This window comes from Cecembia rubra (assembly GCF_003014575.1).
Lineage (GTDB): Bacteria > Bacteroidota > Bacteroidia > Cytophagales > Cyclobacteriaceae > Cecembia_A > Cecembia_A rubra.
Window position 1 is genome coordinate 1 of sequence record NZ_PYGF01000008.1, and the last position, 57671, is coordinate 57671.

Consider the following 57671-nt stretch of genomic DNA (forward strand, 5'->3'; position numbering starts at 1 on the left):
TGAGAGCCGTCCGAAGGTGGACTGCGCAACGGGCGACTGCTCAGAGGCACAGCACCAGCAGAACAGAAGAACAGAGCTCAGAGTCAGCAATAAATGATATTATTAACTACATCAACGACTTTATTTTTTAATATTCGGTCTATTTGATTTACTAAAAAAGCTAACCGGTCTCCGGTTAGCTTTTTTCATTTTCAAACTCTCGAAGTCGAATTGGAAAGACTATATTATAATACTTCTTGATCCTTTTCAAATGGAAAAATTCCCAAGAGGAAACTCATTTGTTATAATGCAAATAAAAGGGTTGATTAAAGGGGGCAAGAATTAATTTTGGGCCACTAATTTTTCTGTTAACGGTATTGCTGAAATCTGTTGTATTTTTTCCATTTTCACCCTCTCAAACGCTTGTCTGTTTTCTGGAGAAATTGGGTCAGAAGGTGGAATTTCTTCTTTTAACCAATCCACTTGTTGACCGTTTTTCCAAAACCTGAAACACAAATGCGGACCAGTTGCTAAACCTGTACTTCCTACATAACCAATTACTTGTCCTTGCTTGACCCTTGTCCCTGGTTTCATTCCAGATGCAATTTTGGACATATGTAAATATTGGGTGGTATATGTTCCATTATGTTTGATCTTGACATAATTACCATTGGCGCTGGTAAACCTTGCTTCGATTACTGTACCATCACCAACAGTCCTGATTTCTGTACCGGTAGGAGCTGCGTAATCTGTACCCAAGTGTGGTTTATACCTTTTTTGTACAGGGTGGAACCTGTTAAGATTGTATTTGCTGCTTATTCGGGTATACTCTACTGGGTCACGAAGAAATTCTTTCTTGAAGCTATTGCCATACTGATCAAAAAATGTCAATTCACCATTTTGCTCAAAAGGTATGGCATGGTATTCCTGACCTTTGTGTTCATAATAAGCAGCTTCTAAACCATCAAATCCAACGCTGACTCCCTCAACAAATTTTTCCTTAAAAATTACCTTAAATTTGTCTCCTTTTGGGACACGTTGAAAGTCTACATTCCAACCATAAAGATCCGCAAATTTGTTGATCAGTTCATGGGAAGCACCTAAGTCCACCATATCCTGATAGAGGCTTTTTGTAATTATTCCCCCAAATTCAATGGTTTTTATTTCTACTGGCTTTTCTTCTTTGTAAACTTCAACCTCATCCAGTTTGAAAACTACATATTCCACTGGATTGGCTTCATAAATAAAGAATTGGGCTTGAGAAGAATCTTTTGGGGTTAATACAATAAATTTTTTGTTGAAGGCAATTTTTTTAACGTCAAAAATGTCAATGGATTTTCTAGCTATTTCATCGATAATCTGATACGGTACATTGAAGGGTGCGAGTATGGTTGAGAGGGTCTGGTTTTTCCCCACCACTCCTTCAATGACATCTAATTCCTTGATATTGATTCCGTAAAGAAACTCTTCCTCTTCTTCGAATTCCTCTTCAAAAATTATTTCAGTCTCATCTCCAGCACCGAGGGAAAAATTACCTCCAAGCCAGTAAAACCCTCCTGCAAGTGCAAAAACCATAACACCTGCACTGATCCATCTTTTTTTCATTTTAAGCTAAGCTTTATGGGTTGGTGAGTGAATTGTCAAATAAATTTAAATTCCGGTCAAATTCCAAATTTTTCTAAGTCAATCTAGGTTTTTTAACATTTTTCCTGCCTTTCAATAACAGTTGAAAATTTTGCGAAAAATTTGTTCGATTGATGATTTTGATCTCCAAAAGCTTCATTTATCCAATTTTTTCATTGAATCCATAACATTCTTGTCAAAAAATAAATTTTTGGAGCATTCTCTTACTATGGGAATAGCATACTCAAGAAGCTTTGTTTATCTTTGTCCACTTTAAAAAATACAAGGCGATTATCATGTTTAGAACACATACTTGCGGAGAATTAAGAATTGGACATGTCAACCAAGAGGTAACTTTGGCCGGTTGGGTACAGAGAGTTAGAAATAAGGGGGGCTTGGTCTGGGTCGATTTAAGAGATAGATATGGTGTCACCCAGTTGATTTTTGAAGAAGGTTCCACAGCTAAACACCTATTGGAAAAATCAACTACTTTGGGCCGTGAGTTTGTGGTTCAGGCCACCGGAAAAGTAGTGGAAAGGGCTTCCAAAAATGACAAATTGCCTACAGGAGAAATTGAAATCAAAGTTGAAAAGCTTGAAATCCTAAATTCAGCAAAAGTACCTCCATTTATTATAGAGGATGAGACAGATGGAGGGGACGATCTTAGGATGAAATACAGGTACCTTGATCTTAGAAGAAATGTGGTCAGAGAGAAGTTGCAGCTTCGCCATCGAATGATGCAGGAAACTAGGAAATACATGGATGCTCAAGAATTTATTGAAGTTGAGACCCCGGTATTGATCAAGTCAACTCCTGAAGGAGCAAGGGATTTTGTGGTGCCAAGCAGAGTAAATCCAGGTGAATTTTATGCGCTTCCCCAATCTCCACAGACTTTTAAACAATTGTTGATGGTCAGTGGATTTGACAGGTATTTCCAAATTGTAAAGTGCTTCAGAGATGAGGATCTGAGGGCAGATAGGCAGCCTGAATTTACCCAGATAGACTGTGAAATGTCTTTTGTAAGTCAAGAGGATATCCTTAACACTTTTGAGGGTTTGGTAAGGCATCTTTTCAGGTCTGTTAAGGGCATTGAATTGGAAGAGGTTAAAAGAATGACCTATGCGGATGCGATGAAGTTTTATGGAAACGATAAGCCTGATCTTCGTTTTGACATGAAATTTGCGGAATTGAATGAATTAGCAAAAGGAAGAGGATTTTCTATTTTTGACCAAGCAGAATTGATAGTTGGTATCTGTGCCAAAGGTGCAGGCGAATATACAAGAAAGCAATTGGATGAACTGACTGATTGGGTGAAGCGACCACAGATTGGTGCCAAAGGCTTGGTTTATGTCAGATGTAATCCGGATGGAACGTTTAAATCCTCTGTTGATAAATTTTATACCAATGACGATCTGAAAGCTTGGGCAGGCGCAATGGGTGCTGAACCCGGAGATTTATTATTGGTGCTGAGTGGAGAAGAAAGGACTACAAGAAAGCAAATGTCTGAATTACGCCTGAAGATGGGTGAGGATTTGGGTCTTAGAGACAGGACTGTATTCAAGCCACTATGGGTGATTGATTTTCCACTTTTGGAATGGGATGAAGAAACCAAACGTTTCCACGCCATGCACCATCCATTTACTTCTCCCAAAAAAGATGATATCCCATTGCTGGAAACTGATCCCGGTAAGGTTAGGGCAAATGCCTATGATTTGGTAATCAATGGTGTGGAAATTGGAGGAGGCTCAATCAGGATACATGACCGTCCGACACAACAGTTGATGTTCAGGCATTTAGGCTTTTCGGATGAAGAGGCCCAAAAACAATTTGGCTTTTTGATGGAAGCGTTTGAATATGGTGCACCTCCACATGGTGGTATAGCCTTTGGATTTGATAGGTTATGTGCGATCTTTGGAGGATCGGATTCTATTCGGGATTACATTGCCTTTCCAAAAAACAACTCCGGAAGAGATGTAATGATTGATTCTCCAAGTACGATTGCAGAGGAACAACTCAAGGAACTTTCGATTAGGGTTTCCATAGAACCAAAATCCTAATAAACAAATAACTGCTCCAAGACTGAAAACTTCTAGTTGAATAAGCGTCCAAAGGCGCTTGAAATTAATGAAGGATTGGTTTTGGAGTATTTTTTTTGGCATTCTGTCCTGATTTTCTTGCCATTCATAGGGCATTTTTTCCACTCAAAACTTTCATGGCTTTAAGATTAAACTTTTTGTTAATTCGCGCTGTCTAAGATGTTGTTATTAAATTCAATATGATGAAAATTACCTTTGTTAGATTATTTTTAACGCTATTTTTATTGGTTTATGCGATTCATTCTCAGGCACAAAGAGGAGAGGGACGGGGCCAGGAAGTTTTGTTGAAAGGGAAAGTAATTGAAGGGGAAAGTAAAATACCCATAATTGGTGCCAACGTATTGGTCAAAACAGTTACCGATTCACTTTTGGTATCCACAGTTACTGGAGCGGATGGGAGTTTTGAAGTAAGGCGCCCAATGATCCCAAGCGTAAAGTTGGAAATCACATTTTTGGGTTATCAAAAAATTACTAAAATTCATAATCGAGGCGATGCATTGGATATTGGAACCTTGATATTGGTAGAAGACAGTAAATTGCTAGGTGAAGTAATCATTGAAGGCCAGATACCTGTTGGTGAAGTCAAAGGAGACACTACCTCCTTTAATGCCAATGCTTTCAAAACAAGAGAAAACGCCGATGCTGAAGATTTGGTCCGAAAAATTCCTGGTGTAACTATACAAAATGGCGAAATTCAGGCTAAAGGAGAACAGGTCCAAAGGGTGCTGGTTGATGGTAGGGAGTTTTTTGGAAGTGACCCATTTTTGGCTTTAAGAAACTTACCCGCAGATGTCATTGACAGAGTGGAAATCTTGGACCAAAGGTCCGACCAGTCCAGATTGACAGGTTTTGATGATGGTAACTATTCAAGAACCATCAATATCGTTACCAGACCGGATAAGCGTTCGGGACAATTTGGAAGGATTTATGCAGGAGGGGGGTCTCAGAATAGATATGCCGCAGGTGGTAATTTCAATTATTTCAACGGAAATAAGCGGATTTCAATTATTGGCCTTTTCAATAATATCAACCAACAGAATTTCTCTTCTCAGGACTTGGTAGGAGTGTCTGGTGGTCAAGGCGGACCTGGTGGCAGAGGAGGTATGGGAGGCGGCCGTCCTGGTGGCGGTGGTTGGGGCGGAGGTGGAAATAACAACTTCCTAGTGGGACAGGACCAAGGGATCATTACCACAAACAGTCTGGGCCTGAACTACAGTGACAAGATTGGCAAATCCATGAACCTGACTGCGAGTTATTTCTTTAACTCAACCAACAATAACCTGTTCAGGTTGACCAATAGAGAAACTATATTGTCAGAAACAAATAGACAGTTTTATGAAGAAAGTTTACTAAACAATATAAAGAACAACAACCATAGGATAAATGGTCGGATTGAGTATGACATCAATGATAAAAACGCCATTATTGTCACTCCATCCATTAATTTTCAAAACAATACAACTTTCAATGACAGGGATGGTTTGAACCTTTCAGGAATACGGAATCCTCTAAGCAGTACCTTAACCCGTTCAGATGCAACGACAGAAGGTTACAATGTTTCCAATAATTTTGTCTACAGGTATAAGTTTGACAAAAAAGGAAGAACCCTTTCAACCACCGTTTTTACCAGCTGGAATAAAAGAGATCAGCTTTCAGAACTGATTGCAGCCAACAGGGATTTTATCAGGGATATTAGGGACACTATCAATCAGGAAACCTTTGGATTGTCAGATGGTTTCAATTATAGGGCTACCCTTCAGTTTACGGAGCCAGTTACAGAAAAATCGCTACTGACAGCATCTTATCAGGTGGGAAATAACAAGACCTCTGCTGATCAGCAGACCTTTAGTATGGTTCCTGAACTAGGCATTATGGTCTTGGATACTGCGTTAAGTAACGTTTTTGACAACAGATTTACGATACAGAGACCTAGTGTGGGGTACAGCTATAATCTGAAAAATTGGAATGTCAATGCCAATTTAGATTATCAATATGCAGTTCAGGATAATGAGAGCCTTTTTCCGCTTGAAAGGACATTTAATCAGACATTTAGCAATTTCCTACCGGGAATGAATGCTTTCTACCGTAATCAACAAAAGGGAACTTCCTTCAGGCTGCGTTACAGGACCAATACTCAAGAACCTTCGGTCAATCAATTGCAAAATGTGATTAATAACCAGAATCCACTCCAGCTTACTGTAGGTAACCCAGATTTGCAACAGGCCTTTTCACATTCAGTATTCACTAACTTCTCTAAAATCAACCTGGAGAAATCAAAAACATTCTTCTCTTTCCTATTCGTATCATTAACGGAGAACTTCATAGGAAATAGTACATTCGTTTCCCAGACTGATTCCCTGATCAATGGCGAGGTATTGTTGAGACCAGGTGCGCAAATCAGCAGACCCGAAAATCTTTCAGGGCAATTGAGATCAAGACTTTTTGTGACTTACGGTTCACCGATCAAAAAACTCAAGTCACAGTTCAATATGAACAGTAGTGTGGCTTTTAACAGGACCCCGGGCCTGATCAATGGACAGAAGAATTTCAATGACAATATTGACCTTAGCCAAGGTCTGACATTGACAAGCAATATCAGCAAGGATTTAGATTTCACCCTTTCCACTACCGGAACATATACCATTGTGAATAGCTCCCTTCAGACAAACTTGAGTAACAATTTTTATATCCAAAATTCAAATATCAGATTCTACTATTCACCTAACAATGGAAAGCTGTTTGTTTCCAATGTGGTCAACAACATGTTGTACAGAGGGCTCTCCGCTGACTTGGACCAATCTGTCTGGTTATGGAATATTGAGGCAGGCTACAGGTTCCTAAAAGACAATAAGGGAGAATTTAAGTTTACGGTTTTTGACCTCCTTAATCAAAACAATGCTATTGGGAGGACAGTCAATGATGTGACCATTGAAGACACCTTTACCAGGGTTTTGACTAGGTACGGATTGGTTTCATTCACCTATATCATAGGTAACTTCAAGCAACAGGCCAGCAATCAGTCTGGACCTCCAATGGGTAGACCAATGGGGGGCGGGGGAAGAACCTGGTAGGATTCTCTCTTCTTAAAGGAATAGGTGCCCAAAGGGTGCCTTTTTCTTTTTGTAGGATACCCTAAGAAAAAAGTGAATTTAACGTCATTTGTTTTAGATTTGTGGTTCTGAAAATGAATGAGGATATGCATCAGGAAAAAATAGAAACCATTAAGTCCGCCATTGTGTTAGCTGACGCACAAAATCAAGATGAACTTGAGGCTTACAGGTTGAAGTTTATAAGCAAGAAGAGTGTAGTTGGGGAGTTGTTTGCCGAAATAAGAAATATTCCTAATGAGCAGAAAAAGGAATATGGACAGCTTGTCAATGAGGTAAAGCAACTCGCAGATAACAAATTCCAGGAATTGATCGATAAGGTCAATGCAGCATCCAAGAAAGCAAAGTCAATGGATCTGGACCTTACATTGCCGGCTACTTATATACCCGTAGGGGGAATTCATCCATTGACAGCTACGAGACAAAGAATCATAGAGATTTTTGAACGCATAGGGTTCAACCTTTCTGAAGGTCCTGAAATTGAGGATGATTGGCATAATTTTACCGCATTGAATTTTCCTGAAAATCATCCTGCCAGAGAGATGCAGGACACTTTCTTTATAGAAAAGAACCCAGATATTGCCTTAAGGACACATACCTCCTCTGTTCAGGTGAGGGTAATGGAAAGTCATAAGCCTCCTATCAGGACCTTATCTCCTGGAAGGGTTTACAGAAATGAGGCCATTTCTGCCAGAGCACACTGCATTTTCCATCAAGTTGAAGGTTTGTATGTTGATGAAAACGTAGGATTCGCTGACCTTAAAAATACACTTTATCATTTTGCCAAGGAGATGTTTGGAAGGGAGACCAAAGTCAGGTTCAGACCTTCATTCTTTCCATTTACAGAACCAAGTGCTGAAATTGATATCAGTTGCCTGCTTTGTGGTGGAAAAGGTTGTAATGTCTGCAAAGGCAGTGGATGGGTTGAAATCGGCGGTTCCGGTATGGTTGATCCTAATGTTCTAGAAAATTGTGGCATAGATTCCAAAAAATATACCGGATTTGCTTTCGGAATGGGTATAGAAAGAATTGCCATGCTTAAATACCAGATTAAGGATCTCCGGCTATTTACGGAAAACGATGTCCGTTTTCTTAAACAGTTCAGGTCCCTACTTTAGAAATAAAACGCTTCTTAAAAGGAAGCGTTTTTAGTTTGCCATTATTCTATAAGTTTCTAGATATGAGTTTACCTCCTTTAATAAAGCGGAGGATTTTCCTGCACCATTGCCAATAACCACTAAGTCTGCACCTGCTAAAAAAGCAGCTTTCACTTTTTCAAGACTATTTAAACCTCCGCCAACAATAAGTGGTGCAGGCAATTTTTGTTTAATTGACTTAATGATTTTTGAGTTGACGGGGTTGGGTGCCCCGCTTCCTGCATCCAAATAGAAATATTGTAGTCCCAAATAATAACCTGCTAGAGCGGTGGCTACACTTAATTCCGGATGATGATTGGGCAGTGGAATGGTTTGGCTGATGTAATGTACACTGGTTTTTTCTCCACCATCGATAAGCATATATCCTGTTGGAAGCACTTCAATATTACTTTTTGCAATAATTGGTGCAACACTTACATGCTGACCGATTAATAATTCAGGATTGCGGCCTGAAATCAGTGAGAGAAATAAGATGGCATCTGCCTCTTCTGAAAATTGAATCGAACTACCTGGAAATAACACTATTGGAACTCCTGGCGCATACATTCTTATCAAACGGATAGAATCATTGATGTTATTTTTTTGAATCAAACTTCCTCCCAAAAAAATAAAGTCAATTTTTAAGGACTTTGCTTCCTGTAATCTAGAAGCTGAATTTTCATCCATATCGTCCGGATCTATAAGCCAGGCAATACCTTTTCTACCTGATCGGACAATGGACTTTAATTTTTCGCCCACCTCATTCCTCATGTTGGGCGGATTGTTTTTGTTCTTGATTTAAGCGGTTCATCAATTGTTCTTTACCATAATTGATGGCAATGGGTAAAAGGGCTGCACTTAATCTTCCAAAAAATCCAGTGTCACTTTTTTTGGTTAACTTTTTGGTGATTTCTTCATCAAGCAAACCTTCTTTTTCCAGCACTTGAAGTACTTTTTCAGTCTTCTTGTTTTTTTTGCCGGCCATCATTCTTACTGCCAGGAATGCTACAGCACCGCCAATTAATACTGCTGCCCCAACTTTTATCCAGTCTTCTGATTCTTGTTTGGCTAAGGATAGCTGCATTCCCAAGGTTTGTTCGAGTTCCTCAGCCTTTTTTTTCAAATCCTCTTTCATATATTAATCCTCCTTATTACGTCCTCTAAATACAAAGTTTTTCAAAAAGTTCTGGAATGAGCCTAAAATTCCTTTGGAATCTTTGAGGAAATAAATCAGGATGAAAATAAGCAGATATAGCAATCCGACATAAAGGAATCCTTTGTAGGTAGAGTACATTTTCTCACTTAGATAAAAAGCAAGTGAAAAGCTCACAAACAGTAAAACCATTACAGACACCGTCATCATCAAAAGAAGCAAAAAAATCCTTGCCATGATAGTGGAAATTTTTTCGTTGACTTCGTCTTTGATGAGCTGCATCCGCACCTCAATGAGCTGTTTTATTGTCTGGATAATTTCTGAAATGTTCAGCATAAATGACCCGAATTTTGATGAAATATTACCCAATATACATCAAAAAGCTGGCATCAAAAATTTTCATTGGTTTCGGGCTCCTGGTTTTCGGAATAAAACTTATAAGTTAATACCAGGTCTACGGCTTTTTTAATTGCTTGATTAATGGGGAATTGCTGTGAGGTCAGCTGAAAATCAATGTTATATAATTCACCATAAACTCCTGTGCTTGAGGGAATGGGAAGGTTATCATTTACCAATCGAGTTGCTGCTTCAAATTCCGATTTTTTACCTTCTTTTAATTTTTTGCAGGTGATGATTTCTTTTCTCCCTTCCTTATTTTTCCGGTAAGAAGAGCTAAAAAGCCTACAGATCAGCCCTCTATTGACATAATCAGAGCAAAAACCCATGGTATTGTCCATTGAAATGGATTTATATAAGATACAAAGGCTTTGCTCATCTTGGCTTTCCAGTATTTCCAATGCTTTTTCAGCTTTTCCTTTATCATAAAGATCAAAGGCCAAAGGCAAAAACTCCAATATAGAAGCGTTAACCTTTGGGTTTGAACAGCAAAAACCACAGCCTGGGATACAAGTAAGTCTACTGGCTTCCAAAAAAGCCTTGATTTCTGTATCCAACTCCTCAAATACCCTTCTGACTTCTTGGGATTTTTCCTGTAAATTCATAGATTCTTAACAAAAGCCTGCGAAGGTAAAAATAGTTAATAATCAAAGCAATAGCGCAGATCAAAATGATTTTAAGAACAAAAAGTTCCAGGATAAAAAACAACTGATTTTCAATTTACCTCGTTATTGTTTTAAATTTAGAGCGTTTGGTCAGTCCAAAGGATACTAAGTTTCTCCGTATTTAAATTATAGAAAGATGAGCAGCAGATTTGACAATTTTGAACAAAAAAGAGAAGAAAAAATCAGGAAGGCTTTTAAAGAGAGGGACTGGAATGAAATCAAGAGCAATGATTCCTGGGTAATTTTTAAGGTAATTTCAGAGTTTGTTGAAGGATTTGAAAAACTTGCCAAAATAGGCCCATGCGTTTCTGTTTTTGGATCCGCTAGGACTCATGAAGACCACCCTCATTATTTAATGGCGGAAGAAATTTCTGCCAAATTGGTAAGGCATGGCTATGGGGTAATTACAGGAGGGGGACCTGGAATCATGGAAGCAGCCAATAAGGGAGCTAGTTCAGAGAATGGTAAATCGGTCGGTTTATGTATCAAACTGCCTTTTGAAGCAAAAGGGAACATTTATATTGATCCAGACAAATTGATCAGCTTTGATTATTTTTTTGTACGAAAAGTCATGTTTACTAAGTATTCGCAGGGTTTCATCGTCTTGCCGGGAGGTTTCGGGACTTTAGACGAATTGTTTGAGGCACTTACCTTGATACAGACCATTAAAATCGGTAGGTTTCCAATAGTTCTGGTGGGAAAAGAATTTTGGGGGGGATTGATCGATTGGATCAAAACTACGCTGTTGCAGCAGCATGCCTATATCAACCCTGAAGATCTTGATCTCTTTTTTATTGTGGACGATGCGACAGAAGCCGTAAAAGTTATCGATGAATTCTATAGTAAGTATTTATTGACCCCAAATTATTGATCATGAGATCTTATCACCTATTTATCCTATATGCTCTTATCGCAATCCTGTTCGGCATCTTGATTTACCAGCATAATCTGGAAAAGAACAGGATTTCTGATCAGTTTATTTTGGAGACACCTACAGGTGATAAAGTGGAGCTCACTATACCAGAACCCAAGTTCCGGATATTTGAACTACCTGACAAAATTTCCTTTTCCGGTGAGCCGGTTCCATTGGAAAAACAGGATGTTTATGAACGGTTGGAGAGGGAGATCTATGTAAATGTATATTGGCAGTCCAATATGGTATTGTTAATGAAACGCTCCGGCAAATTTCTACCAACTATTGAAAGGATTTTGAAGGAAAATGGGATTCCTGATGATTTCAAATACCTGGTGATGGCGGAATCCGGTTTTCTGAATGTGGTGTCGCCCGCTGGCGCAAGTGGTTTTTGGCAATTGATGCCCGCCACAGCAAAAGAATATAATCTGGAGGTTAGCAATGAAGTGGATGAAAGGTACCATTTGGAAAAAGCCACTGTAGCAGCATGCAAATACCTGAAATCATCTTATGCCCGATTTGGCAATTGGACTTCTGTGGCTGCAAGTTATAATATGGGAATTACAGGCTTGAAAAAAAGAAAAGAGGAGCAGCGCTTTGAAAACTACTACGACCTTTTTCTCAATGACGAGACCAGTCGTTATATTTTTAGGGTATTGGCATTTAAGGAGATTTTTGAAAATCCCGAGAAATACGGTTTTGAACTCACCAAAAAAGATTATTACAGCCTTCCCTTACTCAGAGAACTAAAAGTAACCCAAAGCATCCCAAACCTTTCCCAATGGGCACTCAGGCATAACAGCAGTTACAAGGAATTAAAAATTCATAATCCATGGTTGAGGTCCACCAAACTCACTGTGCCAAAAAATAAAGAATATTTTATCAAACTGCCTGTTACATAAATTCAAAATACCTATTGCTGAAAAAAGTTCTTATTTTTCAATAACTTAAGTGCATAACTTAGGTGGTATGAAAAAATTTTTAATCTGGCTTTTTTTCGGAGCAGCAGTTGTCCTTTTTTTGATCCTCAGAGGTATTCCATTTTTGATTAATAGCTACCTCAATGCCAACGCAGATAGGATTGTATCAAATCTGATTACAGGAGCAAGTTTGTTTGCTGATCACCAAGTGAGTTTTGGTCATATTCTTTTGGATTATGACTATACAGGAACTTACCTAAAAATCAGTGACATTAAAGTAAAACCAACCGAAGCTTTGTCTGATGACTATATCCGGGTGGATCTGAGCATTGATCATTTGGATCTCACTGGATTTAAATGGTCAGAGTACCTTTTTAGAAATTCTATTGCTGTGGATTCTGCTTTGATCCGGAATATGGTTATTGTTTCCTCCACCCCGCCAATTGATTCGATACAGTTTATTCCTAAAAATCCCCAAAAAAGCAAGTCCAAGGATTATGAATCCGTAAGTGTCAAGTATTTTGATTTAAATGACCTTTCTATTGAATTGGTCAACAATTTATTTGACTCAGTAAGGGTTTCCCTCCAGGACATGGATTTAAAGGTTGAGGGTTTCTTGCTTTCTAAAGAAGATATACTGGATCCCAAATCATTATTTCATGTAGATAAAGTAAAGGGAAGTATAGGGGAGGCTGTGTTCCATTTTGATCAGTTTAGGCAATATGCCTTGGTCAAAAAGATTAGTCTGGATACAGACACAGAGTCTATGTCCTTTGGCTATATGGGCTTGCTCAACAAGCAGGGAAAATACCAATATACAGCGCAGTTCGATGAAATGCAGTCATGGACTGAAATCGATCATGCCAAACTGGACTTAAGAGGGGTGCATTTTGGCAATTTTCTCCGAAAAGGCATCATTGAAGTGGACACTGTATTTGCAAAGGGTTTGAGGATGGAAATATTTGTCGATAAGAGGAAACCGGAAGATAAGCTGAAAAGGCCTCAGATGGTACATCAGCTATTCAAGAATTTAGGTCAGGTGATTCATATTGACCATATCTTTGTCAGTGATGCATATCTGAAAATTGAGGAACGGCCCGACAATTTGGCCCCAAGGGCAGGATTTTTGTATTTCTCGGATATGCAGGCACACATTATCAATTTCTCGAATTTTATTGAAAGGAGGGGTGAAAACAAATTGTTAAAGTTAGATGCCAGTGGGAAATTGATGGGGCAGGGTTTAGTAAAGGTTCTTGCCCAATATGAGCTGGAAAGTGAGATTGGAGCCTTTACTTTAAATGGTACTTTAGGGCCGATGGACCTGAAAACACTTGATCCCATGATTGAACCTCAGGCAAAAGCCAGTATCAAATCCGGAAAATTAAATAGTTTGACCTTTGATATTCGGGGAAATGATTATGATGGTACAGGTAAGCTCACGATTCTTTATGAGGATTTAGAGCTGGCACTTCTCAATCCAAAGTTTGAAAAAGACAACAATATTTTCAGAAAGCTTGGTTCTTTCCTTGCCAATAAACTGGTTATCAAATCCAATAATCCCAAAAAAAACGGAGAAATCGTAAATGGTACGGTATATTATATCAGGGACACACATAAGTCAATGTTTGCCTATTGGTGGAAACTTATTTTTTCAGGATTGAAATCAACCCTGACAGGAGATGATCTGGAGGAATTGAAAAAGAAAGAGCAGGAAAGACAAACCCAATTTCAGGGTACAGGTTTAATTCAAAGTGCTCAACATGAAGATTCATCCAAGCATGAGTCAGATGGAAGCAAATTGTCCCGAAGGGAACGTAGGGAAGAGCGAAGACAACTTAAAAATGGCGATTAGTTTTTTTATAAAACCTTGCTGTTCATTTGCAGGTTTAATGATGGGTTTCTGGTAGGAATCCCTCAGTATAATTTGTAATTTTGCAGGCTTAAAGAAATGCAAATCTCCTCCATGTCAGACCATTCAGTAGAACAAAAAGAAGAGTTCATAGAAATTTTTGGGGCTAGAGAACACAACCTGAAAAATGTAGACCTTTCTATTCCCAGAAATAAGTTGGTAGTCATTACGGGCCTTAGTGGTAGTGGTAAAAGTTCTCTTGCTTTTGATACCATTTATGCAGAGGGTCAGCGTCGCTATATGGAGAGTTTTTCGGCTTATGCCCGTTCATTTTTAGGCGGGATGGAGCGTCCTGATGTGGACAAAATCAATGGTCTTTCCCCGGTTATTTCCATAGAGCAGAAAACCACCTCTAAGAACCCAAGATCTACAGTAGGCACGGTTACAGAGATCTATGACTTCATGAGGCTTTTATATGCTAGAGCAGGTGAAGCCTATTCTTACCTATCCGGACAAAAGATGATCAGGCAGACAGAAGACCAGATCATAGAACAGTTGTTTGAGAAATTCAATGGAAAAAAGCTATATATCTTAGCTCCGGTAGTTAAAGGGAGAAAAGGACATTACCGAGAGCTTTTTGAACAGATCCGCAAGATGGGTTTCTCCAAAGTCAGGGTAGATGGTGTGGTGATGGAGGTAGTTCCTAAGATGCAGCTTGACCGCTATAAAATCCATGACATTGAAATTGTTGTGGATAGGATAGTGGCAGATGTTGAGGATAGGTTCAGGATCAGCCAATCTCTGAAAACAGCCCTTCAGCATGGTAAAGGAGTAATAATGTTGAGGGATGAGGATGGCAATATCCAACATTTTTCAAAATATTTGATGGATCCCACCACTGGTTTGTCCTATGATGAGCCTGCCCCAAATACTTTTTCATTCAATAGTCCCTATGGAGCCTGCCCCAGCTGCAATGGATTGGGATTGATTGAAGAGATTACCAAAGAAAGCATTATTCCAGATCCTACGCTGAGTATTACGAGGGGTGGAATAGCTCCGCTGGGAGAATATAGAGATATCTGGATATTCAAGAAGATTGAAGCCATTCTGAAGCATTATAAATGCAGCATCAGTACACCTATAGAGAATCTCCCTGCTGAAGTGGTGGACATCTTGCTATATGGGGACAAAGTGGAAGTAGCGGTGGACTCAGTCAAATATCCAGGAACCCAATGGCATACTACCTTTGAAGGGATTGTCAATTTCCTGCAGAAACAGCAAGAAGGTGGTTCAGATAAAATTCAGGACTGGGTAAGTGAATTTACCAATACCAAAGTCTGTCCTGATTGTGAAGGCTACAGGCTCAAGAAGGAAGCATTGCATTTTAAAATTGACAATAAGCATATTGGCGAATTGGCAATGATGGATATTGCTTCTTTAGGGCTATGGTTTGATGGTCTGGAAACAAGAATTTCTGAGAGGCAACAGATTATTGCCAAAGAAGTACTCAAAGAAATCAGGAAGCGGATAGGCTTTTTATTGGATATTGGATTGGATTACCTTTCACTCAACCGACCTTTGAAAACCCTCTCCGGTGGGGAGGCACAACGTATTCGTCTTGCAACCCAAATAGGTACGCAGTTGGTTGGGGTACTTTATATCCTTGACGAACCAAGTATTGGCTTGCATCAAAGGGACAATGTAAAACTGATTAAAGCCCTTCAGGACCTTCGGGACTTAGGCAATTCTGTATTGGTCGTGGAGCATGATAAGGACATGATGATGGAAGCGGATTATGTGGTCGATATTGGTCCTGGAGCCGGAAGACACGGGGGGCAGATTGTCGCAATAGGTACTCCTCAGGAAATCCTTCAAAAAGGCAGCACAACGGCCCAATACCTTTCCGGGAAATTGAAGATTCAGATTCCTAAGGAGAGAAGAAAAGGAAGTGGAGATTTTCTTAAGTTAAATGGCGCCTCAGGACATAATTTAAAAAATGTAAACCTTAATCTTCCCCTGGGAAAAATGATCTGTGTAACCGGTGTATCAGGTTCCGGTAAGAGTTCTCTGATCCATGAGACATTGTTTCCATTACTTAACCAACATTTTTACAGGTCAAAAAGAGAACCCCTAGCCTATGGTTCTATAGAAGGGCTCCAACACTTAGATAAGGTAATTGAAGTAGATCAGTCCCCTATCGGTAGGACACCAAGATCAAATCCAGCTACCTATACGGGAGTATTTACAGATATCAGGGCATTATTTACAGAGTTACCTGAAGCCAAAATCAGAGGTTACAAAGCCGGGAGGTTCAGTTTTAATGTAAAGGGTGGACGCTGTGAAGATTGTGAGGGAGCAGGCATGAAGTTGATTGAAATGGATTTTCTCCCCGATGTCCATATTCCTTGTGAGACCTGTAAAGGCAAACGGTATAACAGAGAAACACTGGAAGTCAGATTTAAAGGCAAATCCATTTCCGATGTCCTTGATATGACTGTAGAGCAAGCGGTTGAGTTTTTTGAAAACCAACCAAAAATACTTCGAAAGATAAAGACCTTGAATGATGTAGGTCTAGGATATATCACATTGGGCCAACATGCCACTACATTGTCAGGCGGCGAAGCACAGCGGGTCAAATTGGCGACGGAGCTTTCAAAGAAAGATACCGGTAAAACCTTTTATATCCTTGATGAGCCTACTACTGGATTACATTTTCAGGATATTGAACACCTTTTGGGTGTATTGAACAAATTGGTAGATAAGGGAAATACGGTTTTGATCATCGAGCACAACCTTGATATCATTAAAGTAGCAGACCATATCATTGACCTAGGTCCTGATGGAGGGGACAAAGGGGGGCAGATAATCGCTGAGGGAATGCCAGAGGATGTGGCCAAGCATAAAAGCAGTCATACAGCCAGATTTCTTAAGCTTGAATTGGGTTAAGCACTTAGATTGACCTACCATTGCATAAATATTTCCCTGCTGTAAAAATTTGGAGGCAATATTATTTGCTTGACTATATTTGGATCAGGCATGAATAGGATTCGTTTATATTGGAGTTTACAGATTTTGGGCTGGTCGAGCTATGCTTTGATCAACCTTTTTTTTGTCTCGCTTGATAGAGGGATATCCACAGTCCAGATAGGTGCTTTTACTTCCTTGGCGGCTTTTTATCTGATTTCTACCCATATTTTCAGAAATATTGTCAAAAAGTATGACTGGCTGAATCTTACTTTCAGCAGGCTTTTGATAAATACGCTTATAGGATTGGGATTATTGAGTGTGTTCAACATGATAGCTCAGATTATCATCAATCTTATCTTTGATACTTTAGATCCCGAAGTAGACTTTCGGCCTGTAGTGATATCTGTAAATATTTTTGTCAGCTTCCTTTTTTATTCACTCTGGTCTATGCTGTATTTCCTTTTCCATTTTTTGGACAATTACAATCAGAGTTTAAAGTATCAGGCCAAAATCAATGAAATTCAACTGAACCATCTCAAAAGTCAGTTGAACCCGCACTTTATCTTTAACGCTCTGAACTCCGTTAGGGCATTGGTAGATGAAGATCCCAAAAAAGCCAAGCTGGCCATTACACAGCTTTCCAATATTCTCCGGTTTTCTTTGATGATGGACAGAAAGAGGACTATTGATTTTGAGGATGAAATCAACACGGTGAAAGATTACCTGAATTTAGAATCCATCCGATTTGAAGAAAGGCTTACCATCAAATATAATATTGAACCTGCTGCCTATGATTTCAAGGTACCTCCCATGATGTTGCAGACTATAGTGGAAAATGCCATAAAACATGGGATTTCCAATCGGGTTAAAGGAGGTGTAATTGAAGTAAAATGTTATGAAGGTATCACCGATGACCTGGTCATTCAGGTTAAAAACAGTGGGCAGCTCAAATCAAGTGTATTTACCAAAAAAAGGGATGGAGAAGGTCATGGAATCAGCAATACGATTCAACGTTTAAAGCTTATTTATGGCAATAGATCCTCTTTCAAAATTTACAATTCAGGGGATGAATTTGTAGTAACCGAAATAAAAATTCCAAAACAAAGCCTTACATTAGGTTAAAATTCCAACAAAATGAGAGCATTAGTAATCGATGATGAAAGATTGGCCAGAAAAGAGCTGATCAACCTCCTTTCCCAATTTGACCAAGTAGAAGTTGTTGGTGAAGCCAATAATGTGGATGATGCGAAAGAAAAAATCGAATCCCTATTACCGGATGTTGTTTTCTTGGATATACAGATGCCGGAGAAGACTGGGTTTGATTTACTTGAGGAGTTGGATAACGTTCCGCATGTGATTTTTACCACTGCTTATGATGAATATGCCCTTAAGGCTTTTCAGGTCAATGCATTGGATTATTTATTGAAACCGGTGGAACAAAAACGATTGGGAGAGGCCATTGAAAGACTTCAGAAAAAACTCAGTGAAACATCTGAAAGACAGGCAGAAGTTACGGCAGCCCATCAAAACAAAAAGTTGACTTTGGATGATCAGGTATTTGTAAAAGATGGAGACAGATGCTGGTTTGTCAAGCTCTCCAATGTGAGGCTTTTTGAATCGGATGGAAATTATATCAAGGTATATTTTGACAATAATAAACCGATGATCCATAAATCATTGAATGCCCTGGACGAGCGTCTTGATGAAAAATCATTTTTTAGAGCTAGTAGAAAGCATATTATCAACCTAAGTTGGGTGGAGGCAATTGAGCCTTGGTTTAATGGCGGACTCGTGGTTACTTTGAAAGGTGGGGACAGGATCGAAGTAAGTAGAAGGCAGGCTGCTAGATTTAAAGATATGATGAGTCTATAAATCACAGGATTAAAGACTTGCCAAGAAAAATAAAATGCATTTATTTGATTGTAAAAGTTAAAATTTGTAAATAGCCTATTGATAAAACAATTTTAGGGCATTTATATTTTACAGTTTCCCAAAAAAAATCTATGAAAGAGGAAAGAATTCTTATCGTTGAAGACGATGTTAACATTGCGGAGAACATTGAGGAGATTTTAGAACTTTTAGGATATGTTAACATTGATATTGCCAATTCAGCCAATCAGGCCATAAAAATAATTAAAAAGTACAAGCCTGATTTGGTATTTATGGATATCAAACTCAAAGGAGATAAGGATGGTATAGAGCTTGGAGAAATCATCAAACAGATGATTGAAGTTCCTTTGGTATATGTGACTTCCTATAGTGATCCTACTATCATTGAAAGAGCCAAAAGAATAAATCCTGCCGGTTTTATTGTAAAACCTTTCAATACCAATGATATCCATGCCATTGTAGAGATTGTGCTTTATAACAAAAGAACCAAGCCAAATATAGAGGCAGTGGCTACCAAGGCCAAAGATGATAGCCCTTATCTGGTAACTGATGCAGTGTTTATTAAAGCAGATAATGCTTATGAGAGGGTTCCATATAAAGACATTTATTATGTTGAGGCCAATGGCAATATGGTTACGATTTACACTAAAGGTAGAAACTTTACAATCCGGAAATCCATGAAAGATATGGAAGATAAATTACCTGCCCATCTTTTCCTGAGGGTTCAGAAATCTTTCATCGTACAATTGGGACAGATAGAGAGCTTTAACACAAAAGATATCACCCTGATGTCAGGGGCAGTAGTCCAAGTAGGTAGGCAATATTACAACAGCTTCCTTGCCAAACTCAATACTATTACCGAAAGTTAAAATAATGGAAAAAGAAAAAAGGTGAGCATGGCCCACCTTTTTTCTTTTTTAAAACCAAACAATCAACTAAACTGTCTTAAAGTAAGTAAAACTCATGTTTTCCTGAGGAAGTGACAAATTCACCTTTTTCAAAGAAATCCTTGAATTTAGATTCCAGATCAGATTTTTCACCATAAAACTCAGCGATCACTTCTCCATATTTGTTGATAAAAGTGACAGTGGGTTCTGTTTTTAGCTTAGAGAAGTCGATTTCTATTTGTGGTAAAAACTCCTCCTGTACTGTTTCCATTGTTTTATTCCATCCCATTGGGATAACCTCGTTGATGGTATCAACTTTCGCATCCGCTTTCGCGCTCCACATAATTGTCAATGCCATGATTAGTCCTAAAAAAGCACAGACATTTTTTTGAGTTAAAATAGTTGGTTTCATTTTCTTTTTATTTTACGTTCTTTATTTGTTTTCAATTCTTTACATCGCTACTGTGATTTAATATATGCCAAATTTTGGCCAAAATATTTAAATAACTGAAAAACAGATAGTTATGTAATTTTTGATATAATATTTATGTACGGAAACGTACACGTGTATTTTACTTTCAGTACATTTTTAAAGATGATCATCCCGCAAAAAAAGTTGCATGACTAATCTTTAAAAATGAAAAAAACCGATAGAAATCGGAATATTCTATCGGCTTTGGTAAATAAAGCTATCTTTTTCAGAAAATTATTTCATTTTGATTTAATCCAAAAGGAAGAAATGGTGATTTCCATGATTTAAGATAAACTTAGATTTTTGGAGTGTTTCTGGAAATTTTGACTCAATCTCTTCTTTGGCTCCATAAAACTGGGCAATGATTTCACCATATTTATTGATGATGGTGACAGATGGTGTGGATTTCAACTCCTGAAGTTCAAGTACCAGTTCTGGCAGGGCTTCATCTTCCATCAATTGGTCTTTGGAAATTTCTTTCATGGCAAAAACACCAGATGAAAGCAGCATAAATGCTGATAGAAACGCTACAAAAGCGTATTTTTTTACTTGGATTGAAAGATACTTTTTCATACTCATTTATCCTTTTTTATATTTTTTTCTAGAATTATTCCCTTGTTATCTTCGTTATTTGAATAAGGGATACGAGGTACGAAAAAGAAGGTTTCAAAAATAATCATAAAAAATCCGATAGATATATGAAATAATCTATCGGATCAGTAAATAAATTAACGAATTACAGAAGATCGTTTGCTAAATTGGCCAGTTCAGATCTTTCACCTTTCTCTAATTTTATGTGAGAATATAAAGGATGGTCTTTGACTCTGTCAATGAGGTAGGATAAACCGTTACTTTGGCTGTCCAAGTAAGGGGTATCTATTTGGAAGATGTCACCTGTAAATATTATTTTGGTGTTTTCTCCTGCCCTGCTGATAATTGTTTTGATTTCATGAGGGGTTAAATTTTGGGCCTCATCTACAATGAAAAAGATATTGGACAAAGATCTACCTCTGATATATGCCAATGGCTGAATAACGAGTTTCTCTTGGTTGACCAACTCTGTGATTTTTTGGTACTCTTTATCCGACTCTTTGAATTGGTTCTGAATAAATTTCAGGTTATCCCAAAGAGGTTCCATATATGGATTTAGTTTTGATTTGATATCTCCAGGTAAGTAGCCAATATCCTTGTTGCTCAATGGTACAATTGGTCTGGCAAGGTAGATTTGTTTGAAATCCCTCCTTTGTTCCAATGCGCCTGCCAAAGCCAAGAGGGTTTTGCCTGTACCTGCAACTCCTTGGATAGAAACGAGCTTTACTCTGGGATTTAATATGGCATGAAGAGCAAATGTCTGTTCAGCATTCTTTGGTTTGATATTATAAGCCAATTTCTTATCTACTCTTTCCAAAGTATTATCTTCTGAATTATAGTAGGCCAGAACGGAATTTTTATCACTCTTTAAGATATAATAAGCATTTGCCTTTCTTTTTTTATTGCCAAGCACCTTTTTGGCTTCTATCGAATGATTTTCATAAAGTTGATTGATATTCAGTGGATCCAGATCATCAAGCACATATTTTCCTGTATTCTCAATTTCAGTGATGTTTTTGATTTTACCCGTCTCATAATCTTCAGCATGAATATCCAGTGATTTTGCTTTCAGTCTCAGGTTGATATCCTTACTTACCAGAATAACCCTTCGATCAGTTTCCGTTTGCTTTAGATGAAGGGCAGCATTCAGGATTTTATGGTCATTTTTTTCTTCACCAAAAATAATGTTGGCATTAATGTTATTATCTGGGTTCATTAAAACCCTGAAGTTCCCCTTAGTCTTTCCGTTCAGAGGTGTCCAATTATGGATCATTTTATCCTTAGCCAGATTGTCGAGTAATCGGATAAACTCTCTGGCTTCGAAATTTTTGGTGTCATTTCCCTTTTTAAACTGATCGAGCTCCTCCAAAACAGTAATCGGGATGACCACATCATGTTCAGCAAAATTCATGATGGAATTGTGCTCATAAAGGATTACAGAAGTATCCAGCACAAATATTTTGCGGTCCTTATCGGATTTAGCTCTTGGCATAAACAATAAAATTTTAGTGGTTGTTAGTTAGTAATAAGTTAGAAAAATAAAATTTAGATTGCCATTTTATTAAAGGAAATTCCAAAAAATTAATAATGTCTGAATCCTATCCCTTTGAAAATCAGTTTTGTAATAGTTGAGTAGTCATCTATACCAAAGCCAATCTTCAGGATAAATCAAAGGCCACTGTTATCAAAACAGTATTGGCCTTTGAACTTATAGTTATTTTGGATTATTTGCGCTGATTAACTTCTCCTTCCAGCTCCATTAAGAAAGCATCTATGGTGCCTGGTTTTACATGGGGCATTACCACAATCTTAAACCATTCCGGCTCAAATTCATAGGAGTTGGCCACCAGGTAATATTTATGTGCGAGTTCCTTGCTGATATACTTTGCTTTGATAGCGATGATATTCAGATAAGGATTTCTGAAATATTCTACACCTATTCCTTCTAGTTTTTTACAGATCCTCTCTGTTTTATCACAAAGTGTTTCCATTTTATATTTCCATCCTTCTGAGCCATGGATTTGCAAAATCATCCACATAGAAATTGCATTGGCGCCTGATCTGCTGCCACTGATGGTATAGTCCTTTCCAGGAATATATTGAGCTTCATCTGTTTTTACATATTCAATAAACCCTTTCCTGATCAAGAACAAGCCTGTTCCGTAGGGTGTCTGAAGCATTTTATGCCCATCTGCAGTAATGGAATTCATATATGGATTTTGAAAGGTAAATCTGCTCGTAGGATTGGTAAAGGGATAAATAAATCCACCATAAGCAGCATCCACATGAATTTTGAAAGGGACATTCATATTGGTGAAAAAGTCCCCCAGCATGTCAATATCATCTACTGAACCGAACATTGTAGTCGAGAGGTTGGCGATGACGATAAAGTATTTGATACCATCTGACATGGCCTCCTTGATTTTCCTTTCAAAGGATTCTTTTTTGATCTCTCTTGTATCTGGATCTACTTCCAGGATAATGCTGCTCAGATTTAGAATATTGGCACCTTTTGGCATGGAATAATGGGAATCTTGGGAATAAACCAAGCCTATTTCACCGATTCTTGCTCCAAACTCTTTTTTGAAATAATTTCGGTAAATCCACATGGCCTGAATATTTGCTTCTGTACCACCAGTGGCCACATAACCATCCTGTCCTTTGGGGTCCCCGTTGAAAATTTCCTCTGCTACAAGTTTGATCAGTTCCTTTTCAATTTTTTGGGTACCCTCAAATACCTCTAAGACCGATTCATCACTTAGGGTATGGACGCCAATATGGTTAGGGTTCCTCACCATGGCTGACATATATGGTGCATCTTTGAGAAAAGGCGCATCAGGATAAAATTCTGTTGTGTCCAGGTAAGTTCCAGGTATGCCCAGAATTGGACGGTCCCCCCTATAATCCAGATTTTGGTCCAGGGCATTGAAAATATATTCTTTGATTTGCTCGTGAGATTTTTTCTTCCAGTACATGGTAACAATTGAATAAATGGTTCGAATTAATTCCAGATTTTCCAGGCTGCTTCGGCCTGAAGGATCAACATTTCTAAACCATTTTTTACTATTGCCCCCCTAGCTTCCAACGAACGCATCAGAAAGGTTTTTTCCGGGTTGTACACCAGGTCATAAACTTTGTGTTTCCTGGTGATAAATTCCGGATTGATTTCCGGCATTTCTTCAGTTTTTGGGAAGGTTCCCAAAGGAGTGGTATTTATAATTAGATGATTATCTGCCAGGATAGAAGCATCGGCATTTAATTCTGCATAGGTAATGCAGGATGGATCGGGGGAGTGGTTTCTAGAAACCATCATATAGCCAATACCCAAATCCTGAAGTGCCTGTGTAACTGCCTTGGAAGCACCACCAGTTCCCAGCACAAGGGCATTTGGTCTTTGACCCTGAAGCCAATTATCTAAGGAATGTTTGAAGCCGATGTAATCAGTGTTGAAACCTTTTAATTTTCCTTCATAGAACTGAATACAATTTACTGCTCCGATTTTTTTGCAGGCAGGATCCAAATCATCAAGGTAAGGGATGACCTTTTGCTTATAAGGAATAGTCACACTTAAGCCTTCGAGTTCTGGATTTTCCTGGAGGAGTTTTGGAAACAGAGAGATGTCCTCAATTTCATAAAGATCAAAGCTGCAATCGCGTATTCCTTCTTTTTCAAATTTTTCCGTGAAATATTTTTTTGAAAAAGAATGGCCTAATGGGTATCCTATCAGTCCGAATTTCCTCATTTTCTGTTAATATAATACGCTGTACGCTCTATTCCAAGGACCAGGAAAACTCCAAAAGAGAATGCTAAAGCAGCATATAATATGAGAGATTCTTGTCCCGTTAACTCCAAATAATGATGGGGAAGTATATTTTCTGTAATAAATGGCTGTTGTAATCCCTTGGAATTTAAGCGGTAAGAGATGACCTGTTTCCAAGGCCAAAGCTTATTGATTGATCCCAGCATAAAGCCGGATAGTAGCCCAATGGTGATAGCATGGTAATTTTTAAGCAACCATGATATCAGCCGACTAAATGAAAGCAACCCTAAAATACATCCCAGTGCAAATAATCCTAAAGTGATAACATCTTTTTGGTTGACTGCAAGGAGGATCTTTTCATACTGGCCCAATATTAAAAGAAGAAAACTTCCTGAAATTCCTGGAAGAATCATGGCGCAGATGGCTATAGCTCCAGCAACGAAAACAAACCAAAGCGCATCCGGTGAACCTGTAGGAGGCAGACCTGTAATCAGGTATGCTGTGCCTGTACCTATCAATAGGGCAAAAACAACACCCAAGTTCCATTTCTGAATATCTCTTAGGATAATCAAAGCGGAAATTACTATTAGGCCGCTGAAGAAGGACCACAAAGGTATGGGGTGCTCCTCCATCAAATACGAAATGATTTTAGAAAGGGTGAAAATACTGGTCAGTATGCCTATTAGAAGGGTCAGCAAAAACCGGCCATTGATGTGCTTCCAAAATGCCTTAAACTCCAATCTTTTCAGCAAACTTAATGCCTTGCCATCAATGGATTTGATACTTTCTAAAAGCTGTTCATAAATTCCCGTAATCAATGCGATAGATCCACCGGAAACACCGGGAACTAGATCGGCGGCCCCCATGGACATGCCCTTGAAAAATAGTAAAATATAATCTTTTAATTGGTGCATTCGGTCAAATAAAAAAGACTGCCAGGACAAACCCTGACAGCCTAAGTTTCAAAATATTATAATGGATGATCTCCTAAGAAATGGTCAAAGGTATCTCCTCTCAAACCAAGTCTGATTGTTTCCAAAGGGATAAGTTCATTAGGGGCAATATTGCCCAAATTTACATTAGCTCCTAAAAGCTTAACAAACCATACTTGCTGCTCTTTCTGGGGTGCTTCCCAAATTATTTTTTCTTCCGGAATCTTGGTAAGTATTTCCTCTACCAAGCCCTGACGGACTTCCCCTGAATCACGGAACAAACCTACTGTTCCCCCTTCACGTGCTTCACCAATCACTTTCCAAGAACCTGCATCCAGCTCTTTTTGCATCTGCTCTATCCATTTGTACGGAGGGATGATTTTGGCTGCATCCTTAGAGCCCACCTCAGACAATACGGTAACATCTTTGGAAAGTGTGCGGATATACTCACATTTTTTTTCATGTGGCAAGCTGATAGATCCATCGGAAACTTCAGCAAAACCCAAATCATATTTTTCCAAAACCCTCCTGTAATCATCAAACTGATCCCTGATGACAAAAGCCTCAAAGAGCGTTCCTCCAAAATAAACCGGAATGCCCGCATCTCGGTAAACTTGGATTTTTTCAGCTAGATTTTTGGTAAGATAAGAAGTGGCCCAACCCAGTTTAACAATATCGACGTAGTCGCTGTTGGCACTAATAAAATTTTCAACTTCCCTAATACTTAAACCCTTGTCCATGACCATAGTGAAGCCTGTAACACGCGGCTTTTCAGTACGTATTGGGAGATTCTTAAGAACGTAATTCATTCTGCTGGAATTTCGGATTGATTAACCATTGACTTGAGAAGACGAAGAATCTTCCCTGAATTGAGCTATAATTTTAAAGATGGCCTTTTGTTGTTTGATTTCAGGCATCAGCTCAAATAAAATTATATGCTTTTCAAAGTCCAAAGTTAATGCATTTTCCAAATAAGTAAAGGCTTCTTTGTATTTGCCAGTTTTAAGTAGGTATACAACCATCCTGTAATAAAGTTCGGCTTCTTCAGGTAATTCCTCAATGCCTTCTTTCATGACATCAATTGTCTCTTCAAAACGGTTTTGGTCAAAATAAATTATTGAAAGATTGACATAGGTCTCCATAATGCCCGGCTCAAGGTTAATGGCCTCTTCATAGGCTTCAGCACTTGCCTGCAAATTACCCAAATGGTACTCGGCATCTGCAAGTCCTACCCAGTAATTTGGATTTTCACCTGTTAATTTGATGGCTTTCTTGAAGTAATGTATGGCTTCAAAATATTTTTCTTTTTTCAACATGCACATGCCAAGCCCAAACCAGGCATCGTCATATTCCGGATCGAGCTTAGCAGACTTTTTAAAATATTTGAAAGCCATGTCGATCTGGTCCAACTTTTCATAAGCTGCACCCAGATAGCAGCAGTTTTCTGCATTGGCCCCCTCACAGTTGATAGTATTCTGATAAGCTTCCAAGGCCAAATCAAACTGTTGGGTATTCATATAGGCATTGCCCAGATTAAAATAAGCAGAAGCAAACGCATCGTCAATAATCAACGCATAATCGTATGCTTTGATAGCATCCTCATACCTGCCCAATCGGTTATACACTACACCTAAATTGTACCATGCACCTGCACTGTAAGGATCTTGGTCAATAAATTCTTGATAAAACTGAAGGATCTCATGGAAAGAACCATCTTCTTCTGTGATCATCGCCAGTTGAAAAAGGGCATCTTCATGGTTTATTCTTATCTTGACACATTCCTTATAATGTTGAATGGCATTGTTGGTGTCGTTTTCAGACCTAAACAAATTTCCAAGCATATAATGCACCTCAGCTTTATCCTCAGCCATAGGAAGAAAATCTTCCAACATTTGAATGGCTTCCTTTGAACTGTCAGCCATCATCAAGGCATTGGCATAGGCCAAAATAATGTCCTCGTTGTTTGGGGAAAGGTTATTGATGTTTTCTAATATATCCAATCCTTCATCCAATTCGTCATTGAAAATCAGACAATTAGCTTTAAGCAGTTTGATTTCGACGCTGTAGGGGAATTTCACAAGTGCATGCTCTGCGGCTTTTAGTGCTTTGACAAATTTTTGTTGGTCAAAGTAAAACCGGATAATGTTCTCAAATTCTTCCTCTTCGAAGTACAAATCCAGATTGGATTTCATGGAGTTTTCAAATCTTTCGACCAACTCTCTGTCTTCTTCCCATTCGTTTTCAAAGTCTCCGGTCATCGGCTTTAGTTTTGTTTTTTTAAGATACCAAATAAATCGGCGGCTTAAAATTTCAAGTCAATTATTTTTTAAGGATGGTGATTTTGGGCGCTATGCTGCGTAGTCTATAAAATAATCTTATTTCTCAAAAGAAACGAGAATGTTTCAATTTTCGTTCGATTTTGCCCAATCAAGGGTTTCTCCAAGTGAGGTGTATTGGAATTCTATAAGTTTGTCCACCTTGCTGTTGTCCATGACTGCCTCTAATTGGGCAAGCATTGCTGTTTGCCTGTTCAGTGGGCTTTTGTTAATTCCCAACTTTTTGCCAAGCCAGGTGAAGAACAAGGCAAAATTGATCATCCAGTCTTTGACTTCTTTGTTGGGAACCTTTTTCCCAAAGGAATAGGCCATTTCTTCAAAGAACCTTTGATAGCTTATGCCTTCCTTGTTGAGAATAAAACCTTCATTCCAAAGCTCCTTCTGGTGAATTCGGAAAACCAAATCAGCCGCATCCCTGACGTCTATATAATTGATTGTTCCTTTAGGATAGTAACTGTTTTCTTCTAACACATAATTGTAGATTTGTGTACTGCTTCTTCCGTCATCAATTTTTCCCATAAGGATGCTGGGATAAACCACTATGGCCTTTAGCCCTTCTTGAACTCCTCTCCATACTTCCAGTTCAGCATGATGTTTGGAAATAGCATAAGGGGTATTTAAGTCAGATTCTGTCCATTTGTGAGATTCATCGATTGATTTCAATTCAGGGCTTCTTCCTAAAGCAGCGACTGAAGAAATATAAATTATTTTTTCTACATTGGATGCTAACATCCCATTGATGAGATTTTCTGTTCCTTTGGCATTGACCTGCATCAATTTATCCTTGTCTTCAGACCTGAATGAAACCATTCCTCCGGAATGGATGACCAAATCTTTTCCCAAAAGGGCTTCTTCCAGCGAAACTTCATCCAGTAAATCCCCCTCGATCCAATGGATCTGGTCTGCAAAAGAACGAAGCAACCTTTTATCACTTTCAGGCCTGGCTAAAGCATAAATCTCTCCTAGGGAAGCAAATTTTCTTGTTAGATAACTTCCAAATAAACCTGTAGCTCCAGTTATTAATATCTTCATAGTTTTTGATTGAGGAGATCCAGTTCTTGGATTTTCTCATAATATTTCGATTGGGGAAGGGTTTCCAACATATCGAGATAACGCTGGTTATGACAATCTGTTCCAAATAATTTTACCCTTTTTTCATCTATCAGCATTTCGGCAAAATGCTTGGTTGGTTTTGAATAAAACCCTGTCAGTGATAATAGATTGATCTGGAAATACACCTCACGGTTCAAAAGATCATATAAGAGATCTGGATCCTTGATAAGGTAATGATATCTTTCAGGATGAGCAAGGACAGGTTTGTAGCCATTCATTTCCATTGCAAAAAATATTTCCATTAGCATTTGAGGTTTGTTCATGAACCCCGTTTCAACCAGAACAAAATTATCCTTTATGGTAAGCAACTCCTGTCCTGATTCCACTTTTTCCAGGAAAATTTCATCTATGTAATATTCAGCTGCTGCATCTACCTGAATATCGAGTTCTTCTTTTTCCAGCGCAAAGCGGATATCTTCTAAACCCAAACGGATTATTTCAGGGGTGTTTCTGAAATATTCAGTCATGATATGGGGTGTTGTGATGATTTTCCGCAAACCGTAACCTTTCAATCTTTTGATCAGAGCGATAGAATCTTCCAAAGTCTTGGCTCCATCGTCAATGCCTGGAATCAAATGGGAATGCATATCCACCTCCAGCCATTTGAGACTGAACTCACTTACTTCCTCGTACTTTTGTGTTTTGAATATGTCTAGTAATCCCATGTTCTAATCTGTTATCTGGCAGAATATTGCTCAGCAAATTCTTTGAGTGTAGGCCAGTTCTGATCTCTTTCAGAAAGTATCGGTTCTGAAATTTTCCAATCAATATTTAATCCCCTATCATTCCAAAGAATGCCTCCTTCGCTTTCTTTATTGTAATAATTGGAGCATTTATAGCTAAAGATAGCATCTTCTAGTACTGAAAACCCATGAGCAAATCCCTTAGGCACAAACAACATATTATGCTCTTTTGCATTGAGTTCCACCGTATAAACGCCACCAAAAGTCTTAGAGTTCGGCCTTAGATCCAATACAACATCCAAAACCCGCCCTTTGATAACTCTTACCAATTTGGCCTGTGCATATTCCCCTGACTGAAAGTGCAGGCCTCGGACTGTTCCAACTGTAGAAAAAGACTGGTTTTCCTGAACCCAGTTTTCCTGAATTCCGGCTTCCGCCAAAATATCCTCCCTGAAGGATTCAAAAAAGTATCCCCTATGATCCTCCCAAACTTTAGGAAAAATTTCCAAAACCCCCTCCAGTGGTGTTTCCTTTATTTTCATCTTTAGAATTTGATATTGGCTCCAAATATAACTTTATTCCAGCAAGGTTGGTAAATTTACAGCTTCTTCAAATGGAACTAATTAATTGTTCCTTTCCTTGATATAACATATGAGTAAATTTTCGAGAAAACTTCAGAAATTATACGATACTGCACCCAAGCAAGAGACAGCTGTACTGGTAGCATTGATCCATCAAGGTCAGAGCGAACAACAAGTTCAGGAATACCTTGATGAGCTGGCTTTTTTGGCAGAAACTTTAGGAGCGAAAACAGTTTATAAATTTACCCAAAAATTGGAGCGCCCCGATGTGAGGACTTTTGTGGGTACAGGTAAATTAGAGGAGATCCAAGCTTATGTGGAGCATTTTGAGGTGGATATGGTGATCTTTGACGATGACCTCAGTCCTTCCCAAATGCGAAATCTTGAGAATGAACTCAAAGTGAAAGTTTATGACCGCTCCCTGCTGATTTTGGATATTTTTCTTAAAAGGGCACAGACTGCTCAGGCAAAAACCCAGGTGGAACTTGCCAGATTTCAATACTTGCTTCCAAGGTTGACCAGAATGTGGACCCACTTGGAGAGACAAAGGGGTGGAACTGGTACCAGGGGAGGTGCCGGTGAGAAAGAAATTGAAACGGATAAAAGAGATATCCGAAATAAAATTACTTTGCTCAGGAGCAAGCTTAAGGAAATAGAGAAACAAGGAGAAACTCAAAGAAAAGGGAGGAAGGGCATTGTAAGGGTGGCTTTGGTCGGTTATACCAACGTAGGCAAAAGTACCTTGATGAACCTGATAACCAAAACCAATATTCTTGCTGAAAACAAACTATTTGCCACAGTGGATGCTACTGTCAGGAAGGTTGTTTTAGACAATATTCCATTTTTGCTTTCCGATACGGTTGGTTTCATCAGAAAGCTCCCTACCCATCTCATTGAATCTTTTAAGTCAACTCTGGACGAAATCAGAGAAGCAGACCTATTGGTGGAGGTAGTGGATATTTCACATCCAGGTTTTGAAGACCATATTACAGTGGTCAAAAATACACTGAATGAAATCGGCGCAGGGGATAAACCAATGTTGTTGGTCTTTAACAAAATTGACCTCGTTCCAAAAATGCCAAGTGAGGAAGAAAGGCAACATATGACGGAGTTAGAGCTGGAAGAGCAAAATTTTCTGGATTTCGAGAAATTATCCAAGGCATATGAGAAAAAAACAGGAATAGCTCCTGTTTTCATGGCTGCACATGACGGGACTCATGTTGAGGAATTTAGAACAGCTTTAGTAAAGGAAGTTAAAAAACAACACCTGAAAATATATCCTCACTATCTTGAAAGCGAAATCATCAATTGGTCTCAATATGATGTGGAAGAGTAATTCTCACCTCATCCGAATCCGCCATTCTTTCGGATAATTGTTATTTGTTCTTTTACCAAGGTTTTTGACCCATCCCAAAGGCAGGTTTTGGAATGTGACTAGAACCCATCCCTCAGGCATGCCTGGAATTGGAATTTCTTCTTTTCTTAAGAAATCCAGGGCTTCTTTTTTACTTAACTCAAAAGTTTTAAAGCCATGTTTGGGAAGAATGCTGACAGCCAATTCATGGGTAGGTACAAATTGCTCTTTATTGAACTTGCCCAGTTCTACTCCAAAATATTTGATGTTCAGAAAGCGGGATAGAAATTCAAAGTGCTTTTGGAATTCAGTTGGAATCCTAAAAAAACTTCCCTGAAGACTGTAAATCGAGGAATTTTCCGGAAGTCCCAATGTTTCCACCAGTTTATGGAGAATGGCTTTTCCTTCAGATTTGATAAAGGGGTGTTTAAAGTCCTTAATCCTTTGGGGCTCCTGTATGTATGTGTCTTCTGATCTTTTTAATACACACACAAAAAAACCTTCCCCCTCAACCTTGTGCGGATAAAATTTGTACCCAAAGTAAGGAATGCCTTCCAATTCTACTGTCGTTTCGACGATTCCCCAAGAGGGAACAAGTGGAATTCTAACCGGTTCATAGGAAAACTCCGAACAGATAAACCGTAACATGTCTTCATTTTCCTGCACGTTGAAGGTGCAGGTGCTATATACAAGATATCCCCCAGCTTTGACTAGCGCACCTGCCTGATCCATGATCCTTTCCTGCCTCATAGCACAAAGGTTCACGTGTTCAGGAGACCATTCATTTCTGGCATCAGGATCTTTTCTGAACATTCCTTCACCAGAGCATGGCGCATCCACGAGTACCAGATCAAAAAATCCTTCAAGATTTGAAAAGTGTTCTGGGTCATTTTGAGTCACTAATGTATTGGCAAGACCCCATTTGATAATGTTTTCCTTAAGTATAGAAGCCCTTGTTTTGATGACTTCATTTGCTATAAGAAATCCCTCCTCTCCCAGGTAACTGCTCAGCAGGGTGGATTTACCTCCCGGCGCTGCGGCCAGATCCAGAAAGACACCATTTTTTGGTACTTGAAGATGGTTTAAAATATGATCCAAAAACATGGAAGAAGCCTCTTGTACATAATATGCGCCTGCATGAAACAAGGGGTCCAAAGTAAAGCTGGGCCGGTCTACCAGATAATACCCACAAGTCGACCAGGGAACCTTGATCAAATTCGGGTATTCCGTTACATTTTTGAAAGGGTTAAGCCTAATGGAAGTTCTAGGGTCTTTTTCCATGGCGTCGTGGAATTGAGAAAACTCCTCTTCTCCAAGGTAATCTTTCATCCTCTTTTCAAACGCTTCAGGAAGTAGGATAGATGACATGGTTTTTTTTGACAAAAATAGTTCTTTATAATTAAGCTGGATGGCTGGAAATATACACTGTTTGAAGGAAGCTTTTGGTAATGGCTTTAATCTCTTTTTCTAAAGTATCCAATTCCCTTTGGATCTTTTTATCATGGTCCTTGCTTTTGGACAAGTTTTGGCTGACTAACAGATCGTGCCAAATTCCGATTTTTTCCTGCAAATTATCCAGAAATTCAAAATTGATTTTAAGGTCATGTTGCTGATTTTCAGAAAACAGGGGTTTTAAATACAGGATGAATTTAATTTCCATTCTGGCATCATGGAACATGCCTTTTCGCAATCTTTTATTGCTTTTGAATATGATACTGTTGAAGTAGGCGGATAAGAAATTGATATCAAAAGTATGATTGAATTTAGTGATCGTATCCAGAAAACCATTGAGGGTTTTTTCCCATTTTGGCAATCTTACCAAAAACTGATCAATTTTATTGGCCAGTTTCGCATTAAGGTTTCTCTCCTGCTTTCCCTTTTTTTCCTGAAATGACTCAAATTTGGTCAGGTACAACTGCATTTCCCTGATTTCACCCGCCTGTTTGAAAAGTTTCCTTATAGGTTGAAAAATCTTTTTATAATCAATATTGGGCTCTAATTGTGCAAAAAACCGAATGAGTGCTTTTATTTTTTTGATATTGACCCTCAATTGATGAATATTATCAGCCTCTTTGTTTTCATTAAACAGAGCGAGATAATGATTCACCTGATCCAGATGTTCCTTCAGATATTTGTTATAAATGGATTCAGAAGCCATTATTGGATAAAATTTTATATACATCCCCAATACACCAGTAATCATTATAAATGCGGGTATTAATCAAACTGATATTTATTGACATTGGATGTTGATTCTAATTTACTTGTAAATCCTATAAGTGGTATGATAGCAGATAATCATGTAAAATTTAAACGACAATCAATTTAGGTTTTATACAGGGAATAAAAAATCCCCGCCCAATTTAGTTGGAAGGGGATCAATTGTCTGGTAAGTTTAGGTTTAATAATCATCTTCTTCATCAAAATCTTCTTCGGAGGCATCCATATCAAACATGGAGCTGAATAAATCTTTAAATTGCATTCCAGTGTCTAGGAGTTTTTTACTTAACTGGCTGTATTCAGAAAGTCCGTGAAGCAGGAATTCCATGTAAAATTCTTTTTCTTTTTCCGGTAAGCTTTTGATCATTGCCGTAACCAAATTTTCCAATCCAGGTACTTTTTGAAGACTGCTTTTGTATTCCTTATCGCTTGTCGAGGCCAAGATATCCAAAGCATTTCCTTCCCCAAACCAAGCCAATGGGATAACATATGGATTTCCTTCTTTATCTTTTTTCTTTTGTTCAGGAGAAGGGAAATAATCAGTGAATAAGGTACGGATTGCCTTTCCGATCAGGTTATAAGCGACAAGGCCCGCGCCTTCCTGTTCTCCTTCATAAACCAATTCAACTTTACCTGTAATGGCTGGTATAACTCCGATAAGATCTGCTATCCTTATGACAGTGCTTTCTTCTTCATTGAGGTAAAGTCTCCGTTCTGCGGCAGAAATGAGGTTTTCAAAAGCCGAGATTGTCAATCTTGCAGAGACACCGCTTTTTTCATCTACATATTCACTTTTTCTGGCCTCGATGGCGATCTGTTCTATGAGATCCCGCATCAGTTCAGGAACGTGGATATTTTCTATAGGTTTGCCTTCCAATTTGGCCTCCTGAGCAGTGATTCTCTTACCAATCTCAATGGATTTTGGATAATGGGTAATGATCTGGCTTTCTATCCGGTCTTTGAGTGGAGTTACTATTGAGCCTCGATTGGTATAGTCTTCAGGGTTCGCGGTGAATACAAATTGGATATCCAAGGGCAGTCTTAATTTGAATCCTCTGATTTGAATATCTCCTTCCTGTAGGATATTAAATAGCGCTACCTGTATCCTTGCCTGAAGATCAGGAAGTTCGTTGATGACAAAAATGGACCTGTTGGACCTGGGCACCAATCCATAATGAATTACCTTTTCGTCATTATAGGATAGTTTTAGGGTAGCGGCTTTAATGGGGTCTACATCCCCAATAAGGTCAGCAACTGAGACATCAGGAGTAGCCAGTTTTTCTGTATACCTATCCTCTCTATGCCACCATGATATGGGTGTATGATCCCCCTTAGTTTTGATGAGTTCTTTGGCAAATGAAGAAAGAGGAGCCAATGGATCATCATTGAGTTCAGAACCTTCCACCACAGGTATGAATTCATCCAATAAGAGGGTCATCATCCTTGCAATACGGGTTTTGGCCTGCCCTCTAAGTCCAAGTAAGTTGATGTTGTGCATGGAAAGAATCGCCCTCTCAATATCTGGGATAACAGTATCTTCATAACCCCATATTCCTTCAAATACCTGTTCTTTTTTCTTAATTTTTTGGATCAGGTTTTTTCGAAGCTCTTCCTTAATGGAAATTGGCCTATAGCCAGAAGCTTTCAATTCCCCAAGTGTTTTTATTTTTAATAAGTCTCTGGAGGTCAATTTATGGTATTCCATGTTTAAAGTTTTTTAGTCCTGTTTCTTCTATAATCTTCAAAAATCAGATTTCCCAATCCCTTAAGACTGCTATAATAAGCATTACCATTATTGGCTTTGGTAAATTCTTTAACAAATTCCTTGAGATAAGGATCAGATGCAATCATGAAGGTAGTGATGGGGATTTTAAGTTTTCGGCATTGAGAAGCGAGTTTTAGGGTTTCGTTCAGGATTTTGCTATCAATCCCGAAAGCATTTTTGTAATATTTTATCCCAATTTTGAGACAGGTAGGTTTCCCGTCTGTAATCATAAAGATTTGTTTATTTGGGTTTTTTCTTCTTCTGAGCAAATCCATAGCAAGTTCCAGACCTGCTACGGTGTTGGTATGGTAGGGTCCCACTTGCAAGTAAGGGAGGTCTTTAATTTCTATTTGCCAGGCATCATTGCCAAAGACTATTACATCCAAAGTGTCCTTAGGATATCTGGTCTTGATCAGTTCTGCCAAAGCCATGGCCACTTTCTTGGCAGGGGTTATCCGGTCTTCACCGTACAAAATCATTGAATGACTGATGTCTATCATCAAGACAGTAGAGGTCTGGGTCCTGTACTCATTCTCCACCACCTCTAGGTCATCTTCTGTAAGAAGGTAGTCACCAGAAAAGCCATGATTGACCTGGGCATTCCTAATGGAATCTGTCAAAGCAATCTGGTCAAGGCTATCTCCAAAGCTGTATGGCCTCCTGTCAGTTCCTTTTTCATCTCCTGATCCGGATTGGGTAGTTTTATGCTGCCCGGTTTTGGATTTCTTAAGTTTGCCAAAAATTTCCTCCAGGGCATTTTTACGGATACTTTGTTCAGCTTTTGGGGTGATTTTAATTTCCCCTTTTTGGTTTTCTTCTGTTAGGTAACCTTTGCTTTTGAGTTCTTCAATAAAATCTCCTATACCATAATTTGGATTGGTAAGCTGGTATCTTTTGTCCAGATTGCTCAGCCAAGATAGGGCTTCTGCCACATCACCTCCGGTCATCGTTACCAATTGAAGGAAAATATTGAGCAGATTTTCAAAAGTGTTTTTCTCCGGGTTCTGTGGTGGAGTGAATTTGGTAAATCGGAAACCTTTCATAGCATTGTTGTAACAAAATGAAGCTTATACTGGTTTACTAAGTAAAGATAAATACTTGATAATCATGAAAAACTATTTGTTTCCTGTCTATTTGGTTACCTCATTTCTGGTTGTTTTTGTTACAGCGATTCATACCAATCTCAATACTGCATTGATATTGATTATGTTTTCAATATCGCCGATTTCTATCATCTGGATGGTTTACAGGGTCTTAAGATCAGAAGTGCTGGTAAAATCTACTTTTGAGGACCAATGGTACGAAGATTTCCCAAAGGCAAGGATGTAGCCCAAAAACTGTATATGGTTATCATTAAATCGTTGTTAATACCAAGATTTTACCTTGGTTTAATTTAATTAAATCTTTAAATAGTCAAGTTGAAAATTACCGAAATATTAATTTTTCTACTGGTAAATTGTACTAACCAAATATGTCAGAAATTCGGAAAATATTGAAACGTTTAATACATTTGTAATTGATCCACATTAATGTGATAACCCTTAAAACGAATGAACAGACGGATTAAAGTCTATGGTAAGGTTCAAGGTATATTTTTCAGAAAAAATACTCAACAAAAAGCGCTAGAATTAGACCTTAAAGGTTGGGTAAAAAATGAAGAGGACGGAACAGTATCTTTGGAAATTGAAGGAGAACTTCACTCCATATTGGCGATGCAGTCATGGCTGAGACTCGGTCCTCCTAATTCCCATGTTGAGAATTTGGAGATTACTCAAGGTGAAGAACAAGGATATCAAGATTTCCTCATTTTGCAGTAATTCAAAATAGTGAATATATAATTACCTCCTTGCCAATTTCAACTAGGAATTGGCATTTGTTTTTTCTGGCCAATTGATTTAAAGGCATCTTTTTAACCCCTCATTTTTTTGCTTTTCTCCTTTGATCGACATCATTTCTAGTTAGGCAATAGCCATTTGATATATTTTACTAATTTTGGCATTCAAAAAGAACGTGATATATGCTTGAAAAATTACAAGCACTGAAGGATAGATTTATTGAACTTGGCCAATTGATTATTCAACCTGACTCCATGTCTGATATGGGTAAGTATACCAAGCTTACCAAAGAATATAAGGAATTGGAAAAGATAGTGGGGCTGTATGATGAATATAAATTAGTCATAGATAACCTTTCCAGTACCAAGGAAATATTGGAGAAGGAAAAAGATCCGGATTTTAGGGAAATGGCGAAACAGGAGTTGGAGGAATTGAAGGTAAGGCAAGAAGAGCTGGAAGAACAACTTAAGCAGCAGCTTATTCCCAAAGATCCTAATGACTCCAAAGATTGCATTTTGGAGATCAGAGCAGGTACAGGAGGTGATGAAGCTGCAATTTTTGCAGGAGATCTTTTCAGAATGTACCAGCGATTTTGTGATAAGCAAAGCTGGAAACTGACCGTTTTGGATTTGACTTTTGGATCTTCAGGAGGGTATAAAGAGATTATCAGCACAGTCAGTGGAGCAGATGTATTTGGAATGCTGAAATATGAATCAGGTGTCCATAGGGTTCAGAGAGTGCCTGCAACCGAAACACAGGGAAGGGTCCATACCTCTGCCGCTACAGTTGCTGTATTGCCTGAAATGGATGAAGTGGAAGTGGAAATCAATATGAATGATATCCGCAAGGACACCTTTTGTTCTTCGGGTCCAGGTGGTCAGTCGGTCAACACTACTTATTCTGCTGTGAGGCTGACCCATAATCCAACTGGACTGGTCGTAACCTGTCAGGATGAAAAGTCTCAGATCAAGAACTTTGAAAAGGCCCTAAAAGTACTCCGTTCGCGCTTGTATGAAATTGAATTGGCCAAACACAATGAAGCTGTGGGAGCCCAGCGAAAGTCTATGGTGGCCAGCGGGGACAGATCTGATAAAATCAGAACCTATAATTACCCCCAAAGCAGGGTGACAGACCATAGAATCAACAAAACGGTATATAACCTCCCTGATGTTATGGATGGCAATATTGAAGAATTTATTTCTGCATTGCGATTTGCCGAAAATGTAGAAAAAATGAAAAATTCCGGAATGGAGGAGTGACGTTTTCATTCCTCTTTTCCAGTTTTTTACTGGCCAGAAATAAGTAGATTTTGGCGATTTTTTTCCATTAAGACCTAAAATTGGAATTTTTATAAAAAACTTTTGCCAACTGTACTGATTCATAATAAAGCATCTTATCTTCAAGAAAGATAATGCCGGATTGGATGAAAATTGAAGGTAAAAGAAATATAAGTTTAGTGACTTGGAATGATTCTCATTTCCATCAGTTGTACCCATTGGCCAATAATTTAAATATTGCCAAAAACCTGAGAGACAGTTTTCCAAATCCTTATACGATACATGATGCAAGGCACTGGATAGAGTACAATTATAAGTTTAATCCACCCCAAAATTTTGCCATTGAATATGCTGGAGAGCTGGCAGGTTCGATTGGTTGTGAAATTGGAAAAAATGAATTAAAGACCAATATGGAAATTGGTTTTTGGATTGGAGAACCCTTTTGGGGAAAAGGCATAGCTACGGAAGCTGTTGTACTTTTTACGGAATATGCCCTTGACAAATTTCCACAGGTTCAACGAATTTTTGCCCAGGTTTTTGACAATAATGTGCCATCAATGAAGGTGTTGGAAAATGCTGGATTCGAACCTGAAGCCATACTCAGGCATGCCTATACAAAAGATGGGGTAATTGGCGACCTGTTTCAATATGTTATTTTAAGAGAAGAAGTGGAAAAGTTTGAATAAAAAAACCGATCCAGATCAATGGATCGGTCTTTTGTTCATTAAGCTTTTTCCAGTGCTTGTTCAATATCCCAAATAATATCAGAATAATGTTCTACCCCCACGGATAATCGGATCAGTTTCTCGGTAATGCCCATAGTCCTCTTATCTTCCTCTGAAACATCACTATGGGTCATTGTTTCTGGGTGTTCTGCTAAGGACTCAGTGCTTCCCAAAGAAACAGCCAATTTGATCAATCTAAGACTGTTTAGAAATTTAAAAGCTTCTTTTTCTCCCCCTTTTATGTCAAAGGAGAGCATAGCTCCGGCACAAAATAATTGTTTTTTAAATATTGCGTGCTGGGATGTTCCTTGCTCCAAATGGCCCAAGTAATATACCTTTTCAACTTTTGGATGATTCTTCAAGAACTCAGCTACTTTGATGGCGTTTTCGGCCTGCTGGGTCATTCTTACTTTTAGCGTTTCCAAACTTCTCATCAATAGCCAACCCGTCCAAGGTCCGGCCATATTTCCTAAAAATGTCCTTAGTGTCCTTACCCGCTTCATATACTTAGAATGTCCAAGTACGGCACCGGCAATCAGGTCAGAATGGCCTCCAATGTACTTTGTCGCTGAGTAAACTACAAGGTCTGCTCCATGCTTGAGAGGATGCTGCCATAGTGGGCCCATATAGGTATTGTCGACACATACTACTACATCTTTACTTTCTGATGAAAAGGCATCAGCAACTTTTTTGCAGATTTCAAGATCAAATAAGGCATTGGTTGGATTGGCCGGTGTTTCTACATAAACCATTTTGAGTTTCTCGCCCAAACCTTTTGATTGGATTTCTTCGACTAATTCCTCTGCAGACTGATTATTGGTGAAGCCAAAACCATGAATTCCATATTCGGGTAATACTTTATTAATAAAGTGATCAGTGCCTCCATATACAGGTTTACTGTAAAGGAGTACATCCCCCGGGCGTAAAAACTCAAGCATTACAGTGGAAATTGCTGACATTCCACTTTCAAAGACAGCACATTCGTCTGCCCCGTCCCATAAGCAGAGACGCTCTTCAAGGATTTGTAAGTCAGGATTGTTCAGCCTGGAATAAATCAATCCTAACTCCTCGTTTGGTGCTTTTTCCCTCTGACCGTAAGCTACTTCAAAAAATGCTTTTCCTTCTTCTGCAGAATTGAAAACAAAAGTGGAAGTTTGAAATATTGGGCATTTAATTGCTCCTTCGGAAAGTGCAGGTTTATAGCCATATGACATCATAAGGCTTTCTGGGTGGAAATATCTGTTGTCCATTATATTTGGGTTTAATGATTACAAATCACCATAATTGGCGCTTAATTGTCAAGGACTATTAAAAAATAATATTTGGATTATTTCCTAAAAACTTGCTGTATGTTTTATATGAACAAGCTAAAATATTACAAAAATTCAATTCAACAAATAATATTTTGTTTAGTTCATTTGGGAAGCCCGCTAACATATAAAATAAGGTATTGGATGATCATCTCACCAATACCTTTTGTACAAACTCCTTGTCCCGGGTTCGGATGATTACTGTATATAGCCCTTTAGGAAGGTTCCTTACCTGATATTGATTGATGCCATCTTCTGGAATTAAATTATTCAATTCCTGTCCTAAGGCATTTATAATCCTAATTTGATGAATATTGCCAATACCAACAAGATCCATAGTAAAATCGCCTTGTGATGGATTGGGGTAAATATTGATTTTTTTATTTTCTTCTCTTTCTCTGCCAATAGAAGTAATAATGTTGACATTTACGGACATTTCTGAAGGTTCACCTTCGTTACAACCATTCATTGGCGTGACCTTTATATTAAAATCTCCTTCCCTTTCCCATCGTATGGTAATCCTATTGGTACCCTGACCTGACAGTATCCTTCCTCCTTGCCCACTGATGGTCCATTGGAAATTGACTTCAGGCACATTAGTGACGCTGTAAATTTCTTCTGTTAAACCAACCCGCTCAGGGCCGGTTATAGGTGATGGCTTTGCAGGAGGTGTAGTTACAGATATTTCCTTGATTGTTGCAGGGCCTGTTCCACATGGATTATTGGGAGTAACACGAACTGACCGGTTACCTGTATTGCTCCAGCCTACAACAATCCTGTTGGTGCCCTGTCCTTCTAGGATGTTTCCTCCATCAACCTCCCAAACAAAGACTGTTCCCAAAATATTATCTACCGAGTAGGGCTGCGATGTGCCTATGCAGACAACGCCTTCACCAAGGATGGTGTTGATTTGCCTAGGCGTATTGGAAACTATTACTTCAAGGCCTGTAGTACCACTGTTGCCACAGAAATTTTTCCCCCGTACCAGTACTGCATTTCTTCCTGGGATTTCCCATTCTACAACAATCCTGCTTGTTCCCTGCCCTTCAATGATTCTTCCTCCATCCACTCTCCACTCAAATTCCATATCCAATCCCAAGACTTCTTGTACAGTATAGGTTTGGGTACTGAGGCAGACATTGTTTTCCCCAAAGATAAGCGTTGGTTTTTCAGGTACTTGGCAATCATAAGTGAAAAAGGTGCCATTTTCTCCTACAGCAAATCCATTGCTTAATGTACCAAAGCTTATTCCTGTGAAATCTTGAAATGTTGCAGTTATAAATTTATTCCATGTCAACCCTCCGTCTTTTGTCTGAATCATCAGACCATTTTCGCCTGCGATAAACCCTACTTCCTCATCCAGATACTCCACGGCATTGAGATGTTCAGTATATGGCAAGTTAAGAGAGGTCCAGGTTGATCCTTTGTCAGTAGTTTTAAATGCAGTACCTGATTGGCCTACAATGACAGCACTGCTTTCATCCAAAATAGAGATGTCAGTAAATTTTACAGAAGTAGGCAAGTTGATTGTTCTCCATACCTCATTTTCAAGAATACTGACAAAGCCATTGCTTCCTATAAGTATTGCTGATTCTGAATTAAAAAATGCAAGTCTTTGAAAATTAATGTTATTATTACCAAGGTCTATTTTCTCCCAAGTGGTGCCTCCATCCACTGTTCTTGCCAAAAAGCCCTTGTCCCCTGCCAAAAAGCCAAGGTTGTTGTTGAAAAAATACAGTCCGTTTAGATTTTCTGTAGTTCCTGGATTGAGTGAAGTCCAATTGGACCCTGAATTAGTAGTTCTTAAAAGTATCCCCCCGTCCCCACAGACATAGCCCAGAGCATTGGTAGTAAAAAACAAGTGATTGAATTTATTGGACACAGGTCTGGACCTGTCTGTGAAAGAGGTCCCACCGTTATTGGTAAAGAAAAACCTTCCTTTTTCTCCAATTACATATCCAATACGATCAGTCCTGAATTCTGTAGCTGTGTAATCTATTTCTCGTCCCGAAAGTCTTAAAGCCCAGCTTGCACCTGCATTGGAAGATGATAGGATGAATCCGTTGGTTCCTGTGGCAAAGACCACATTTGAATTGGTCCGAAAGGCAATATCCAAGTAAGTTTCTTGGTTATTGACATTTATTCCGCCAAAATTTGAGCCTGCATTGGTAGTCCTCAAAATAGTAGCATTCTCTCCGGTGATGATTCCTATGTTTGGATTGGCCCGATTAAAACTTACTGCCCATAGATTTCTTTCTGTTCCTGAAGTTATTTGGCTCCAGGAATTTCCAGCATCATTGGTTCGGAGTATAGTGCCTCTATTTCCCACTGAATATCCAACGAGCCCATTGACAAAGTAAACATCATTTAGGCTTTGGGATTGTCCGGTAGTCCTCAGATTCCAGCTGTTTCCACCATTAAAAGTTCTGATAATTTCTCCATTTGCCGAGCTGATATATCCGGTATCAGCGTTGACAAAGTATAGCCCTCTCAGATCGGCAACCGTACCTACACTCTGTTTAACCCAGTTATTACCGGAATCCGTAGAGCGATACACTTCGCCGTTGTCTGCGATTATATATATCCGTGTTTGGGTTACATACTTAATTTTATTCAGTTGGACACTGCTTCCTATATTGAGTAATTCCCAGGAAATTCCTCCGTTGGAAGTTCTAAATATGTGCCCACTTTCTCCTACCATCATTCCAATGTTTTCATTGAAAAAATCAACCGCAAGCATTCTTGTTTTTAGAGGAGCCAGTTGTTCTACCCAGCTAAGTCCGCCATCAATACTTTTTAAAATTATCTGATTGCCGGATATATAACCCACCTCCTCATTGACCCACACTATTCCGGTGTACTGGTTGCCCCAACCTCCTAGTCTTCTCCAGGTTTGAGCTTCTGCAATTCCAAAAAATAAGACTGCAAAAAATAACAAGTATAAATGTTTCCTCATTGGTTTTCAATCAACTATGCCTTACAAAATTATAACAATTCCATTAAAATGAAACAGGAAGCGGGTCAATGTTTAGGGTGTTGCCTAAAAAAATAGGCGATCTGGATTACAAACAGCATTCATTGTTTCAGAAACTCAGATTATTATCTTAATTTTAAATCCTTAATCGGGTTCAGGGATGATAAAAAAAATTGCAATTATATTGTCCTTCTTTGTTTTTGGGGGATGTAGTTCCAATGACAGGGTAAGTAGGGAGGTTTTTGAGGAAGTCAATAAGAGTATGGAAATCAAAAAGGTCAATGAGGCCGATTTGATTAAAGAGGCCTTGAAATGGGGCAATGAAATCTCACAGGAAGCGCAGGAGCAATTGATTGCTGCGCTTCAAAATGCCATTGCTGAAAAAGGAGTCCCTGGAGCCATAGAATTTTGTAATGAGCAGGCATTTCCGATTTTGGAGGAAATGAGCACAAAGTACAATGTAAACATCCGCAGGGCATCCAATGATTACAGAAACCCCAAGGATAAGCCTTTGGATTACGAGGAAATGATCCTTGATGCTTTTGAATATAATCTTGAAAATGAACTGCCCGTCGAACCTAATATCCAAAAAATTGAAGGTGGAGAGGTGCTCCATTATGCCAAAGTCATTCAAATACCTGGCGCATTATGTTTGAATTGCCATGGAAACCCGGAAACTGAGATAAGTCCAGACACAAGAGAAAAATTGAAAGCACTCTATCCTGAAGACAAGGCAATTGGTCATAAAATCGGGGATTTAAGAGGTATATGGAGCATCAGGATTCCAAGGAAAGAAGTGGTGAAAAGAATGTAATTTACTGTAAACCCAGGCCCACAGCAATGAAATTGATTCTTTTGTTTTTATGTCTTCATACTATATCCTTTGAAAAGGATAATCATTGTCAAAGTCCTTTTGATTTGGCCGGATTTGAAAGCCAAAATCAAATTATGTTCAAATCAGCATCCGAAAATTTGGAGGAAGCTGCAACCTTTTCTGAATTTAGTACAACGGACTTTTCTCAAAAAACAAATCTTTTCGGAACACTAAAATCTGAATTCAAGACTCATCCCATGGGGTTTTTTCCAGGTTGTGGCTCCGAAATGGTCAAGCAGCTCCATGATTTGGGAATAGCTGTAAAATCATATCAGGACTTGAAAGCTGCACTGGAGGAAATAGATGCTTTAATTGGAGAGGTCTTTTGAGGGTTTAGGAAGTTAAAACAATTTTAAATTTACATTTTCTTCTTGGCTGCGAACATCTTAAGTACTTCGACCTAGGGCTGAGGTTTTCCGGAGATCTTAATTGGCCAATTTTTTAATAATCACAAGCAGCAACAATTTGCTTAAATGCATATTTTTTTGTGATAATACTTAAAGCACTTCAAAAGTTCTTTTCATTTAGATGTAATTCCCTTAATTTTCTTTTCTCTATGAAAAAGCTTACAAAACATAAGGCGATAATGAGATTTCCTAAACCTTTTCTTATTGTGTTTTTCCTGACCTTGGGCTTGTTGTTTATTTGGTCCTGGACAGCCGTTTCTTTCAATGATTTCAAACCTTATTCCCAAAAGATCCCTGATACTACTTTGACTTTTGATTTAGTACCTATACCTGGTGGTGTCTTTGAAATGGGCAGTACCAAAGCGAATGACGAAATGCCAGTGCATCAAGTTGAAATATCCCCATTTTGGATGGGAACACATGAGATTACCTGGGATATTTTTGAACTCTTCCTAGATAAAAATTTTGAACTTTCCATTTCCGAAAAACCGCTTTCTTCTCAAGTAGATGGATTGACAAGGCCGAGCATACCGTATTTGGATATGACCTTTGGAATGGGAAAGGAAAACATGCCCGCTATAGGAATGACCCAATATGGAGCGATTCAGTTCTGTAAATGGCTCTATCTTAAGACAGGCATTTTTTACAGACTTCCAACTGAAGCAGAATGGGAATATGCAGCAAAGGCTGGTTCAAATAGCCGCTATTTCTTTGCAGATGACCCTTCCGAACTTGGCAAATATGCTTGGTTTGCCGGGAATTCTAATGGTACTACACAACCGGTCGGGAAAAAGCTTCCCAATCCCTGGGGGCTGTATGACATTTTGGGAAATGTGATGGAATGGACTTCGGACCAATACCAGGATAATGCTTATCAGAGCAGAAAAGAGGGAATAACCAAAGACCCTAAATTCCCTGTCCAAAGCTTATATCCCGGAGCAATTAGAGGAGGTCATTATAAAAGTGAACCCGAGGATCTGAGAACAGCCAAAAGATTCTATTCAAAACCAGATTGGAAGCGCATTGATCCCCAAATCCCTAAAAGCCAATGGTGGTTTCCGGAGGCACCATTTCTTGGACTTAGGGTAGTAAGACCCCTTCATCAACCAAGCCAGGAAGTAATCATGGCCTACTATGATAAAGCTCCAATTGCAGATTACTAATTCCTAATTACCAATACTAATTAACCAATTAACTAACATTCATTTAACCATAAACCTATGAAAAACCCAATCAATAAACCAAGAAGGGACTTTTTGAAAGCATCTGCCCTAGTGACAGGTGGACTCATTATTCAGCCTTTCCACCTACCCGGAGCTTATGCAACAGGTTCTGATGAAATCAAATTGGCTGTAATCGGCTGTGGCGGCAGAGGTACAGGAGCGGTATTCCAGGCATTTGAAACAGGGCATAATATCAAATTGGTAGCCATGGCAGATGCTTTTCGTGATAGGATTGATAAAAGCTATGAGCCCATTTTCAATAAGTATGGAAAAGAAAAAGTTGATGTCCCAGAAGAAAGGAAATTTGTGGGATTTGATGCGTATAAAGAGGCCATCAAACTGGCCGATGTGGTAATTTTGGCAGCACCTCCAGGATTTAGACCAGATCATTTTGAAGAATCGGTCAAGCAGGGTAAGCAGATTTTTATGGAAAAACCTGTTGCTGTTGACGCCATAGGTATTAGAAGAGTGCTTGCTTCAGCTGAAGAAGCTAAAAGGAAAAAGTTGAATGTGGTAGTGGGATTACAGCGGCATTACCAAAGCAATTACAGGGAAACTATCAAGAGAATACATGATGGGGGAGTTGGAGACATTATCGGTGGACAGGTTTATTGGAATGATGGTGGAGTTTGGGTAAATGCCCGTCAGCCTGGACAAACCGAGATGGAATACCAGATGCGAAACTGGTATTACTTCAATTGGCTATGTGGTGACCATATTGTAGAGCAGCATGTACACAATCTGGACGTGGCCAATTGGGTCAAAAACAGTTATCCTGTAAAAGCTTACGGGACCGGAGGTAGACAGGTAAGGACTGGGAAAGATCATGGAGAGATATTCGATCATCACTCCGTAACCTTTACGTATTCCGATGGTACTGTTATCTTCAGTGAATGCAGGCATTTTCCGGGAGCGACCAATAGGGTAGACGAAAGATTCCAAGGAACCAAAGGAAACGCTTACCTAAGTGCTGGTAATCATGGAATTTTGACAGACTGGAAAGGAAAAGAAATATACAACCACAATAGAGAGAACAATCCCAATCCCTATCAAGTAGAACATGATGAACTCTTTGATGCTATTGTAAAAGGTGAATTTAGGTTTGCTGATGCAGAAAATGCGGCAAAAAGTACCATGACTTCCATATTGGGAAGATACGCTACCTATTCCGGAAGAGAAATAACTTGGGATGAAGCACTTAATTCCAATGTGGATCTCATGCCTGAAAGACTTGCTTGGGATGCCAGACCTAAGGTGCTGCCCAATGAAGATGGCTTTTATCCTTATGCAGTTCCTGGGAAAACAAAAGTAATCTGAGCATGGAAAGAAGGAGTTTTATCAAAAACCTAAGTTTGGGCAGTGCACTTGCCTTTACTACAACAGGGAGTACCTTTGGAAAGGTTAAAATGGCCAATAAAGCACAAGCTAGATTTAATCTTGACTATGCCCCTCATTTCGGAATGTTCAAAGGACATAGTGGCGAGGATTTGGTGGATCAGTTAAAATTTATGGCAGATCAAGGATTCCGGTCTTTGGAGGACAATGGCCTATTAGGTAGATCTGTGGAAGATCAGAACCGAATTGGCAAAACTTTAGAGCAATTAGGAATGCGGATGGGGGTATTTGTTGTAGATGGAGGAGATAACTGGAAGATTTCATTGACCACAGGTAAAATAGAATTTATTGATAATTTTGTCAATACCTGTAAGCGTTCTGTGGAAGCAGCCAAAAGGGTCAATGCCAAATGGGCGACAGTTGTACCTGGGTTTTTTGAAAGGAGATTGCCCATAGGAATTCAGACCAGTAATGTCATTGAGGCATTAAAAAGAGGAGCCGAAATTTTTGAACCACATGGTTTGGTGATGGTATTGGAGCCCTTGAGTGATACTCCTGAACTATTCTTAAGGCATTCTGATCAGACTTATGCAATTTGTAAAGCTGTCGACAGTCCTTCATGTAAAATTCTGTATGATATTTACCATATGCAAAGGAATGAAGGAAACTTAATTCTGAATATAGATGCATGCTGGGATGAAATTGCCTATATTCAAATTGGTGACAACCCTGGTAGAAAAGAGCCTGGAACAGGGGAAATCAATTATCTTAATGTTTTCAAACATATTGACAATAAAGGTTATAAAGGGATTTTAGGCATGGAGCATGGTAATGCAGGACCAGGAAAACAAGGTGAAGAAGCTTTGATTGCTGCTTACAGAAAAGTTGATCAATTTAAATAATGAGATTTGTTTATTTTCTTCTATTATTCCTTCTTTTTTCCTGTACCACTAAAGAAAAAAGACTGAAAATTGAAGCACCTAAAGGTTGGGAGGTGATGGGAACACCCGTCTCCTCCTCTTTGAGGGGGCTTTCCCCATTGACTGAAAAGATCATCTGGGCCTCTGGTTCCAAGGGTACTTGGCTTCGAACTTTAGATGGTGGGCAGTCCTGGGACCATGGGGTAATTGCCGGACTGGATTCAGTGGATTTTAGGGATATTGAAGGATTTGATGCTTCTACAGCGGTGGCCATGTCTTCTGGTCAGCCAGCAGTGATTTACAGAACGGAGGATGGTGGGAGAACCTGGTATGAGGTTTTTCGTGGCAGTGAAGCAGATTTTTTTGATGGGATGGCTTTTTATAAGAACAATGGATACGTAATAGGAGATGAAGTAGGGGGTAAATGGAGAATTTTGGTTTCCAAGGATTATGGAAAAAGTTGGGGAGTTTTGGAAACAAGTCCCAAGGCTGAGTCGGGAAGTGGCTCATTCGCAGCAAGTGGGTCAGGTATTATTGCAACTGAAGATCAAATATGGTTTGCCAGTGGCGGCAGGAAAAGCAGTGTATTTAATTCTACAGATGCAGGAATAACCTGGAAGGAATATTCCACTCCTATAATCCAGGGGGAAAGCTCCCAAGGGATATTTTCATTGACAATAGTTGATGATAATATTTTGGTAGCTGTAGGGGGCGATTTCTTGAATCCGGAACTTTCTGATAGGAATGCTGTAATTTCACTTCATAATGGAAGGGCATGGTCTTTGATAACAGGGAATTTTCCTACTGGATACCGTTCCAGTGTTGCCTATTTTCCCCTTCATCATTGGCTGATTTCAGTAGGTCCAAATGGTTCTGATTTTTGCTCCAACTCCGGAATGGATTGGGCCAAATTTTCAAATGAGGGATTCCATGCTGTGGTTTTGGATAAATCTTTCGGCAGTATTTGGGCATCAGGGCCAAATGGCAAGATTGGCCGGTTGGTATATTAAGCAATTGTCGTACTGATTCTTCTGTTTATTTATCTTAATTTTTTTAGTCAATTTGTACATAACCTGTATTCCTTTATTATATTTAATAATTCATAGAGCATAAGGGCTGAACCCTTCCATTTCGTAATTCTCAATAGCTAAATTCTTTAATATGTTTGATTTGATTCCATCCATATGGTTGATTGACGGAAAGTGTGTCCGCTTAAAAAGGGGTGATTTCACCACTCAAGAAGTAATTTCCAATAATCCATTGGAGATTGCACAGGCATTTGAAGATCATGGAATAAGATGGCTTCATTTGGTGGACCTGGATGGGGCAAGAAGAGGAGAACCAAAGAATTACCACATATTAGAGGCCATTGCTGGATATACCAATTTGAAAGTTGATTTTACAGGAGGTGTATCTACAGATGGGGATGTATTGAAATGCTTTGAGTTTGGTGCTTTTTCAATAACAGCTGCTTCTGTAGCAGCTTTGTTTCCAGAGAGATTTTCCCAATGGATCATGTCCTATGGCAGAGAGAAAATCTATATGGCAGCTGATACCAATCCTGCAGATCATAAAATCAAAGTAAGAGGATGGACCAAAAAGACTGAAATTGATCTATTTGACCATATAGAGTATTTCTATGATAGAGGTTTGAAATACATGAAATGTTCAGATGTGACAAGGGATGGGGTAATGGAAGGACCTAATTTTGAACTTTATCAGGAGATAATTGATAAGTTTCCAAATATAAGATTGGCCGCAAGTGGGGGAGTGAGGAATATTGATGATTTCAAGCGGCTCAAAGATATGGGAGTTACTGCTGTCGTTTTTGGAAGGGCTTACTTTGAAGGAATTATCTCATTAAAAGATTTGGACAAATTTATGGCTGAACATGGTCAGGAATAAATAAAGCCACCCATTAGAGTGGCTTTTTCAGTCTAATATTTTACTGCGAATTCAGATAGATCAGGTTTTTGTACTTTTTTCCTTGCCAATTCCAATTGATAAAGGTATTCTCCCAATTCTGCAAAAAATGGGAAAGCGATTTCATTGTATTCATACTGGTTGTCATTAAGGGTTTCATTGTCATTTGTATAAATGATAGCGGATACAAAAAATTCAATTCCATTATCGAAATCTACAAAATAAGATCCATCCAAAAGGTGGCCATAGGCATTTCCTGTTTTATTGAAAATCCTGAATTGGGGAGGAATTGGGTTTGTGTCTGTTCCAAACTTGAAAAATTTGGAATAACTGTCATAATATTCAGGTAATTCATATTTTGGGAAATCACTTTCTCCTGGGAGCATGGACATGTATTTCAATAAAAATTTCCGGTCTTCAGGGCTAATATTAAACCTTTGATGTGGCTCAAAATTTTCAGGAAAAATGATTCTTTCAACTGTACCGTGCAGATCAGAAAGCGCAAATTTGTTTTTATAAGTAAAGTCCATTGCTTTGTTGACCAATTCTCCTTTATTGTAGTGCGCCTTACCAATATAGGGTTGGTCTTGATTCGCATAAATACTTTTAGTTTCCCTTCCCGGTATTGTTAATAGTGTATCTCCATGCTCATTTTTAAAAATAATTGGATTGAAATGCCTGTTTTCAATTTCAGTCATAGGCATACTCAAGCGATGATTAATGACCGTATGTTGCAGCCCCTTTTCTTTCATTTTCCTGTTGATGTAATCTTGGCCCAGTAGTTCATATAATCTGTTGTAAGCGTCATTATCACTCACTAAAAGAATTTTCTTAATGTAATGGCCTATGCTTGGTAGTTTATTGGCGGAGGTACTATCAGAATTGGCGGGTAGCTGAGAACTGCGTATTGAGTCTGTCAGCATGATACTTTCTTTTTGTAGCCCCTCTATTTTTTGTTCATTTAACCATTCTAGGGCAAGTATCGCAACCGGTAATTTCACGGTTGATGCTGGATAAAAGTAAATTTCATCATTCAGCTTGAAATTAAAATCAGTAAAATTGGGTTTTCCGTTCTGGTCACGGTCAATTTGGGTATAGATGATCTGAACCCTGTATTTTGCATGATCCTGTAATACATATCCAAGGATAGGATATTCTTGAGGAATTTTGTCAAATGGTTTGTTAATTTGGGGCCGGCAAGAAATAAATGAAGAAATCACAAGCAAGGTAATCAGCTTGGGTAGGAAATGTATTTTCATAAAATGATGATTATATGTTCTCACCAATGACAAAATGATTCACCTCAAATGCTTTGGGACTGAATTTTTTTTAGGACTGTAAATAACCTATGTAAATCTGCCTCTTCGTGGCTAGCTGTAATGACAATCCTGTTGCTCCAGGGATCGGTTGGTTCCGGATATGGAAATGAGCTTACAATAATTCCTTCTTCCTCAAGCTTACTCACCCATTTTCTTGATTCAAAAGTATAAATAGGGAATCCCACAAGCCCAGCTAATCCCTCAATGCTTCTTAGCAAGGAACTAAAATAGTGTTCGTTTCTATGTAGCTTATCAAAGCTTTCTTTAAGGATTTTTTCAGCTTGGAGAAATGCCCAAATATATCCTTGTGGTGGAGGGGAAGCAGATCTAAAAATTCTTTGATTAGCTATTCCTATTATTGGTGTAATGGAGCCTAACGTTATGCCTGCCGGGATTCCCAATCCTTTGCCTAAAGATCCGGAAACCAAAAGTTCTACTGGGAGGAATTTCCATTTGTTATATGTCCCATATGGGTTTTCACCTACCGATCCAAAGGCATGGCTGTCATCTAATAAAAAAGTATATTGGTGCTTTCGGGATAAGTTTCCAATCCAGGAATAATCATGAATGGCAGGTTTTAATGGATTAACGGCATTACCAAGGATCAATACCCTTTGGGGTTTGAGTAGCTCAGTTGTTTCTTGTACATAAGCCGCCCATTCTTTGAAGGATTGTGAAGTATCCGGCGTAAGTTCATCCGGCAAAATTGCAGGATGAGTATCTGGTGCCATAAAAATATAGTCTGTATTGCCCAAAAGATAATTTAAAGTAGCATATCCAGCTAGGTATCCACTGCTCCAAAGTAAAGCTTTTTCGGCTCCGGCTTTTTCAGCAAAATAATTTTCAAATTGATCGAATATATCAAACCTTACATTGTTGATCCTGCTGAGGCCATGGTTCATTCCCAGTTTTTGGATTCCTTCTATCACTAAAGATTCAAATTCAAAGCTGGCTCCAAGTCCAAGGTAATCTGTACCACTAAAGTACAAGAACTCTTGTTCGCCTCTTTTGATAACCCTTCCTAATTTATGCTGTAATTGGAATAAACTCATTTAAAATTATCTATTGACCAAAATCACAATAAAATCAATCATATAAGCAGTTAATTAATCCAAAGGTTTGGAATTTTCCAATTTTAAAAGCAAAAATTATCGAATATTCTGTTGCCTGCTTAAAATTTGCTTGTATGTATTGCCAAACCTATCTATGACCTCCACCTCTATTTCTGAATTATCTGATTGAGCCTGAAAGAAAAAGAGGTGTGAATTCCTTTGTGCAGTGATCCAAGGATGCTTGGCTCCTTTGTCTCTATTATTGAAAGTTGAAATAGCCAATGGGTCGTAAGTTTCTACTTTTCTAATGCTATTTGAGATTTTACCATTCTCCTTCCAGGTAATCTTCCATTCCGGATCCCAGTTCCAGATATTCAAACAATAATCTTCCGGAAAATCCGGGTGACTTCCCGGAGCATATGCCCTAAACTGTAAATTTTTATCAGCTCCTATGCTTTTATAATACCAGGACAATTTCGAATTGTTTTGATACACACTGTAACCTTTTGGCGTTCCATCGTAACAAATATCAGCCGCCCACCAAGCCCCACTTATCGATGCAGTATTGTGCTCATAGATGTTTTTGTGGAAGATATTCTCATTCCAATGTACATGTCCGGAAATGATATGTGCTTTATAATCTTTTAATATTTCATATAAAGCACCATTGTTGATGACAGACTCCTTATTGAGGTCCCTTCCTTGGTTTAAAATGGCGACCTTAGATTGAGGTGGAATGTGCAAAAACAGGACTATCTCACTTCCTTTTTCTATAAAGGAAAGGTCTTTTTCCAGCCATTGCAATTGTTCCTCGTCCAGGTAACCATAGTATTGTTTGTTTCCCAAAAAGAAAACATCGTTCAATACCACATAGTGTCTATTTCCACGGTTAAAGGAATAATGACTTGGCCCATACTGGTCTGTGAAGGGATATTGGCTTGCAGAATTTGACCTGGCCAATAAGTCAATATCATGATTCCCCAAAACCTGGAAAAAAGGTATTCCTGTTGATTTTATTCCCTGATTATAATATTCAAAAAGATCAAATTCATCAAAAACGAGATCTCCAAGCCCTATTCCAAAGGTGTTGGGATCATTGATATCAGAAACGGTATTTCTGATATCTGTGCAGGACTCAGAGATAAAGGTCTCTGCCTCTTCTTTGGTTTGAATTTGTGGATCTGCAATGGTAATAAAATGATGCTTGGTTTCGGGGAAATTGTTTTTTTGGAGATTGAAATCGAGGGTATTTATTTTTTTTCCAAAATCAAGCTTTCTGAAGAAGTCTACAGATCCGTTTGGAAGAAGATTGAATTTATATCCTGATGGATAGCTAAAATAGACAAAAGGTCTGTCGGTAGGAAATTCAAATTTCCCGGATTTGTCCGAAAGGTAAATGAGTTTTCCATCTGTTATCACCACATTGGCAATACCTTTTCCATTGGAATGAATTCTCCCTTTGACTTCTGTGTAGTTGAGGGTTAATGGGTTTTGAATTTCTCCCATTGATAAGATGGGTAGACTCAATAAACCAGTTGTAATCAGGGTACTGTTATGTAGAAATTTCCTTCTGTTAATATTTTTCATTTTGGAGTGATTTCTTCTTAATTATAGTAAAAAAAAATGGCCCACAAATTTGTGGGCCATTTTTTAAATTCTATTTAGAGATTTATTAGAAGTTATATCTCAATCCAAACTGAAGTCTCCATACGTCAGAAACACCAGCTCTGTCCTGGAATGTTTGGGTGATCAATTGGTTTCCAATATTTCTAAATCTAAATTGAGGGTTACCGTTTGCATCAACACCTGCTGGAACTAAAGGCTGAGTAGATGTAAAGATTCTACCGACACCCCAATCAGAGTTCAACAAGTTTCCTACATTAAGAATATCAACTCTGAATTCAAGGTTTTGCTTATCCTTCTTGGTCAATAAAGTCTGTGATGCAGAGAAGTCAGCTTGGAAAATCATTGGCATGATCACAGCACCTCTTTCAGCTACTCTACCTCTGTTTGCACTAAGGTATTTATCCTGCTGGATGAAGGCTTCCCAAGCAGCTGCTTGCTCGGCAGGTGTGAATGTTCTTCCTGAAGCAGTGAACTGTTGGAATATCATTTCGTTGGTATTGGCATGGATGTAGATCAAGTCATTAGCTGTCCCACCGTCACCATTGAAGTCACCTCCGTATACATATGAAGCATTTCCTTGAGTTCTTCCTTCCCAGAATAGTGAAAATGAAGTTTTACCGAACTCAAACAAATCAGCAGTATAATTCATAGCAATAAAAGCTCTATGCCCCATGAAATTAGAGGAAAATCCAACTCCAGGATTATTGGCATCTCCTGCATGAGGGTTACCATTCCATGAACCGAAAGCTATTGAGCCTGGGTCAACCGTGTTTCTTGATTCACCGTAGCTATAGGCACCTTTTAAATAAAGACCATTTGCAAATGGTTTTTCCAAGGAAACAGAGGCCACCCAAGAATTGCCAACTGCTTGGTTGGTCAATACTACAGCGTTATCAATTTTTTGGTTGATTCTTCTAGCAGGGTTACCACCTACCCATCTAGGTCTTGGATCAGGTCCTGCAAATGTTTGGTTAGCAGGTGCTTGGTTGGCATTGTAATAAGCTACACCGTTTACATCTGAGTTGTAAATAAATTCTCCAGTAGCGATTACACCTCCAGGAAGTCTTTGATCGATAGCGATGTTGGTTCTCCAAATCTGAGGGAATTTGAAATCTGACTCAGTCAAAGCCAATTCGTAGTTAGCAGCCGGTTGGCCTGTTACTTGGGTTGGTTTGTAGAAATCAGGATTTGGATTGAAAGGTCTTGTATTGGTATTGTCCCTTCTTTCAAAACCAGTTAAAATTCCATTGTTACCAACTTGGTTGGAAATCCACACATAAGCAGGACGGCCAGTAAAGATACCGGAACCACCTCGGATCTGAGTTGATCTGTCACCAGAGATATCCCAGTTGAAACCAACTCTTGGAGACCAAAGGATGTTTGGATCAGGGAGTTTGTCAGTTCTGAATCTTACAGATTCACCTGAAGGATTTAAGAAATTAAATCCTTCCACTTCGGTATTTCTAAGCGCAGTTTCTCCAAAGAAAGGAACGTCAATTCTAAGCCCAACAGTGACATTTAGGTCTTTGTTTACTTGATAGTCATTTTGGCCATAGATACCAGCATAATTAACTTTCAAAGGCTGAATTGGCTTCACTTGGCCTGGGATGTTGCTGTATCTTACTTGGAAGATCCTTACATTAGAATTAGGATTTGGAGTTCCACTCAAGAAAGCATTTGCATCGGCATAGAAGTCTTCCAAAGAGTTGTACACATAAGCAGATTGAGAACCTGGGAAGAATACGTTTTCAGACTGATAATTTTCATAAGAGAAACCGGCAGTCCAAGTGCTCTTACCTTTGAAGATCTGCAGGTTGTTCTGGATCTGGAAGGTTTTGTATCTCAGTTCGTTGTTTGGAGTAAATGGTTCGAAACCAAAAGTAGTGTAAACTGCTCCATCTCTGAGAATATCTACAACTGGGAAGAAGTCGCCTCTTGAACCTCTGGACTCATCCTGATAGGTATAACCAATGATAAAGTTATTGGTCATATTGTCTCTCAACCTAGAGTTCAATTCAGCTACTATTGATCGGATATTTTCGAAAATGATGTAATTAGAGTTTTGGAAGTTCAATCCAAGTAAGTTGGATCTTCTATTTCCAAAACCTAAAGAAGAAGAGTTAGACAGTAATACATCCGTGGATGAATCCAAATGATTATACCTTACAGATAGTTTGTTTTTATCATTAATGTTATAATCTAATTTAGCTAAGAATTTTCTTGCATCAGTAGAATTGTCATAATCTTGGAATGGACCTGTCTCATATCCGAAATTATTCCTTAAGAAATTACTTAAATTGGTAAGGTCAGATGCTAAAACTCTTGTTACATTGCCTGCAATGGGTTCGTTACCCGTATTAGCTCTGAAAGTAGTACCAGGCTCAGTTAATTTTTCATTCTCAAATGAACCGAAGAAGAATAATTTGTTTTTGATTATCGGTCCACCAACTCTAAATCCGTATTGTCTATATTTAAAGTCACCAGGATTGAACGCATTTCCTTTCGCTTGGGTACCCACATTGTCAGTGCCCCTCCATAAGTAATATGCAGAACCTGTGAATTCATTGGTACCGGATCTGGTTACGGTGTTTACACCTGCACCTGTGAAGTTACCTTGTCTTACATCGTAAGGAGCAACGTTAACAGAAATCTGATCGATTGCATCTAACGAAATTGGGGATACACCAGTTCTGTCACCTGGTTGTGAACCAAGTCCAAATGAATTGTTAAAATAAGATCCGTCAACAGTTATGTTGTTCAATCTTGAATCTTGGCCTGCAAAGGAATTACCGGAAGCCTGAGGTGCTAGCCTTGTAAAATCAGAAATCCTTCTCGAGATTGTTGGAAGCCTGCTTATTGCTTCATTATCAATTGCAGTAGTGGCACCTGTTCTGTCAGAACTGAATACCGAATTTTTTTCTCCTGTTACCACGATCTCTGACAATTCTGCGCTGTCATCTCTCATGACTACATTCACATTGGCAGCAATACCCAAGCTTAAGAAAATGTTTTCTACTGATTGGGATTCATAGCCAATAAATGAAACTGTAACTGTGTATGGTCCACCTACCCTCATACCAGGAATAGTGTACCTGCCTTCGATATTGGTCACTGCGCCATACCTTGTTCCTGAAGGTACGTGAGTGGCCACCACGTTTGCACCAGGGAGAGTTTCTCCGGAGGTGTCAGTTACCCTACCAGTCATACTGGAGGTAGATACCCCTTGCGAATACGCTACGCTTGATATCAAAACAAGCATAAGAGCCGCAAAAAGATTCTTTAGTAATGGTTGCCTCATAAATTTTGCTTTTTGAATTAGGTTTTTTTTGTTCATTCCCAGTGATTTGGGTACACAAAGGTAGAGGACTTTTGTGTTTAAAGTTTTTAGTGCACATTAATTTTTTAACATTTATTCACATTTTGACTTAACAATTTCTTAACATTGAACAGTGTTTAATGACCCCCTGTTCCCAAAAAATAGTT

General features: G+C 38.8%; 48 protein-coding genes. 22 read left to right on the plus strand and 26 right to left on the minus strand.

What is annotated here, in order from left to right; all coding sequences use genetic code 11:
• Positions 1-321 precede the first annotated feature (321 nt).
• Complete coding sequence (locus tag CLV48_RS13905) at positions 322-1584, minus strand: peptidoglycan DD-metalloendopeptidase family protein (protein ID WP_106567908.1); 1263 nt, start codon at positions 1582-1584, stop codon at positions 322-324.
• A gap of 314 nt (positions 1585-1898) precedes the next feature.
• Between CLV48_RS13905 and aspS the strand changes: the two genes are divergently transcribed.
• The 3 genes from aspS (at position 1899) to pheS (ending at position 7923) form a co-directional block, all read left to right on the plus strand.
• Positions 1899-3659 carry an aspartate--tRNA ligase gene (aspS, locus tag CLV48_RS13910; protein ID WP_106567909.1) on the plus strand — a complete coding sequence of 587 codons (1761 nt, stop codon included), beginning with the start codon at positions 1899-1901 and terminating at the stop codon, positions 3657-3659.
• A gap of 221 nt (positions 3660-3880) precedes the next feature.
• A complete protein-coding gene (locus tag CLV48_RS13915) occupies positions 3881-6769 on the plus strand; it encodes an outer membrane beta-barrel protein (RefSeq protein WP_106568081.1) in 2889 nt (962 codons plus the stop codon).
• Positions 6770-6894: 125 nt separating this feature from the next.
• A complete protein-coding gene (pheS, locus tag CLV48_RS13920; protein ID WP_106568082.1) occupies positions 6895-7923 on the plus strand; it encodes a phenylalanine--tRNA ligase subunit alpha in 1029 nt (342 codons plus the stop codon).
• A gap of 30 nt (positions 7924-7953) precedes the next feature.
• Here the strand turns inward: pheS and CLV48_RS13925 are convergent, their stop codons facing one another.
• The 4 genes from CLV48_RS13925 to CLV48_RS13940 are packed head-to-tail and all read right to left on the minus strand — an operon-like array spanning position 7954 to position 10095.
• Complete coding sequence (locus CLV48_RS13925; RefSeq protein WP_106567910.1) at positions 7954-8712, minus strand: phosphoglycerol geranylgeranyltransferase; 759 nt, start codon at positions 8710-8712, stop codon at positions 7954-7956.
• Positions 8702-9076, minus strand: coding sequence for a hypothetical protein (locus CLV48_RS13930; RefSeq protein WP_106567911.1), 375 nt, complete (start codon positions 9074-9076; stop codon positions 8702-8704). The genes CLV48_RS13925 and CLV48_RS13930 overlap by 11 nt, the downstream gene beginning before the upstream one ends.
• A 3-nt stretch (positions 9077-9079) precedes the next feature.
• The gene (locus tag CLV48_RS13935; protein ID WP_106567912.1) at positions 9080-9430 is read right to left on the minus strand and encodes a phage holin family protein; all 351 of its coding nucleotides are present in this window, start codon (positions 9428-9430) and stop codon (positions 9080-9082) included.
• Positions 9431-9483: 53 nt separating this feature from the next.
• Positions 9484-10095, minus strand: a complete 612-nt coding sequence (locus CLV48_RS13940) for a YkgJ family cysteine cluster protein (protein WP_106567913.1) — start codon at positions 10093-10095, stop codon at positions 9484-9486.
• Positions 10096-10291: 196 nt separating this feature from the next.
• Here CLV48_RS13940 and CLV48_RS13945 point away from each other — a divergent pair, with 196 nt between their 5' ends.
• The 7 genes from CLV48_RS13945 (at position 10292) to CLV48_RS13975 (ending at position 19563) form a co-directional block, all read left to right on the plus strand.
• Positions 10292-11026, plus strand: a complete 735-nt coding sequence (locus CLV48_RS13945) for an LOG family protein (RefSeq protein WP_106567914.1) — start codon at positions 10292-10294, stop codon at positions 11024-11026.
• Between the two features lie 2 nt (positions 11027-11028).
• A complete protein-coding gene (locus CLV48_RS13950) occupies positions 11029-11970 on the plus strand; it encodes a lytic transglycosylase domain-containing protein (protein ID WP_106567915.1) in 942 nt (313 codons plus the stop codon).
• A 67-nt stretch (positions 11971-12037) separates the two neighbouring features.
• Positions 12038-13840: a DUF748 domain-containing protein gene (locus CLV48_RS13955; RefSeq protein WP_106567916.1), complete on the plus strand. Its 1803-nt coding sequence runs from the start codon at positions 12038-12040 to the stop codon at positions 13838-13840.
• 111 nt (positions 13841-13951) lie between these two features.
• Entirely contained in the window at positions 13952-16783 is a 2832-nt protein-coding gene (uvrA, locus tag CLV48_RS13960; RefSeq protein ID WP_106567917.1) for an excinuclease ABC subunit UvrA, read from the plus strand.
• Between the two features lie 90 nt (positions 16784-16873).
• Positions 16874-17926 carry a sensor histidine kinase gene (locus CLV48_RS13965; protein WP_106567918.1) on the plus strand — a complete coding sequence of 351 codons (1053 nt, stop codon included), beginning with the start codon at positions 16874-16876 and terminating at the stop codon, positions 17924-17926.
• A gap of 12 nt (positions 17927-17938) precedes the next feature.
• Positions 17939-18676, plus strand: a complete 738-nt coding sequence (locus CLV48_RS13970) for a LytR/AlgR family response regulator transcription factor (RefSeq protein WP_106567919.1) — start codon at positions 17939-17941, stop codon at positions 18674-18676.
• A 131-nt stretch (positions 18677-18807) separates the two neighbouring features.
• A complete protein-coding gene (locus CLV48_RS13975; RefSeq protein WP_106567920.1) occupies positions 18808-19563 on the plus strand; it encodes a LytR/AlgR family response regulator transcription factor in 756 nt (251 codons plus the stop codon).
• 76 nt (positions 19564-19639) lie between these two features.
• On the opposite strand, the gene CLV48_RS13980 is transcribed toward CLV48_RS13975, so the two are convergent.
• The 11 genes from CLV48_RS13980 to rfbC all read right to left on the minus strand — a co-directional run bounded on the left by CLV48_RS13980 (position 19640) and on the right by rfbC (position 30010).
• Positions 19640-19993 carry a hypothetical protein gene (locus CLV48_RS13980; protein WP_106567921.1) on the minus strand — a complete coding sequence of 118 codons (354 nt, stop codon included), beginning with the start codon at positions 19991-19993 and terminating at the stop codon, positions 19640-19642.
• Positions 19994-20302: 309 nt separating this feature from the next.
• Positions 20303-20626, minus strand: a complete 324-nt coding sequence (locus CLV48_RS13985) for a hypothetical protein (RefSeq protein WP_106567922.1) — start codon at positions 20624-20626, stop codon at positions 20303-20305.
• A gap of 163 nt (positions 20627-20789) precedes the next feature.
• On the minus strand, positions 20790-22136 hold the full coding sequence (locus CLV48_RS13990) for a PhoH family protein (protein WP_106567923.1): 1347 nt from the start codon (positions 22134-22136) through the stop codon (positions 20790-20792).
• 232 nt (positions 22137-22368) lie between these two features.
• Positions 22369-23619 (minus strand): pyridoxal-dependent decarboxylase, encoded by a 1251-nt coding sequence (locus CLV48_RS13995; protein WP_106567924.1) that lies wholly within the window; start codon positions 23617-23619, stop codon positions 22369-22371.
• Positions 23620-23645: 26 nt separating this feature from the next.
• Entirely contained in the window at positions 23646-24386 is a 741-nt protein-coding gene (locus CLV48_RS14000) for a shikimate dehydrogenase family protein (protein ID WP_106567925.1), read from the minus strand.
• Positions 24383-25318 (minus strand): polyprenyl-phosphate transporter, encoded by a 936-nt coding sequence (locus CLV48_RS14005; RefSeq protein ID WP_106567926.1) that lies wholly within the window; start codon positions 25316-25318, stop codon positions 24383-24385. Before CLV48_RS14005 ends, CLV48_RS14000 begins: the two co-directional genes overlap by 4 nt.
• A 56-nt stretch (positions 25319-25374) precedes the next feature.
• Positions 25375-26145 carry a phosphosulfolactate synthase gene (locus CLV48_RS14010; RefSeq protein WP_106567927.1) on the minus strand — a complete coding sequence of 257 codons (771 nt, stop codon included), beginning with the start codon at positions 26143-26145 and terminating at the stop codon, positions 25375-25377.
• A gap of 21 nt (positions 26146-26166) precedes the next feature.
• Complete coding sequence (locus tag CLV48_RS14015) at positions 26167-27594, minus strand: tetratricopeptide repeat protein (RefSeq protein WP_106567928.1); 1428 nt, start codon at positions 27592-27594, stop codon at positions 26167-26169.
• A 144-nt stretch (positions 27595-27738) separates the two neighbouring features.
• A complete protein-coding gene (locus CLV48_RS14020) occupies positions 27739-28704 on the minus strand; it encodes an NAD-dependent epimerase/dehydratase family protein (RefSeq protein ID WP_106567929.1) in 966 nt (321 codons plus the stop codon).
• On the minus strand, positions 28701-29450 hold the full coding sequence (locus CLV48_RS14025) for a tyrosine-protein phosphatase (RefSeq protein ID WP_106567930.1): 750 nt from the start codon (positions 29448-29450) through the stop codon (positions 28701-28703). The genes CLV48_RS14020 and CLV48_RS14025 overlap by 4 nt, the downstream gene beginning before the upstream one ends.
• A gap of 11 nt (positions 29451-29461) precedes the next feature.
• Positions 29462-30010, minus strand: a complete 549-nt coding sequence (gene rfbC / locus CLV48_RS14030) for a dTDP-4-dehydrorhamnose 3,5-epimerase (protein ID WP_106567931.1) — start codon at positions 30008-30010, stop codon at positions 29462-29464.
• Between the two features lie 109 nt (positions 30011-30119).
• On the opposite strand from rfbC, the gene hflX reads away from it, so the two are divergent.
• Positions 30120-31385 carry a GTPase HflX gene (gene hflX / locus CLV48_RS14035; protein WP_106567932.1) on the plus strand — a complete coding sequence of 422 codons (1266 nt, stop codon included), beginning with the start codon at positions 30120-30122 and terminating at the stop codon, positions 31383-31385.
• A gap of 3 nt (positions 31386-31388) precedes the next feature.
• On the opposite strand, the gene CLV48_RS14040 is transcribed toward hflX, so the two are convergent.
• The 4 genes from CLV48_RS14040 to CLV48_RS14055 all read right to left on the minus strand — a co-directional run bounded on the left by CLV48_RS14040 (position 31389) and on the right by CLV48_RS14055 (position 36431).
• Positions 31389-32771, minus strand: a complete 1383-nt coding sequence (locus CLV48_RS14040) for a methyltransferase RsmF C-terminal domain-like protein (protein ID WP_106567933.1) — start codon at positions 32769-32771, stop codon at positions 31389-31391.
• A gap of 31 nt (positions 32772-32802) precedes the next feature.
• On the minus strand, positions 32803-33561 hold the full coding sequence (locus CLV48_RS14045; protein WP_170069031.1) for a CHAD domain-containing protein: 759 nt from the start codon (positions 33559-33561) through the stop codon (positions 32803-32805).
• A 243-nt stretch (positions 33562-33804) separates the two neighbouring features.
• Positions 33805-35328: a magnesium chelatase gene (locus tag CLV48_RS14050; protein WP_106567935.1), complete on the minus strand. Its 1524-nt coding sequence runs from the start codon at positions 35326-35328 to the stop codon at positions 33805-33807.
• Between the two features lie 2 nt (positions 35329-35330).
• Positions 35331-36431: a vWA domain-containing protein gene (locus CLV48_RS14055; RefSeq protein ID WP_106567936.1), complete on the minus strand. Its 1101-nt coding sequence runs from the start codon at positions 36429-36431 to the stop codon at positions 35331-35333.
• A 64-nt stretch (positions 36432-36495) separates the two neighbouring features.
• On the opposite strand from CLV48_RS14055, the gene CLV48_RS14060 reads away from it, so the two are divergent.
• The 4 genes from CLV48_RS14060 to CLV48_RS14075 all read left to right on the plus strand — a co-directional run bounded on the left by CLV48_RS14060 (position 36496) and on the right by CLV48_RS14075 (position 39186).
• Complete coding sequence (locus tag CLV48_RS14060; protein ID WP_106567937.1) at positions 36496-36717, plus strand: hypothetical protein; 222 nt, start codon at positions 36496-36498, stop codon at positions 36715-36717.
• 221 nt (positions 36718-36938) lie between these two features.
• Positions 36939-37205: an acylphosphatase gene (locus CLV48_RS14065; RefSeq protein ID WP_106567938.1), complete on the plus strand. Its 267-nt coding sequence runs from the start codon at positions 36939-36941 to the stop codon at positions 37203-37205.
• 200 nt (positions 37206-37405) lie between these two features.
• Positions 37406-38482: a peptide chain release factor 1 gene (prfA, locus tag CLV48_RS14070; protein WP_106567939.1), complete on the plus strand. Its 1077-nt coding sequence runs from the start codon at positions 37406-37408 to the stop codon at positions 38480-38482.
• Positions 38483-38646: 164 nt separating this feature from the next.
• A complete protein-coding gene (locus CLV48_RS14075) occupies positions 38647-39186 on the plus strand; it encodes a GNAT family N-acetyltransferase (RefSeq protein WP_106568083.1) in 540 nt (179 codons plus the stop codon).
• Positions 39187-39224: 38 nt separating this feature from the next.
• Here the strand turns inward: CLV48_RS14075 and CLV48_RS14080 are convergent, their stop codons facing one another.
• Together CLV48_RS14080 and CLV48_RS14085 are read right to left on the minus strand one after the other, a co-directional pair.
• Positions 39225-40475 carry a cystathionine gamma-synthase family protein gene (locus CLV48_RS14080; RefSeq protein ID WP_106567940.1) on the minus strand — a complete coding sequence of 417 codons (1251 nt, stop codon included), beginning with the start codon at positions 40473-40475 and terminating at the stop codon, positions 39225-39227.
• Positions 40476-40683: 208 nt separating this feature from the next.
• A complete protein-coding gene (locus CLV48_RS14085; RefSeq protein WP_106567941.1) occupies positions 40684-43491 on the minus strand; it encodes a YCF48-related protein in 2808 nt (935 codons plus the stop codon).
• Positions 43492-43669: 178 nt separating this feature from the next.
• On the opposite strand from CLV48_RS14085, the gene CLV48_RS14090 reads away from it, so the two are divergent.
• The 7 genes from CLV48_RS14090 to CLV48_RS14120 all read left to right on the plus strand — a co-directional run bounded on the left by CLV48_RS14090 (position 43670) and on the right by CLV48_RS14120 (position 50173).
• Entirely contained in the window at positions 43670-44323 is a 654-nt protein-coding gene (locus tag CLV48_RS14090) for a Tll0287-like domain-containing protein (RefSeq protein WP_106567942.1), read from the plus strand.
• Positions 44324-44457: 134 nt separating this feature from the next.
• On the plus strand, positions 44458-44712 hold the full coding sequence (locus CLV48_RS20385) for a hypothetical protein (RefSeq protein WP_146140105.1): 255 nt from the start codon (positions 44458-44460) through the stop codon (positions 44710-44712).
• A gap of 257 nt (positions 44713-44969) precedes the next feature.
• Positions 44970-45953 carry a formylglycine-generating enzyme family protein gene (locus tag CLV48_RS14100; RefSeq protein ID WP_106567944.1) on the plus strand — a complete coding sequence of 328 codons (984 nt, stop codon included), beginning with the start codon at positions 44970-44972 and terminating at the stop codon, positions 45951-45953.
• A gap of 57 nt (positions 45954-46010) precedes the next feature.
• Positions 46011-47330, plus strand: coding sequence for a Gfo/Idh/MocA family protein (locus CLV48_RS14105; RefSeq protein ID WP_106567945.1), 1320 nt, complete (start codon positions 46011-46013; stop codon positions 47328-47330).
• A gap of 2 nt (positions 47331-47332) precedes the next feature.
• On the plus strand, positions 47333-48250 hold the full coding sequence (locus CLV48_RS14110) for a hydroxypyruvate isomerase family protein (protein WP_106567946.1): 918 nt from the start codon (positions 47333-47335) through the stop codon (positions 48248-48250).
• Positions 48250-49278: a WD40/YVTN/BNR-like repeat-containing protein gene (locus CLV48_RS14115; RefSeq protein WP_106567947.1), complete on the plus strand. Its 1029-nt coding sequence runs from the start codon at positions 48250-48252 to the stop codon at positions 49276-49278. The genes CLV48_RS14110 and CLV48_RS14115 overlap by 1 nt, the downstream gene beginning before the upstream one ends.
• Positions 49279-49429: 151 nt before the next feature.
• Positions 49430-50173, plus strand: coding sequence for a 1-(5-phosphoribosyl)-5-[(5-phosphoribosylamino)methylideneamino]imidazole-4-carboxamide isomerase (locus CLV48_RS14120; RefSeq protein ID WP_106567948.1), 744 nt, complete (start codon positions 49430-49432; stop codon positions 50171-50173).
• 32 nt (positions 50174-50205) lie between these two features.
• Here the strand turns inward: CLV48_RS14120 and CLV48_RS14125 are convergent, their stop codons facing one another.
• The 4 genes from CLV48_RS14125 to CLV48_RS14140 all read right to left on the minus strand — a co-directional run bounded on the left by CLV48_RS14125 (position 50206) and on the right by CLV48_RS14140 (position 57486).
• Positions 50206-51450 (minus strand): serine hydrolase, encoded by a 1245-nt coding sequence (locus CLV48_RS14125; RefSeq protein ID WP_106567949.1) that lies wholly within the window; start codon positions 51448-51450, stop codon positions 50206-50208.
• 44 nt (positions 51451-51494) lie between these two features.
• On the minus strand, positions 51495-52562 hold the full coding sequence (locus CLV48_RS14130) for an aminotransferase class I/II-fold pyridoxal phosphate-dependent enzyme (protein ID WP_106567950.1): 1068 nt from the start codon (positions 52560-52562) through the stop codon (positions 51495-51497).
• Between the two features lie 96 nt (positions 52563-52658).
• A complete protein-coding gene (locus CLV48_RS14135) occupies positions 52659-54149 on the minus strand; it encodes a calcineurin-like phosphoesterase C-terminal domain-containing protein (protein ID WP_106567951.1) in 1491 nt (496 codons plus the stop codon).
• 85 nt (positions 54150-54234) lie between these two features.
• Positions 54235-57486 carry a TonB-dependent receptor gene (locus CLV48_RS14140; RefSeq protein WP_106568084.1) on the minus strand — a complete coding sequence of 1084 codons (3252 nt, stop codon included), beginning with the start codon at positions 57484-57486 and terminating at the stop codon, positions 54235-54237.
• Positions 57487-57671: the final 185 nt, after the last annotated feature.

Coding starts and splice junctions, on each gene's coding strand:
- CLV48_RS13970 (WP_106567919.1), top strand. CDS start 17,939: ATGAGAGCATTAGTAATCGATGATGAAAGATTGGCCAGAAAAGAGCTG.
- CLV48_RS13915 (WP_106568081.1), top strand. CDS start 3,881: ATGAAAATTACCTTTGTTAGATTATTTTTAACGCTATTTTTATTGGTT.
- prfA (WP_106567939.1), top strand. CDS start 37,406: ATGCTTGAAAAATTACAAGCACTGAAGGATAGATTTATTGAACTTGGC.
- rfbC (WP_106567931.1), bottom strand. CDS start 30,010: ATGAAAATAAAGGAAACACCACTGGAGGGGGTTTTGGAAATTTTTCCT.
- CLV48_RS14110 (WP_106567946.1), top strand. CDS start 47,333: ATGGAAAGAAGGAGTTTTATCAAAAACCTAAGTTTGGGCAGTGCACTT.
- CLV48_RS14045 (WP_170069031.1), bottom strand. CDS start 33,561: ATGGCTTCTGAATCCATTTATAACAAATATCTGAAGGAACATCTGGAT.
- CLV48_RS14120 (WP_106567948.1), top strand. CDS start 49,430: ATGTTTGATTTGATTCCATCCATATGGTTGATTGACGGAAAGTGTGTC.
- CLV48_RS13985 (WP_106567922.1), bottom strand. CDS start 20,626: ATGAAAAAGTATCTTTCAATCCAAGTAAAAAAATACGCTTTTGTAGCG.
- CLV48_RS14080 (WP_106567940.1), bottom strand. CDS start 40,475: ATGGACAACAGATATTTCCACCCAGAAAGCCTTATGATGTCATATGGC.
- CLV48_RS14065 (WP_106567938.1), top strand. CDS start 36,939: ATGAACAGACGGATTAAAGTCTATGGTAAGGTTCAAGGTATATTTTTC.
- CLV48_RS13935 (WP_106567912.1), bottom strand. CDS start 9,430: ATGCTGAACATTTCAGAAATTATCCAGACAATAAAACAGCTCATTGAG.
- CLV48_RS20385 (WP_146140105.1), top strand. CDS start 44,458: ATGTTCAAATCAGCATCCGAAAATTTGGAGGAAGCTGCAACCTTTTCT.
- CLV48_RS14085 (WP_106567941.1), bottom strand. CDS start 43,491: ATGAGGAAACATTTATACTTGTTATTTTTTGCAGTCTTATTTTTTGGA.
- CLV48_RS14015 (WP_106567928.1), bottom strand. CDS start 27,594: ATGACCGGAGACTTTGAAAACGAATGGGAAGAAGACAGAGAGTTGGTC.
- CLV48_RS13950 (WP_106567915.1), top strand. CDS start 11,029: ATGAGATCTTATCACCTATTTATCCTATATGCTCTTATCGCAATCCTG.
- CLV48_RS14125 (WP_106567949.1), bottom strand. CDS start 51,450: ATGAAAATACATTTCCTACCCAAGCTGATTACCTTGCTTGTGATTTCT.
- CLV48_RS13945 (WP_106567914.1), top strand. CDS start 10,292: ATGAGCAGCAGATTTGACAATTTTGAACAAAAAAGAGAAGAAAAAATC.
- CLV48_RS14100 (WP_106567944.1), top strand. CDS start 44,970: ATGAGATTTCCTAAACCTTTTCTTATTGTGTTTTTCCTGACCTTGGGC.
- CLV48_RS13905 (WP_106567908.1), bottom strand. CDS start 1,584: ATGAAAAAAAGATGGATCAGTGCAGGTGTTATGGTTTTTGCACTTGCA.
- hflX (WP_106567932.1), top strand. CDS start 30,120: ATGAGTAAATTTTCGAGAAAACTTCAGAAATTATACGATACTGCACCC.
- CLV48_RS14090 (WP_106567942.1), top strand. CDS start 43,670: ATGATAAAAAAAATTGCAATTATATTGTCCTTCTTTGTTTTTGGGGGA.
- CLV48_RS14040 (WP_106567933.1), bottom strand. CDS start 32,771: ATGTCATCTATCCTACTTCCTGAAGCGTTTGAAAAGAGGATGAAAGAT.
- CLV48_RS14025 (WP_106567930.1), bottom strand. CDS start 29,450: ATGGGATTACTAGACATATTCAAAACACAAAAGTACGAGGAAGTAAGT.
- CLV48_RS13965 (WP_106567918.1), top strand. CDS start 16,874: ATGAATAGGATTCGTTTATATTGGAGTTTACAGATTTTGGGCTGGTCG.
- uvrA (WP_106567917.1), top strand. CDS start 13,952: ATGTCAGACCATTCAGTAGAACAAAAAGAAGAGTTCATAGAAATTTTT.
- CLV48_RS14105 (WP_106567945.1), top strand. CDS start 46,011: ATGAAAAACCCAATCAATAAACCAAGAAGGGACTTTTTGAAAGCATCT.
- CLV48_RS13995 (WP_106567924.1), bottom strand. CDS start 23,619: ATGTACTGGAAGAAAAAATCTCACGAGCAAATCAAAGAATATATTTTC.
- CLV48_RS13940 (WP_106567913.1), bottom strand. CDS start 10,095: ATGAATTTACAGGAAAAATCCCAAGAAGTCAGAAGGGTATTTGAGGAG.
- CLV48_RS14050 (WP_106567935.1), bottom strand. CDS start 35,328: ATGGAATACCATAAATTGACCTCCAGAGACTTATTAAAAATAAAAACA.
- CLV48_RS14140 (WP_106568084.1), bottom strand. CDS start 57,486: ATGAGGCAACCATTACTAAAGAATCTTTTTGCGGCTCTTATGCTTGTT.
- CLV48_RS14010 (WP_106567927.1), bottom strand. CDS start 26,145: ATGAATTACGTTCTTAAGAATCTCCCAATACGTACTGAAAAGCCGCGT.
- CLV48_RS13975 (WP_106567920.1), top strand. CDS start 18,808: ATGAAAGAGGAAAGAATTCTTATCGTTGAAGACGATGTTAACATTGCG.
- CLV48_RS14130 (WP_106567950.1), bottom strand. CDS start 52,562: ATGAGTTTATTCCAATTACAGCATAAATTAGGAAGGGTTATCAAAAGA.
- CLV48_RS13955 (WP_106567916.1), top strand. CDS start 12,038: ATGAAAAAATTTTTAATCTGGCTTTTTTTCGGAGCAGCAGTTGTCCTT.
- CLV48_RS13990 (WP_106567923.1), bottom strand. CDS start 22,136: ATGCCAAGAGCTAAATCCGATAAGGACCGCAAAATATTTGTGCTGGAT.
- CLV48_RS13930 (WP_106567911.1), bottom strand. CDS start 9,076: ATGAAAGAGGATTTGAAAAAAAAGGCTGAGGAACTCGAACAAACCTTG.
- CLV48_RS14135 (WP_106567951.1), bottom strand. CDS start 54,149: ATGAAAAATATTAACAGAAGGAAATTTCTACATAACAGTACCCTGATT.
- CLV48_RS14060 (WP_106567937.1), top strand. CDS start 36,496: ATGAAAAACTATTTGTTTCCTGTCTATTTGGTTACCTCATTTCTGGTT.
- CLV48_RS14005 (WP_106567926.1), bottom strand. CDS start 25,318: ATGCACCAATTAAAAGATTATATTTTACTATTTTTCAAGGGCATGTCC.
- CLV48_RS13925 (WP_106567910.1), bottom strand. CDS start 8,712: ATGAGGAATGAGGTGGGCGAAAAATTAAAGTCCATTGTCCGATCAGGT.
- CLV48_RS13980 (WP_106567921.1), bottom strand. CDS start 19,993: ATGAAACCAACTATTTTAACTCAAAAAAATGTCTGTGCTTTTTTAGGA.
- CLV48_RS14055 (WP_106567936.1), bottom strand. CDS start 36,431: ATGAAAGGTTTCCGATTTACCAAATTCACTCCACCACAGAACCCGGAG.
- CLV48_RS14075 (WP_106568083.1), top strand. CDS start 38,647: ATGAAAATTGAAGGTAAAAGAAATATAAGTTTAGTGACTTGGAATGAT.
- CLV48_RS14115 (WP_106567947.1), top strand. CDS start 48,250: ATGAGATTTGTTTATTTTCTTCTATTATTCCTTCTTTTTTCCTGTACC.
- CLV48_RS14000 (WP_106567925.1), bottom strand. CDS start 24,386: ATGAGGAAATTCGGACTGATAGGATACCCATTAGGCCATTCTTTTTCA.
- CLV48_RS14020 (WP_106567929.1), bottom strand. CDS start 28,704: ATGAAGATATTAATAACTGGAGCTACAGGTTTATTTGGAAGTTATCTA.
- pheS (WP_106568082.1), top strand. CDS start 6,895: ATGCATCAGGAAAAAATAGAAACCATTAAGTCCGCCATTGTGTTAGCT.
- aspS (WP_106567909.1), top strand. CDS start 1,899: ATGTTTAGAACACATACTTGCGGAGAATTAAGAATTGGACATGTCAAC.